Source organism: Streptomyces sp. NPDC026515, from assembly GCF_055567595.1.
The window spans coordinates 55,304-112,710 of the sequence record NZ_JBVHQD010000026.1 but is presented as its reverse complement, the minus strand read 5'-3'; the positions used below and the strand labels follow the sequence as shown (position 1 = coordinate 112,710).

Annotated in this window: 47 protein-coding genes (1 of these 47 cut by a window edge); 25 read left to right on the top strand and 22 right to left on the bottom strand. The window is 71.6% G+C overall.

Going from position 1 to position 57,407, the window contains the following annotated elements; all coding sequences use genetic code 11:
• The 6 genes from ACZ4O3_RS38305 to ACZ4O3_RS38280 form a co-directional block, all read right to left on the bottom strand.
• Positions 1–2,175, bottom strand: the 5' portion of a protein-coding gene (locus ACZ4O3_RS38305) for a cation-translocating P-type ATPase (protein WP_467726831.1). Its footprint begins 621 nt before the window's first position; only the first 2,175 of its 2,796 coding nucleotides appear in the window; the start codon lies at positions 2,173–2,175; its stop codon lies off the left edge, out of view.
• Between the two features lie 55 nt (positions 2,176–2,230).
• A complete protein-coding gene (locus ACZ4O3_RS38300; protein ID WP_362730695.1) occupies positions 2,231–2,689 on the bottom strand; it encodes a CBS domain-containing protein in 459 nt (152 codons plus the stop codon).
• Between the two features lie 61 nt (positions 2,690–2,750).
• A complete protein-coding gene (locus ACZ4O3_RS38295; RefSeq protein ID WP_467726829.1) occupies positions 2,751–3,740 on the bottom strand; it encodes an Acg family FMN-binding oxidoreductase in 990 nt (329 codons plus the stop codon).
• A gap of 31 nt (positions 3,741–3,771) precedes the next feature.
• Positions 3,772–4,653 (bottom strand): universal stress protein, encoded by an 882-nt coding sequence (locus ACZ4O3_RS38290; protein WP_362730281.1) that lies wholly within the window; start codon positions 4,651–4,653, stop codon positions 3,772–3,774.
• Positions 4,637–4,957, bottom strand: coding sequence for a DUF1918 domain-containing protein (locus tag ACZ4O3_RS38285; protein WP_362730278.1), 321 nt, complete (start codon positions 4,955–4,957; stop codon positions 4,637–4,639). The genes ACZ4O3_RS38290 and ACZ4O3_RS38285 overlap by 17 nt, the downstream gene beginning before the upstream one ends.
• A gap of 150 nt (positions 4,958–5,107) precedes the next feature.
• On the bottom strand, positions 5,108–5,767 hold the full coding sequence (locus tag ACZ4O3_RS38280; RefSeq protein WP_467726827.1) for a CBS domain-containing protein: 660 nt from the start codon (positions 5,765–5,767) through the stop codon (positions 5,108–5,110).
• 288 nt (positions 5,768–6,055) lie between these two features.
• Here ACZ4O3_RS38280 and ACZ4O3_RS38275 point away from each other — a divergent pair, with 288 nt between their 5' ends.
• Positions 6,056–6,961, top strand: a complete 906-nt coding sequence (locus ACZ4O3_RS38275) for a universal stress protein (RefSeq protein ID WP_467726825.1) — start codon at positions 6,056–6,058, stop codon at positions 6,959–6,961.
• 102 nt (positions 6,962–7,063) lie between these two features.
• Here ACZ4O3_RS38275 and ACZ4O3_RS38270 read toward each other — a convergent pair whose 3' ends face one another.
• The 4 genes from ACZ4O3_RS38270 to ACZ4O3_RS38255 form a co-directional block, all read right to left on the bottom strand.
• The gene (locus ACZ4O3_RS38270) at positions 7,064–7,714 is read right to left on the bottom strand and encodes a CBS domain-containing protein (protein ID WP_467726823.1); all 651 of its coding nucleotides are present in this window, start codon (positions 7,712–7,714) and stop codon (positions 7,064–7,066) included.
• A gap of 122 nt (positions 7,715–7,836) precedes the next feature.
• Positions 7,837–8,523, bottom strand: a complete 687-nt coding sequence (locus ACZ4O3_RS38265; RefSeq protein ID WP_467726822.1) for a universal stress protein — start codon at positions 8,521–8,523, stop codon at positions 7,837–7,839.
• A 44-nt stretch (positions 8,524–8,567) separates the two neighbouring features.
• Positions 8,568–9,149, bottom strand: a complete 582-nt coding sequence (locus ACZ4O3_RS38260) for an Rv1733c family protein (protein WP_467726821.1) — start codon at positions 9,147–9,149, stop codon at positions 8,568–8,570.
• Positions 9,150–9,305: 156 nt separating this feature from the next.
• On the bottom strand, positions 9,306–9,698 hold the full coding sequence (locus ACZ4O3_RS38255) for an STAS domain-containing protein (RefSeq protein WP_467726820.1): 393 nt from the start codon (positions 9,696–9,698) through the stop codon (positions 9,306–9,308).
• 272 nt (positions 9,699–9,970) lie between these two features.
• On the opposite strand from ACZ4O3_RS38255, the gene ACZ4O3_RS38250 reads away from it, so the two are divergent.
• The 3 genes from ACZ4O3_RS38250 (at position 9,971) to ACZ4O3_RS38240 (ending at position 14,561) form a co-directional block, all read left to right on the top strand.
• A complete protein-coding gene (locus ACZ4O3_RS38250; RefSeq protein ID WP_467726847.1) occupies positions 9,971–11,038 on the top strand; it encodes a zinc-dependent alcohol dehydrogenase family protein in 1,068 nt (355 codons plus the stop codon).
• A gap of 909 nt (positions 11,039–11,947) precedes the next feature.
• The gene (locus tag ACZ4O3_RS38245) at positions 11,948–13,675 is read left to right on the top strand and encodes a GAF domain-containing sensor histidine kinase (RefSeq protein ID WP_362731605.1); all 1,728 of its coding nucleotides are present in this window, start codon (positions 11,948–11,950) and stop codon (positions 13,673–13,675) included.
• A gap of 136 nt (positions 13,676–13,811) precedes the next feature.
• Entirely contained in the window at positions 13,812–14,561 is a 750-nt protein-coding gene (locus tag ACZ4O3_RS38240) for a CBS domain-containing protein (protein WP_467726818.1), read from the top strand.
• 369 nt (positions 14,562–14,930) lie between these two features.
• Here the strand turns inward: ACZ4O3_RS38240 and ACZ4O3_RS38235 are convergent, their stop codons facing one another.
• Positions 14,931–15,596, bottom strand: a complete 666-nt coding sequence (locus ACZ4O3_RS38235; RefSeq protein WP_362731890.1) for a CBS domain-containing protein — start codon at positions 15,594–15,596, stop codon at positions 14,931–14,933.
• Positions 15,597–16,195: 599 nt separating this feature from the next.
• On the opposite strand from ACZ4O3_RS38235, the gene ACZ4O3_RS38230 reads away from it, so the two are divergent.
• Positions 16,196–16,411, top strand: coding sequence for a hypothetical protein (locus ACZ4O3_RS38230; protein ID WP_467726816.1), 216 nt, complete (start codon positions 16,196–16,198; stop codon positions 16,409–16,411).
• Positions 16,412–16,474: 63 nt separating this feature from the next.
• Here the strand turns inward: ACZ4O3_RS38230 and ACZ4O3_RS38225 are convergent, their stop codons facing one another.
• On the bottom strand, positions 16,475–17,188 hold the full coding sequence (locus ACZ4O3_RS38225; protein WP_467726814.1) for a CBS domain-containing protein: 714 nt from the start codon (positions 17,186–17,188) through the stop codon (positions 16,475–16,477).
• A 228-nt stretch (positions 17,189–17,416) separates the two neighbouring features.
• On the opposite strand from ACZ4O3_RS38225, the gene ACZ4O3_RS38220 reads away from it, so the two are divergent.
• Both ACZ4O3_RS38220 and ACZ4O3_RS38215 read left to right on the top strand, forming a co-directional pair.
• A complete protein-coding gene (locus ACZ4O3_RS38220) occupies positions 17,417–18,289 on the top strand; it encodes a universal stress protein (RefSeq protein WP_467726845.1) in 873 nt (290 codons plus the stop codon).
• A gap of 239 nt (positions 18,290–18,528) precedes the next feature.
• The gene (locus ACZ4O3_RS38215; protein WP_362727035.1) at positions 18,529–19,188 is read left to right on the top strand and encodes a pyridoxamine 5'-phosphate oxidase family protein; all 660 of its coding nucleotides are present in this window, start codon (positions 18,529–18,531) and stop codon (positions 19,186–19,188) included.
• Positions 19,189–19,407: 219 nt separating this feature from the next.
• Here the strand turns inward: ACZ4O3_RS38215 and ACZ4O3_RS38210 are convergent, their stop codons facing one another.
• The 3 genes from ACZ4O3_RS38210 to ACZ4O3_RS38200 all read right to left on the bottom strand — a co-directional run bounded on the left by ACZ4O3_RS38210 (position 19,408) and on the right by ACZ4O3_RS38200 (position 25,411).
• Positions 19,408–21,132, bottom strand: coding sequence for a SulP family inorganic anion transporter (locus tag ACZ4O3_RS38210; RefSeq protein WP_467726812.1), 1,725 nt, complete (start codon positions 21,130–21,132; stop codon positions 19,408–19,410).
• 391 nt (positions 21,133–21,523) lie between these two features.
• Positions 21,524–23,926: a glycoside hydrolase family 65 protein gene (locus tag ACZ4O3_RS38205; RefSeq protein ID WP_467726810.1), complete on the bottom strand. Its 2,403-nt coding sequence runs from the start codon at positions 23,924–23,926 to the stop codon at positions 21,524–21,526.
• 582 nt (positions 23,927–24,508) lie between these two features.
• Positions 24,509–25,411, bottom strand: coding sequence for a pyridoxamine 5'-phosphate oxidase family protein (locus ACZ4O3_RS38200; protein ID WP_362731482.1), 903 nt, complete (start codon positions 25,409–25,411; stop codon positions 24,509–24,511).
• Between the two features lie 410 nt (positions 25,412–25,821).
• On the opposite strand from ACZ4O3_RS38200, the gene ACZ4O3_RS38195 reads away from it, so the two are divergent.
• Positions 25,822–26,334, top strand: coding sequence for a DUF2231 domain-containing protein (locus ACZ4O3_RS38195; RefSeq protein WP_467726808.1), 513 nt, complete (start codon positions 25,822–25,824; stop codon positions 26,332–26,334).
• 640 nt (positions 26,335–26,974) lie between these two features.
• Here ACZ4O3_RS38195 and ACZ4O3_RS38190 read toward each other — a convergent pair.
• Positions 26,975–29,230, bottom strand: a complete 2,256-nt coding sequence (locus ACZ4O3_RS38190) for a hypothetical protein (RefSeq protein ID WP_467726806.1) — start codon at positions 29,228–29,230, stop codon at positions 26,975–26,977.
• 298 nt (positions 29,231–29,528) lie between these two features.
• Between ACZ4O3_RS38190 and ACZ4O3_RS38185 the strand changes: the two genes are divergently transcribed.
• The 8 genes from ACZ4O3_RS38185 (at position 29,529) to ACZ4O3_RS38150 (ending at position 40,922) form a co-directional block, all read left to right on the top strand.
• A complete protein-coding gene (locus tag ACZ4O3_RS38185; RefSeq protein WP_384992483.1) occupies positions 29,529–30,644 on the top strand; it encodes a LacI family DNA-binding transcriptional regulator in 1,116 nt (371 codons plus the stop codon).
• A gap of 601 nt (positions 30,645–31,245) precedes the next feature.
• Complete coding sequence (locus tag ACZ4O3_RS38180) at positions 31,246–32,511, top strand: sugar ABC transporter substrate-binding protein (protein ID WP_467726804.1); 1,266 nt, start codon at positions 31,246–31,248, stop codon at positions 32,509–32,511.
• Positions 32,512–32,515: 4 nt separating this feature from the next.
• Positions 32,516–33,463 (top strand): carbohydrate ABC transporter permease, encoded by a 948-nt coding sequence (locus ACZ4O3_RS38175; protein WP_467726803.1) that lies wholly within the window; start codon positions 32,516–32,518, stop codon positions 33,461–33,463.
• Positions 33,464–33,467: 4 nt separating this feature from the next.
• A complete protein-coding gene (locus tag ACZ4O3_RS38170; RefSeq protein WP_467726801.1) occupies positions 33,468–34,367 on the top strand; it encodes a carbohydrate ABC transporter permease in 900 nt (299 codons plus the stop codon).
• 107 nt (positions 34,368–34,474) lie between these two features.
• Positions 34,475–35,686, top strand: a complete 1,212-nt coding sequence (locus ACZ4O3_RS38165) for a glycoside hydrolase family 1 protein (protein WP_467726800.1) — start codon at positions 34,475–34,477, stop codon at positions 35,684–35,686.
• Positions 35,683–37,572 (top strand): glycoside hydrolase family 3 protein, encoded by a 1,890-nt coding sequence (locus tag ACZ4O3_RS38160; protein ID WP_467726798.1) that lies wholly within the window; start codon positions 35,683–35,685, stop codon positions 37,570–37,572. Before ACZ4O3_RS38165 ends, ACZ4O3_RS38160 begins: the two co-directional genes overlap by 4 nt.
• A gap of 859 nt (positions 37,573–38,431) precedes the next feature.
• The gene (locus ACZ4O3_RS38155) at positions 38,432–39,301 is read left to right on the top strand and encodes a universal stress protein (protein WP_362731615.1); all 870 of its coding nucleotides are present in this window, start codon (positions 38,432–38,434) and stop codon (positions 39,299–39,301) included.
• A 100-nt stretch (positions 39,302–39,401) separates the two neighbouring features.
• On the top strand, positions 39,402–40,922 hold the full coding sequence (locus ACZ4O3_RS38150; RefSeq protein ID WP_467726843.1) for a bifunctional aminoglycoside phosphotransferase/ATP-binding protein: 1,521 nt from the start codon (positions 39,402–39,404) through the stop codon (positions 40,920–40,922).
• Positions 40,923–41,094: 172 nt separating this feature from the next.
• Here ACZ4O3_RS38150 and ACZ4O3_RS38145 read toward each other — a convergent pair whose 3' ends face one another.
• Positions 41,095–41,379: a hypothetical protein gene (locus ACZ4O3_RS38145; protein ID WP_467726796.1), complete on the bottom strand. Its 285-nt coding sequence runs from the start codon at positions 41,377–41,379 to the stop codon at positions 41,095–41,097.
• A gap of 1,066 nt (positions 41,380–42,445) precedes the next feature.
• Between ACZ4O3_RS38145 and ACZ4O3_RS38140 the strand changes: the two genes are divergently transcribed.
• The 3 genes from ACZ4O3_RS38140 to ACZ4O3_RS38130 all read left to right on the top strand — a co-directional run bounded on the left by ACZ4O3_RS38140 (position 42,446) and on the right by ACZ4O3_RS38130 (position 46,301).
• Positions 42,446–43,573 carry a CapA family protein gene (locus tag ACZ4O3_RS38140; RefSeq protein WP_467726794.1) on the top strand — a complete coding sequence of 376 codons (1,128 nt, stop codon included), beginning with the start codon at positions 42,446–42,448 and terminating at the stop codon, positions 43,571–43,573.
• A gap of 380 nt (positions 43,574–43,953) precedes the next feature.
• The gene (locus ACZ4O3_RS38135) at positions 43,954–45,279 is read left to right on the top strand and encodes a phosphoribosyltransferase family protein (protein ID WP_467726792.1); all 1,326 of its coding nucleotides are present in this window, start codon (positions 43,954–43,956) and stop codon (positions 45,277–45,279) included.
• Positions 45,280–45,881: 602 nt separating this feature from the next.
• A complete protein-coding gene (locus ACZ4O3_RS38130; RefSeq protein WP_362732271.1) occupies positions 45,882–46,301 on the top strand; it encodes a CBS domain-containing protein in 420 nt (139 codons plus the stop codon).
• 278 nt (positions 46,302–46,579) lie between these two features.
• Here ACZ4O3_RS38130 and ACZ4O3_RS38125 read toward each other — a convergent pair whose 3' ends face one another.
• Both ACZ4O3_RS38125 and ACZ4O3_RS38120 read right to left on the bottom strand, forming a co-directional pair.
• Positions 46,580–48,004, bottom strand: a complete 1,425-nt coding sequence (locus ACZ4O3_RS38125) for a HAMP domain-containing sensor histidine kinase (RefSeq protein ID WP_362718670.1) — start codon at positions 48,002–48,004, stop codon at positions 46,580–46,582.
• Positions 48,001–48,735, bottom strand: coding sequence for a response regulator transcription factor (locus tag ACZ4O3_RS38120; RefSeq protein ID WP_362718667.1), 735 nt, complete (start codon positions 48,733–48,735; stop codon positions 48,001–48,003). Before ACZ4O3_RS38120 ends, ACZ4O3_RS38125 begins: the two co-directional genes overlap by 4 nt.
• A gap of 169 nt (positions 48,736–48,904) precedes the next feature.
• Here ACZ4O3_RS38120 and ACZ4O3_RS38115 point away from each other — a divergent pair, with 169 nt between their 5' ends.
• The 3 genes from ACZ4O3_RS38115 (at position 48,905) to ACZ4O3_RS38105 (ending at position 51,631) form a co-directional block, all read left to right on the top strand.
• Positions 48,905–50,272, top strand: a complete 1,368-nt coding sequence (locus ACZ4O3_RS38115; protein ID WP_467726790.1) for a ferredoxin reductase family protein — start codon at positions 48,905–48,907, stop codon at positions 50,270–50,272.
• Between the two features lie 11 nt (positions 50,273–50,283).
• A complete protein-coding gene (locus ACZ4O3_RS38110; RefSeq protein ID WP_362718663.1) occupies positions 50,284–50,712 on the top strand; it encodes an FMN-binding protein in 429 nt (142 codons plus the stop codon).
• A gap of 382 nt (positions 50,713–51,094) precedes the next feature.
• Positions 51,095–51,631 (top strand): GNAT family N-acetyltransferase, encoded by a 537-nt coding sequence (locus tag ACZ4O3_RS38105; protein WP_362718660.1) that lies wholly within the window; start codon positions 51,095–51,097, stop codon positions 51,629–51,631.
• Between the two features lie 210 nt (positions 51,632–51,841).
• On the opposite strand, the gene ACZ4O3_RS38100 is transcribed toward ACZ4O3_RS38105, so the two are convergent.
• On the bottom strand, positions 51,842–52,033 hold the full coding sequence (locus ACZ4O3_RS38100; protein WP_362718657.1) for a hypothetical protein: 192 nt from the start codon (positions 52,031–52,033) through the stop codon (positions 51,842–51,844).
• A 375-nt stretch (positions 52,034–52,408) separates the two neighbouring features.
• Between ACZ4O3_RS38100 and ACZ4O3_RS38095 the strand changes: the two genes are divergently transcribed.
• Positions 52,409–53,083, top strand: coding sequence for an SMI1/KNR4 family protein (locus ACZ4O3_RS38095; protein WP_467726788.1), 675 nt, complete (start codon positions 52,409–52,411; stop codon positions 53,081–53,083).
• 580 nt (positions 53,084–53,663) lie between these two features.
• On the opposite strand, the gene ACZ4O3_RS38090 is transcribed toward ACZ4O3_RS38095, so the two are convergent.
• Entirely contained in the window at positions 53,664–53,993 is a 330-nt protein-coding gene (locus ACZ4O3_RS38090; protein WP_362718652.1) for a hypothetical protein, read from the bottom strand.
• A gap of 72 nt (positions 53,994–54,065) precedes the next feature.
• Here ACZ4O3_RS38090 and ACZ4O3_RS38085 point away from each other — a divergent pair, with 72 nt between their 5' ends.
• Positions 54,066–54,587, top strand: coding sequence for a hypothetical protein (locus ACZ4O3_RS38085; RefSeq protein ID WP_467726786.1), 522 nt, complete (start codon positions 54,066–54,068; stop codon positions 54,585–54,587).
• Here the strand turns inward: ACZ4O3_RS38085 and ACZ4O3_RS38080 are convergent.
• Complete coding sequence (locus ACZ4O3_RS38080) at positions 54,521–56,185, bottom strand: beta-1,3-glucanase family protein (protein ID WP_467726785.1); 1,665 nt, start codon at positions 56,183–56,185, stop codon at positions 54,521–54,523. The two genes, ACZ4O3_RS38085 and ACZ4O3_RS38080, sit on opposite strands and share 67 nt — an antisense overlap.
• Before the next feature lie 406 nt (positions 56,186–56,591).
• Between ACZ4O3_RS38080 and ACZ4O3_RS38075 the strand changes: the two genes are divergently transcribed.
• Entirely contained in the window at positions 56,592–57,332 is a 741-nt protein-coding gene (locus ACZ4O3_RS38075; RefSeq protein WP_362718644.1) for a hypothetical protein, read from the top strand.
• Positions 57,333–57,407 lie beyond the last annotated feature (75 nt).

The following is a 57,407-nucleotide window of genomic DNA, read 5'->3' as shown; positions in this document are numbered from 1 at the left end:
GATCGGGGCGAGCTCGGCGATGTTGTGGCTGAAGAGGTAGATCAGGAACTTGCGGATGTTGCGGTAGACGGAACGGCCGAGGCCCACGGCGGTGGTGATGGACGCGAAGGAGTCGTCGAGCAGCACCATCACCGCGGCCTCGCGGGCCACGTCCGTACCGGAGGCGCCCATGGCGACCCCGATGTCCGCGTGCTTGAGGGCGGGCGCGTCGTTGGCGCCGTCCCCGGTGACGGCGACGACCTCGCCGCGCCGCTGCAGCGCGGTGACCACCCGCATCTTGTGCTCGGGACTGACCCGGCAGAGCAGCAGCTCCGTGGAGCCCGCCAGCAGCGCGTCCAGGCCGTCGTCGTCCAGCGCGTCCAGCTGCGCGCCGGTGGCCACGGACGGGGCCGGGCCCCGCACGATGCCGACCCGGCGGGCCACGGCCTCCGCGGTCAGCGGATGGTCACCTGTGACCATGACGATACGGATGCCGGCGCGCCGGCAGGCGTCCACCGCGTCCCGGACCTCGGGCCGCGGCGGGTCGTACATCCCGGCGAGTCCGAGCAGGGTCAGCCCCGACTCGACCTCGCCGAGCGCCGGGTGCGCCCCGGCGACCTGCCGCCGGGCGACCGCCAGCACACGCAGCCCGCCGCCGGCCATGCCGTCGGCCGCGGCCACCACCCGGTCGCGGAGAGCAGCCGTCAGCGGGGTGCTCGCCCCCTCCCACTCGACGGCGTCGCAGCGGGCGAGCAGTTCGAGCGGAGCGCCCTTCACGCACGCGACGTAGGCGCCCGCCGCGTCGCGATGCACGGTGCTCATCAGCTTGCGGTCGGAGTCGAAGGGATACTCCGCCACCCGCGGCGCACGGCCCTCCTCCGCCGCCGGATCGACACCGGCCTTCCCGGCGGCCACCAGCAGTGCGCCCTCCGTGGTGTCGCCCAGCACCCGCCAACCGTCCCGCCCGGACGGCGGCACCAGCCGGGCGTCGCTGCACAGCGCCGCCGTACGCAGCAGCTCCCGCACCGGTCCGGGGTCGGCGACCTCGCCCGCGGGCCCGTACCCCACGCCGGTGACCGCGTGCGCCCTACCGTCGGCCCACAGCTGTACGACGGTCATCTCGGCCTGCGTGAGCGTGCCCGTCTTGTCGGTGCACACCACGCTCGTCGAGCCCAGTGCCTCCACCGCGAGCAGCTGCTTGACCAGGGCGTGCCGGCGTGCCATGCGCCGGACACCGATCGCCAGCGACACGGAGAGTGTGGCGGGAAGCCCTTCCGGCACGAGGGCCACCATCACCCCGAGCGAGAAGACGAACGTGTCCACGAACGGCTGCCCGCCCGGCGCGCGGATCGCGAACAGCAGGGCTCCCGTCGCCAGGGCCAGGCCCGCCACCCGGCGTGCCATGGACGCGACCTGACGCTGGAGCGGGGTCTGCTGGCGGGGTGCGGCGGCGGTGAGCCGGAAGATCCGCCCGAACTCGGTGGTGGCCCCGACGGCGCACACCACGGCCCTGCCCGTGCCCGCAACCACGTCCGTGCCCATGAAAACGGAGTTGCGCGCCTCCAGCGGCGGACCGGCCGGCACGGGCTCGGCCACCCGGGCGGCGGCGTCGCTCTCACCCGTGAGCGCCGCGTTGTTGACCGCCACCTCGTGTGCCTCGACCAGCCGGCAGTCGGCCGGTACGGCGTCCCCGGCCTCCAGGAGCACGAGGTCACCGGGAACCAGTTCGCGGGCCGGCAGCTCCCTGGGTTCGCCGTCCCGCAGGACCCGGCAGGTGTGCGGCACCATCGCCTGCAGGGACTCGGCGGTGCGCTCCGCGGAGTACTCCTGGGTGAAACCGATGCCGGCGTTCAGCAGGACGACACCGAGGATGGCCAGCGCCAGCTGAAGAGTGGCCGGGTCCCTGGGCCTCTCCAGCGCGTACGCGAGGAAGGTGATCGACGAGGAGACCAGCAGCACCACGGCGAAGAGGTCGGTGAACTGGGCGGCCAGGCGCCGCCATACGTGTCCCCGGCCCACGGCGGGAAGCTCGTTGGGGCCGTAGCGGGCATGCCTGGCGGCGGCCTCGGCGGAGGAAAGGCCGCGCCGCGAGCCGTTGAGGGCGGTGAAGACCTCGGGGACGGTCAGCGCGGGGACGGAGACGGCGGGCGGCCCCGGTTCCGCTGCCGGGGACGGTGGTCCCTTTCCGGGGCGCACGGTTGCGCCGGACGGGTCGTCCTCGCGCAGCGCTGTCGTTCCCGATCGACCCGGGTCAGGCCTCATGCGGGCCGCCGCCGGCCGAGGGCGGTCCGGGCGGCTCCTGGAGCACGCTCCACGCGACGGGGCCGAGCAGGTCGGCCAGTTGCCGGAAGACATCCAGGAACAGGTCGTCGATCGTCAGCACCCCCACCAGGCTGCCCCCGTCGAGGACCGGCAACCGGCGCACGCCCGTGCGGCCGAAGGTGCGGTACGCGGCCCGCAGATCGTCATCCGCGTCGACGGTGACGACCTCGGGCGACATCACCGCGTCCACGGTCGAGTCCGGTGCCAGGCCGCCACCGAGGCCGCGCAGCGCGAGGTCGCGGTCGGTCACGATGCCGCACAGCTGCCCGTCCTTCACGACGAGGACGGAGCCCACGCCGCGTTCGGTCATCCACTCGGTCACCTCCTTCAGGGAGACACCTGGGTCCACGTGCACGGGAGGCGCGATCATCGCCTCGGACACCTTCATGCGGATGCTCCTCGTCTGTCGTCCGGTCGTGGTGCGGGGGTTCGGGCGGGACGCGCCGGCCTCACACGATGTCGAGCACCTCGTCCAGTGGCCGCCGAGGGCTCGGCCGCCCTTCGGGGCCGTGGCCGAGCCGGAGCACCATCTGCACGTGACCCATGGCGGAGAGGGGGTCGCGGGCCGCCCACCGGAGGTCCGGCCATTCGAGCGGCTGGGAGGTCACCGACGCGACCAGTCCGTCGGCGGTGGCCCGTAGCAGAACCCGTTCCAGCGCCTGCCCGGCGCGCAGCCAGTCCGCCGGGCCGTCGCGGGCCGTGCCGAGCAGGGCGATGTTCGGTTTCTTCTCGAACGACGCCCGCGGACGGTCCGGCATCGGGCGTCCGGCGGCGAAGTCGCGCACGGGGGCGTCGCCGCCACGGCGTGCCGGGCCGAACGCCTCGGCGGGGATGCCGTCGGACGGCACGGTCGTGCCCGACGGTTCCGCGTGTGCCCACCGCGCGGTCTCACCGCGCACTCCCGCGTCCATGGCCTCCCACTCCTCGGCGTCCCGCACCAGCTCCAGGATCGACCGCACATGCCAGCCCCCCGGGAACACCAACTGCGCGCCTTCGGCGTCGGCCGCCTCGCACAGAACCGCGCGTGTCGCCGACGGGATCTCCTCGTCACGGAAGGGGAGGCGGCTGGAGTGACGGCGGCCGACCAGGGGACGCAACCGGGCCAGTGCCGCGTCCGGCGGGCCGCTGCCGCACAGCTGCACCTCGGCGAGCAGGTCCGGACGCTCCGGATCCGGGAGCAGCCTGACGAGCGGAGCAAGCGCCGCCGCGGCGGCGGCCGCGCGGAGGTTGAGCAGTGCGGCTCCGCAGCTCACGTGCAGACCGCGGTGCTCCGGATCGGTGTGCGGCAGGGTGCGCGCCAGGTCGGCGTACAGACGCAGGACACCGGCGTCGCGGAGGTAGCGGAACCTCCACGGCTGTGCGTTGTGCTCCGAGGGCGCGGCGACGGCGTCCGTCACGAGAGTCTCGACGGTGTGGGCGTCGACGGGTTCTGCGGTCATGGTGGCCCTTCCTTCCATCGGCCGCGCGGGATCACGTGGGCTCGGACGGCACGGCGATGACCGGGCACCGCGCGTGGTGCAGCACTCCCTGGCTGACCGAGCCGAGCAGCATGCCGGAGAAACCGCCCCGGCCCCGGGTGCCCACCACCAGACCCAGGGCGTGGGCCGAGGCGTCGGTGAGCACCTGTACGGGGTGTCCGACGACCAGTTCGTGGCGCAGGTCCACCTGCGGGTAGCGGGCGCCGCGACCGGCCGCGATCTCGGAGAGCAGCCGCCGGGCCTCCTGCTGCGGTTCGTACTCGTCGAAGATCCTCAGCGGCCCCGGCTCCCAGACGAAGAGGGCCCGCAGCCCGGCACCACGCAGCGCGGCCTCCTCGAACGCAAGGTCCACGGCTGCCGCGGAGCGCGGGCTGCCGTCGACGCCGACGACGTAGTACGCCGGGTCCTGGGTGAGGTGTTCCGGTTCGGGCACGACGACCACCGGACAGCGGGCGTGAGCCATGACAGGCACGGCGACGGAGGCGGAGCCGAACACCTCGTGGGCGCGGCTCAGATGCCGCGAACCCAGCACGACGGCCGTGGCGCCGCGGCTCTGCTCCCGCAGCACCCACACCGGATCGCCTTCCGCGAGCAGCGGGTCCACCGGGAGCCCCGGATGGTGCACCGCGACGAACTCCGCTGCCTCGTCCAGTACCTGCCGGCCCGCCTTGTGCAGCGCCTCGTTCCACTCCTCCCAGGAGGGCGGTGTGCGCCTCCTGCCGTCGCCGAGGGTCGGCATGCCCTCGGCGAGGACCGGGCGCAGCGGCAAGCGGCGCCGGGCGGCCTCGTCCGCCGCCCATGCCAGAGCCATCCGGTGAGCCGGGTCCGGATCCACGCCCACCACGATCGGTCGGGGATCACCGGGCCTGGTCATCACGGCCTCCGCCCTCCGGGCCGCCGGATGCGGGGGCCGGGGACGTCAGGTGCCTGACGCGGGAGTCGGGTCCCGGGAAGTACACGGTCACCCGTCCGCTGTCGGACCAGCGCACGTCGTAGGGCGGGCTGCCGTCGGGATGGTGGAGCCCGACGACCTCGCCGTCCCGTGCGACGACTCCGGCCCTGGTACCGCGTACCACGATCTCGTCGCCGACGCGGGCGCGCATCGGGAAGCCGGTCACCTCGTGGCCGGTGTCCGCCGGGGTCCGGTCGGTCTGTTTCGCTGATATCGGAGCGGACATCGCTCTCGCCTCCTCCTTGCGGCGGGCCGGAGAGTGCCGCCGATTCCACTTCCATTGCAGGCGGCGGTGCGGTCCGCGTGCCAGGGGCCATTGGTCCCTGTGCCGGGTCCGACGATCCCCGCGGGGTCGGTCAGGCGCCTGCGCCGCGCCTCACGACCTGGGCGGATCTCCCTTCCAGGTCAGGTCGCATTCGACATCCACCACGCCCTCGACGGCTCGTACCAGCCGAGCGGCCACGGGCGCCAGGGACATGTCGCTGACCCTGCCGCTGAGCCTGGTCACCCCGTCGTGCACCGCCACGCCCACGTCCGACTCACGCGGCGGGAAGAGGAGCGGGACGATGTCACGTCGAACCTCGTCGGCTATGTCGTCGTCCTCGCGCAGGAAGACCTTGAGCAGGTCACCGCGGCTGACCACACCTTTCAGCAGACCGCGCTCGTCCACCACGGGCAGTCGTTTGACCTTGTTCCGGGCCATGAGGCGCGCGGCTTCGGCCAGGGTGGCGCGCGGCCGGACCGTGATCGCGGGCGAGGACATCAGATCGCCCGCGGTCACCGCGCCGGCCTTGACCACCTCGGCGGGCGGCAACAGCGCATAGCCCTTCTCCGGACTGTCCCGCAGTTCCTCCGTGGGCAGCAGATCGGCCTCGGAGACGACGCCGACGACCCGGCCCGGGCCCGCCAGCACCGGAAGGGCGCTGACCTCCCGGTCGTGCATCAGGCCGACCACGTCCTTGAACGAGGCCCAGCGGCCCACGGCGGCGACCGAGCGGGTCATGATGTCGCCGACGAGATGAGAAGTCCCGTACATGATGACTCCGTAGGGTCCGGGACAAAAAGTGACTTTTTCCAGGATGCGTCGGCGGCCGGCGCCGAGGCAGGGGCCCCTCGGCTCCCGGCGGAGCCGATCGGCCCCCTCGCCGCCAGGCCGCCATGTCTCCCGCCGAGTCGCCGGTTCTGCTTCGACGGCAGGCGTGGCGGCCGGCCGCCACGCGGCGCAGGGCGTGGGCCGGTCGGTCCCGCAGGGGGACGGGTGGCCCTTACCGTCCCGGGAGCGTGCCGTCACGCTGGAAGGGAACGCGCCCCGGAGGTGGAGATCATGTACCGAACCGTCACCGTAGGTCTCGACGGATCGCCCGAGAGCCGGGCCGCCGCCGAGTGGGCGGCGCGCGAAGCCCGGCTGCGCGGCCTGCCACTGCGGATCGTGCACGTGGCGGAGCGTGCCCCCGTGCCCGTGGCGCAGGCTCCGCTGGTGGGCCCCGAGACCAGCCAGCACTGGATCAGGCCGGTGCCGCGCGAAGCCGCGGAGGGCCTTCGTCAGCGGCACCCGGGTCTCGACGTACTCACCGAGGAGCTGACGGGACCTGTGCCCGAAGCCCTCTGCGCGGCGGCGGACTCCGCCGAACTGCTCGCGCTGGGCTCGCGGGGGTTCGGCGGGGTCGGAGGGTTCGTGGTCGGCTCGGTCAGCCTGGCCGTCGTGGCCCGCGCGGAACGGCCCGTGGTGCTGGTGCGTGACGGCGAGCAGGCCGCGGACGAGCACCGGATGGATCCGGCGGGCGTGCCGTCCGCCGCCACACCGTTCCGGCCGGTGGTGCTCGGCCTCGATGTCGATCACCCGGACGATACGCTGCTGGAATTCGCCTTCGACGCCGCGGTGCGCCGGGAGACACCCCTTCGGGTGGTGTCCGCCCGGCCGGAGACGACCGCGTCCTACTACCGCTTCCCCGGCGACGCGGAACTCAAGGACGACCTCGAACGGAGCCACCGGACCGCTCTGGCCGAGGCACTGCGCCCTTGGCGCCAGAAGTTCCCGGGCGTCGACGTCATCGAGGCCAGCCGCTGCGGCAGCGCCGCGCAGGTCGTCGTCGGCGCGGCCCGCGACGCGTCCCTGGCGGTCGTCGGCCGGCGCAGCCGTACCGGTTTCCTCGGGGCGCACATCGGTCATGTCACCCATGCCGCCCTGCATCACATAGCCGCACCCGTCGCCGTCGTGGCCCACGATTGATCCGGCGGCCCGGACCCCGGTGGCCGGCAGGGCATCGTTTCCGGAGTACATGAACGGGTTGTCACGGCTCCCCGCCGGGTGAACGCTCGTCACGGCTCCCCGTCAGGCGTCCGCCGCGGTGAGCCGGCAGTCCACGCCCACCACGCCTTCGACACCTCGGACCATGCGCACCGCGAGCGGGATCCGGGAGCCGTCGATGACCCGTCCGGTCAGGGTGGCGATGCCCTCGGAGACCATGATGTGCACCGGCTCGACCGGTGCCGGGAAGAGGGGGTCGACGACCTCGCGCCGGATCTCGTCGGCGAGGTCCATGTCGGAGCGGAGGAACACCTTGAGCAGGTCCCCGCGGCTGACGACCCCTTCCAGCACGCCCTCGGCGTTCACGACAGGCAGCCGTTTCACATGCCGTGTCGCCATGATCCGGGCGGCTTCCGGCAGCTTGGCGTCGGCATGGACGGTCACGGCAGGGGTACTCATCAGCTCCTCCGCCCGCACCGCCCCGGCCTTGGCCAGGCCGGACAGCCGGCGCAGCTGGGTGAACCGGTCCGGATCGCTGTCCCGGAACTCCTCCTTGGGCAGCAGATCGGCCTCGGAGACGACCCCGACCACCCGCCCGTCGCCCTCCAGCACGGGCAGGGCGCTGATCCTCCCGCCGTCCATGCGCCCCACGATGTCCTTGAACAGGGCCTCACGGCCCACCGCGACGACGGCACGCGTCATCACGTCGCCAACCTGAGTCGGGCTGCCGGTCATGGTGTTCTCCTCACGGATGCGGGGGGCCGGGGCCCGAGGAAGACTCCCACGGGTCCTGCTACCAGCGTGGACGTGTTCGCGCTCCCGCACTACCGGTCGGTCGGCACCGGGCGGGGCACGGCTCACGACGGCACGACGGCCACGGCGCACGTGGCGCGCCGCAGCAGGTCCCGGACGGCCTCCTTCCAGACGGTGGCTGCGGAGCCGCGCGGGACCACGACCAGTGCGGCGCGTTCGGAGCAGCGCAGCAGCGCCTCCGCGGGGCGGAGCAGCCGGACATCCTTCAGCACCCGCACGTCGGGGAACTTCTCGCGCCACGGGCGCAGGGCGTCGCCCAGCAGCTGGACCTCGTGGTCCTCCCAGGTGGCGCGGTCCCGCTCCGATATGCCGAAGGGCCGCTCGACGGCGCCCGCGGGCAGCGCCCAGGCATGCACGGCATGCAGGCGCACGCCCCGGATCCGGGCGCTCTCGAAGGCGAAGCAGAGGGCCGCGTCGCAGGGATCACGGGGGTCGACGACGACAGTGACTCCCGGCCGGTGGCGGGAGGTGGCGAGAAGGCCGGGGACGAGTACGACAGGCCCGCGCGCGGTGCCCACGGGCGTGGCCGACAGGCAGCCGGGCGCAGGCAGCGGGACGTCGTCGTCCTCGCCCACGCCGCAGACGATCACCGAAGCCCCGGCGAGTTCGTGCAACGGGGTGTTACGCACATCCAGCGCCGCGCCCCGCAGCCGTGCCTCGCGTGCTGCCCACTCGAGCGCGGCCCGACCGGGCGCCGACGTGCCGCTGCGGACAAGGATCACGGGTTCCATCGCCGTTCGCCTTCCGGGTGGGGCGGGTTCGAGCAGCCGTGGTTTCATCCGGTCTTGTGACCCCAGCGGGGTCCGACGGTGGTCCACTCGCGGTCCCACAGGCCGAGCCGTCGCTGCTCCAGCCGCCACCGGGCGACCGCTCCGGCCCCGATGACCGCTCCGGCCAGCGCGCAGCCGGCCGCCGTCCCCAGGACCCCTGCCTCCATGGCGGCCGCGCCGGCGCTCGGCGGCTTGGTGGTCGCACGGCCCTGGCGGTCCAACCAGACCACGACGCGGGTACCGGCCTTGGTGCCGGTGTCCACGAGAGTCCGGCCGGTGCGCGTGGAGCCGTCGGGTGCGGTCCAGGCCACGGTGCCCGGCATGCGCTCGTCCTCCGTGCCTAGCCCGTAAGCGGTCTTCGGGACGTCGACGAGGAGCACGGCCCGCACGGGCTGCCGTTCCAGACGCTGCCGCGCGAAGACGTCGTCCGCGGCCCGGGCGGTGAGGAGTCCGGCGACGGTTCCTCCCACCACCACGAGCGCCCATACGGCGAGGACCACCCAGGCCTCGACGACATCGGCACGGCGTCGCAGCGGGTTGCTCCGCCACCGCCACAGCAGCTTCTTCCCGCTCCGGGTCCTGCGCATCGGTCCGCACCTCCTTGGTGGCTCCCTGTCGTGGTGACACTCATGAAGGTGTCAGCCGGCCCGGCGCCGCGACATGGGCCGGCCGGGGACGGCCGTAGGGCTGCTCGGGGCAACTCGACCGGGCGCATGGGCCGTTCAGCCCTCCTCGGGACGGGCTCAGGCGATCGCGGCGGAGGCTGGTCCAGGGGAGCCCGTGGCGGCGAGGGCCTCGGGGAGGCCGGGATACAGCTCGAAGGTGTCGCCCAGGCCCGCGCACCGCAGCAGCCGGGGGAAGCCGCCCCCCGGCGTGACCACACGCAGTCTGCCGACGCGTGAGCGGACCCGGTTGCGGGCCCGGCACAGGAGAGCGAGGCCGGAGCAGTCGATGAACGAGACGGGGCTCAGGTCGAGCACCAGATCGGGCTGCGCACCGGACGTCAGGCGGTCGAGGGCCGCGGAGAGGACCGGAACCGCCAGAAGGTCGAGTTCGCCGCCCAGGGTGACGACGGTCGTGCCGTGGTCGGTACGGGTCGTGTGGTACGTCACGGACCTCGTGTGGTTGTCGGCCATGGACACAGCCAAGTCCGGTCGCCGGGGGGTACGGAAGGGCCGTTCGGCCCCTCGGGCCCGTGCCGGCAGGGCACGAACGGCCCGAGCACAGTACCTCGTGGGAGGCGGCCGTCCGGCAGACGATGAGGGCCGGACGGCCCAAGCGGACCCGCCCGGGACGGGACAGACTGGATGCGCGGGGCAAGACCGGCGATGTCCCGGCGTCCTGGCGGTGCCCGCCGTCGGCGGTCGCCGCCGTGCCCCGCGACGGACCGAGGACGGTGAGCGAAACCATGAAGGCCTTCGTCTTCCACGGCCCCGGGCAGTCCGCCTGGGAAGAGGCCCCCGATCCTGCCCTCAAGGAGCCCACCGACGCTGTCGTGCGCGTGGACGCCGTCACGATCTGCGGGACGGACCTGCACATCCTGAAGGGCGACGTTCCCGAGGTGCAGCCCGGCACGATCCTCGGTCACGAGGCCGTCGGCGAGATCGTCGAGGTCGGCAGTGACGTCCGGACCGTACGGCCGGGAGACCGCGTCCTGGTCTCCTGCATCAGTTCCTGCGGGCGCTGCTCCTACTGCCGGGAAGGGATGTACGGCCAGTGCCGCGGCGGCGGAGGCTGGATCCTCGGCCACCTGATCGACGGGACCCAGGCCGAGTACGTCCGCGTCCCCTTCGCGGACCTGTCCGTCCACGCGCTGCCCACCACGGTCGACGGCAGGGACGCCGTGCTCCTCGCGGACATCTTCCCGACCTCCTACGAGGTGGGCGTGCTGAACGGCCGGGTGCGGCCCGGCGACACCGTCGCCGTGGTCGGCGCGGGCCCCATCGGCCTCGCGGCGATCACCACGGCACGGCTGTTCTCTCCGGAGCGGATCGTCGCCGTCGACCTGGCTCCTGCCCGGCTGGAGGCGGCCAAGCGCCTGGGCGCGGACGCCGTCGTGGACGCCCGGGAGGCCCCGGAGCAACTGATCGCAGACCTCACCGACGGACTCGGCGCAGACGTCGTCATGGAGGCCGTGGGCATACCGGAGACCTTCGAGTTGTGCACGCGCATGGTCCGCCCCGGCGGTCGCGTGGCCAACATCGGTGTGCACGGCAAGCCGGCCACACTGCACCTCGAAGACCTGTGGATCAAGAACGTGACCATCACCACGGGCCTGGTGGACACCCACTCCACCCCCACCCTGCTACGGATGGCCGCCGCCGGCCGGCTGCCCACCGCGCAACTGGTCACCCACACCTTCCCGCTGGACCACATGGAGCAGGCGTACGACGTCTTCGCCCATGCCGGCGACACCGGCGCGCTCAAGGTCGTGCTCGGCGGGGAGCAGCACGAGGTCGCCGTCCGCGGGACCTGACCGATGAGCGGACGTGACCCGTCATGGCCGAACAGGTACGGCCGCACGCGGCGGAAGGACCGGCGCTGGGAGGCGTGGGGCGCCGCGTGGCGGCCCGCCGCAGAGAACTCGGGCTCACCCGCGAGCGGACGGCCGAACGATCCGGTATCGCGGCCGCCCCTGGCCCGATGCAGGGCGTCGCCCGCCTCGCCCGGTGTCGGACGCCCCGGTGTCGACACCGCCTCGAGCCCGGTCGTCCCGCCGGGCGATCACATCGTCGTGGACGGCACGATCGTCTTCAGGACAGCGGACGAAACCACACCGGCCGTGGTCCGGGCCGTCGGGCGGCCTTCGCGGCCGACGGTGGGCGAACGGCGACGGCGGCCCGTGGGCGCGGATCGAGCCCCGCTCGGTGACCGCGCCGCATCACGGTCGCATCCGGGCCGGGCGCCGGACAGCCGCGCACCGACCGGCAGAGCAACCCTGTACCGCCCGGAGCGCCCTCCTGAACGTGGAAGGCGGGGTTCCCGGGTGTCGAGGCGGCCGGGAGCCGGGCCTGGGCGACGCCGGAGCCCACTTGGCGGACGCCTCGCGCAAGGCGTCCCTGGTGGTCCTCGGCCACCGGATCCGTAGGGCCTGCTTCGGCGGCCCTACAACATCGGCCCGGTGGCCGACACCGTCGTACCGCACGACTGACCGCGGACCGAGCGGAGCGACACCGCGGGAAGGGAGTCCGCGCCGATTTCGTCGTCCGGGGAGCCCGAGTTCCCGGGCCGAGGCATCGCCCGTCCTGCCCGGCACGGCCGTGCGGCTCCGTGCCGGATGCCCCCGACTTGACCCGATCCGGATGCCCACGCCGCTCGCCGCGCACTACGGTGGCAGTTGACCGGACCTGCCGGTGTACGAGTCGACGGGATCGGGAGGAGCGCTGTGGAGGGCCCGGAAGTAGCGCGCGTACGGTTGCCGCAGCTCCGGTTGGACGAGCTGCTGGATGAACTGCAGGCCCGGCTGGACGCCGCGCGCGGCACCCGGGACCGGGTGCACAGCCTGCTGGAGGCGGTGCTCTCGGTCGGCCGGGAACTCGATCTGGAGCAGGTCCTGCACAGCATCGTGCAGGCGGCCGCGGTACTGGTCGACGCCGAGTACGCCGCCCTGGGCGTGATCGGCCCGGACGGCCGACGACTGTCGGCCTTCCTCACGGCCGGCGTGACCGAGGAGGAGATCGCCCGGATCGGTCCGCTCCCGGAGGGGCACGGGATCCTTGGCGAGTTGATCCGCGATCCCGAGCCGCTGCGCCTCGCCAAGCTCTCGGAGCATCCTGCGTCGTACGGCTTCCCGCCGAACCACCCGCCGATGAACACCTTCCTCGGCGTTCCCATCCGCGTCCGTGACCAGGTTTTCGGCAACCTCTACCTGACAGAGAAGCGGGGCGGCGGCCAGTTCGACGAGGAGGACGTGTCGGTGACGTCGACGCTGGCCGTGGCGGCCGGGGTGGCGATCGACAACGCCCGCCTGTACGAGGAGTCGCAGCTGCGCGAGCGGTGGCTGCGGGCGACCGCAAAGATCACCAACAGCCTGATGACCGGCAGCGCCGGCGCGGAGGCCCTCGGACTGATCGCGGAGCAGGCCAGGGAGATCACCGGCTCGGCGCTCGCAGCCGTCGCGATACCGATGGAGAACACGGATTCCCTCACCGTGGAGATCGCCGTGGGCATGGACGCGGACGCTCACCGGGGACTGGTGCTCCCGCTCGACAGGACGCTCATGGGACTGGCGTTCGCCCACGACAGCCTGGTGACCAGCGCTGACGTGGTCCACGACGAGCGGGTCTCATCTGAGCCACCGCGCTTCAGCGGACTGGGGCCCGCCGTGGCCAGCCCCATCAGCGGGAGCGAAGCCGGCGTGCGCGGCGTGGTGTTGCTGGCGCGCGAGGATGGCCAGCCGCCGTTCACCGCGAAGGAGACCGAACCCCTGCAGGTCTTCGCCTCCCAGGCCGCCCTGGCGATGGAACTGGCGGAGCGGCGCCGGGACGCCGAGGAGGTCGCGGTGCTCAAGGATCGCGACCGGATCGCCCGGGACCTGCACGACCTGGCGATCCAGCGGCTGTTCGCCACCGGAATGACCCTGCAGAGCGCCGTGCGGTTCATCGAGCACTCGGAGGCGTCCGAGCGGGTGCTGCGTGCCGTGAGTGACCTGGACGAGACCATCAAGATCATCAGAACGACGATCTTCGGGCTGCGGACCCGGGAGGGCGGCCCCGACACCGGGCTGCGGGCCCGCGCCGTGCGGGTGGCCGGCGAGGCGGCCCCGGCTCTCGGGTTCGCGCCGAGCCTGCGGATGGAGGGGCTGATCGACACCGACGTGCCCATAGGGATTGCCGACCACGCGGTCGCCGTCCTCTCCGAGGCCCTGACCAACATCGCCCGTCACGCCCACGCGGACCGGGCGGACATCGTCCTTGCGGCCGACGGGCAGGATCTGTCGCTGAAGATCACGGACAATGGCGTGGGCATCCCGTCCGAGGGACGCCGCAGCGGTCTGCGCAACATGGCGGAGCGGGCCGAGGAACTCGGCGGCCGGCTGGAGTGGGACTGCCCCCCTGCGGCCGAAGGGGGCGGTACGACGCTGGTGTGGCGGGTGCCCGTGGGGGAGCGGTAGCGACAGGCTGGGCCCGCCGCGCGCTCTGACCCGGGAAGGCCGGACCGGGAAGGGGACCGTTCGGCTCATGCACTCCGAGGGCGGATGGCCCATTCTGAGGGTGTCGGACCACGGCAGCCGAACCCTGGAGGTCGCCATGACCGGCACTCCGCACGTCGTGAGCGACGTGATGACCCACCCCGTCCTTGCCCTGCGTCGCGGCGCGGCCTTCAAGGACATCGTGAACGCCCTGCAGCAGTGGAAAGTGAGCGCGGCCCCCGTCCTGGACGACGACGGGCGCGTCGTCGGCGTCGTCTCGGAGGCCGATCTTCTGCGCAGGGAGGAGTCCCGCACCGGGGAACCGGCCGGTTCCGGCCGGTTCCGGCCCCGCTCCGACCTGGCCGAGGCCGCATCGGTCACCGCCGGCCTGCTGATGACCACCCCGGCCGTCACCGTCCGCCCCGAGGCCCCGCTGCCCGAGGCCGCGCGTACGATGGCCCGGCACGGCGTCAAGCGGCTTCCGGTGGTCGACCCGGACGGACTGCTTCGGGGCGTCGTGAGCCGTGCCGACCTGCTGAAGGTGTTCCTGCGGACCGACGAGGACATCGCCGAGGAGATCCGGCACGAGATCCTGCCGCACCTCTTCCCCGACACGGCCGAACCGGTGCTGGTGCAGGTGCGCGACGGCGTCGTCACCCTCAGCGGCCGTGTCCCGGACACCGCGCTGGTCCCGGTGGCTGCCGGATGGGTACGGGGCGTCGACGGCGTGGTCGCCGTCGACTGCGCGCTGGCGGGTCCGCCCCGCCGCCCGGACCTCGACCCCGATCTGCCCGCTGCCGGGTGCGCCGCGCCCGCCGCGCACGCGAGGCCGCACCCGGCCCCGTTCCGTTCTTCGCCGCATCCCTGAACCGGTAGCCGCTCTTCGACGGGGCAGCCGCGCTCGACGAACCAAAGGGCACCCGCCATGCGAAACCCGGCCAAGGCCGGGCCGACGGCCCTCCGCGACCGCGAACCTCGGACCACACTCGCCGGGCGGCGCCCCGCCCTGCCAGGGGTGACCTCCTGAAAGGGCCGACCAAGGGCTTGCCGACCGTCACAGCCCTGCTCCCGGAGGAGGAGACGGGAACCTGGAACATCCCGGTGCGCACCGGCTGACGCCGGGGCAGGGAGCCGATCCCACGGCAGGTGTGCGGGCGGTACCCACCGGCCACCGCACACCGCTGTGACCTGCCGTCGGGGAGCGCGACGCAGGGGTGACGCTGTGTGCGGGGACTCCTCAGGCGGGCTCGCTCCGCGCGGACCCCGGGACCAGGCAGCAGCGGACGTCGACCACGCCTTCGACAGCGCGGGCCAGCCGGTCGGCCACGGCGGCGAGACCGTTGTTCTCGACCCAGCCGGTGAGGGCGACGACGCCTTCGGTGACCTCGACCTGGATGTGGTCGGCGGACAGCGGGAAGAGCCGGTCGACGACCTCGTGCCGTACCTCCTCGGCGAGCGCCTCGTCGTCGCGCAGGAAGACCTTCAGCAGGTCGGAGCGGCTGACAACGCCTTCGAGCAGGCTCTCGTCGTTGACGACGGGCAGCCGCTTGACCTTGCGCTGAGCCATGATGCGCGCCGCCTGGGCGAGCGTGGCGTTCGGGTGCACCGTGACGGCGGGCGTGCTCATCACTTCCCCGGCGCACAACGCGCCGGCCTTCGCCAGGTCGTCGATCCGCTGCCGCTGGGTGAACCGGTCCGGGTCGCTGTCCCGGAACTCCTCCTTCGGGAGCAGATCGGCCTCGGAGACAACGCCGATCACCCGGCCGTCCTCCTCCAGTACGGGCAGGGCGCTGACCTTCCACTTCTCCATCAGGGCGACGACGTCCTTGAACGGCGCGTCGCGGCCGACCGAGGCGACGGTACGGGTCATCACGTCGCCGACAGTGTGCGGTTTGCCGGGCATGGTCTCCTCCTCGGAAGGACGGACGGGGCCGAGGGGCCCTGCTCCCAGGGTGGGGTGCGGGCGGACCCGGCCGCCACGGGCCGCCCGGACCCGGCGAGGGGTCTTTCGGCCTCACATGCGGGCGGCATCGTCCCCATCCCCGCGGGGCCGGAGAAACCGCTCCGCCGCGTTCGCGTGCCGCGGCAGGACAGGACAGGACAGGAAGGACGGCAGCCGTTTTCCGCCGTCCCTGGGTCCTTCCCGCCAGTGGGCAACAGATCCCTGGAACAACGCGTCAAAGGTCGGTCGGCGCTCCCGCAAGGCAGGAGGACGGGCGTCAGAACCATCGTGCGGTGCGCGACGACGGACCGACCCGTCCCGTGCACCCGTCGGCGGGAGCGCCCCGCACCGCTCACGTTTCCCCCGGACACTCGGCGCCCGCGCATCGGCTCCGCCGGGGGATCCGTCCTGCCCTGCGCGCGGGCCGACGGTTCCCGGGCCCCGTGGGGCCCCTGCGGCAGGGACGGTAGGGGCCATGGTCCGGACCGTCCGGCACATGCGTCACGAGGTGCGCCGGAGTTGGCTGGGAGTGAGGGGAACGACCCCGATCAGGGAGGGCGATGACAGTGGGCACGAGCCTCACACCGGAGTTCTGGGAGCACTTCTCCGTCTTCCTGGTGTTGGCGCTGGCGATCACGGCGATTCTCAGCGCGGTGTTCACCACGGTGTTCGACGCGCTGAACGCGCGGCTGCGCAACCGTCGGCGGCACGGACCGGTGCCGCGTGAACCGCACCGGCCGGCGCCGTCCGAGCACCGAACGTCGGTGCAGTGCTGACCACGGGGCCGGCGCCCTTCCTCCAGGAGGCAAGGGCGCCGGCCCCACTGCCGGTTCGGACCGTCAGAGCCCGCGGAGCCAGTCGTCGGCCACCCCGTGGAGCTTCTGCTCGGTCGGCCGCAGGCGCTTGTCGTCGATCCGGTAGGAGAGATGGTCGACGACATCGACGACACCGTCCAGCCGACGCGTCATGCCGAGGGCGACGGGGACCTCACTGCGCCGTTCCAGCCGTCCGGCGAGGGTGACCACGCCGTCCTGGGCCGTGACCTCGACGGCGTGCGGAGCCAGCCAGAGGGTGTTGCCGAGGACCTCCCGCCGGACCTCCCGCACGAGTTCGTCGTCGGAACGCAGGAAGCCCCTGAGCAGGTCACCACGGGTGACGATGCCGACCAGCCGGTCCTCCGCGTCGAGCACGGGCAGGCGTCCGACGTGATGACCGGCCATCAGCCGGGCCGCCTCGACGACCGTGGCATCGGAGCGGACGGTGACGGCGGGCGTCGACATGACACCGGCAGCCGTGGTGGCGTTGATTTTGGCCGCCGCACGCCGGGCTCCTCGGCCCATGACGTGCGTACGGTCGTGCTCGGGACCGCGGGCCTGGTGCAGCATGAGGTCGGTCTCCGAGACCACGCCGACCACCCTGTGGTCCTCGTCGACCACCGGAAGGCCGCTGATGCGGTGCTCCTCCAGGAGCCGCACCAGCTCCTTGAACGGGGTGCCATACCCAGCCGTGACGACGTCGGCGACCATGACGGCGCCGACCTTCGTGGGCTTCATGTCCGGGCCTCCTTCAAGACCATGACCCGCGCCGAGGCGGGCCTCACCGAGAGCCCCCTGCCGGTGGGCCCGGGCCCAGCGTCCGGCGCGCTCCTGCACGCCGACAGGGGCTGACCGGGCACACGAACGGGCCAAGTGGCCCCTGCGCCCCGCCGCCGGCAGATGGCACGGTGACAGTGGAGCCCCCTGCTGCTCGACGTGGCAGTCCGACGAAAGGCGGTGGCGACGATGGCGTCTCCCCTGGTCGTAGGCGTCGACGGATCGGACGGAAGCCTGGTCGCGGTCGACTGGGCGGCGGACGAGGCCGCCCGCAACGAGATTCCGCTTCGGCTGGTGTACGCCTCCCGCTGGGAGCGCTACGAGGTCGGAGTGCCGTCGGACGGCAGGGAACGCCCGTCGGAACGGGTGCTGGGCGAGCACATCGTCGCCTCCGCGGCCGAGCGCGCCGCGCAGCGCTGTCCGGACGTGAAGGTCACCACCGATGTCCTCCCCGACGACGCGGTGTACGGCCTCCTGCGTGAGGGCGACAGCGCACATGCCCTGGTCACCGGGTCGCGCGGCCGGGGGGAGGTGGCCGGGCTGCTGCTCGGGTCGGTCGGCCTGGCCGTCGCGGGCAAGGCACGGTGCCCGGTGATCGTGGTCCGAGGCGACAGGACCGGCCTGGCCGGCGGGCACGAGCGGATCGTGCTGGGCGTGGGGGATCCCTCCACAGCGAGTGAGGCCGTACGGTTCGCCTTCGGCGAGGCCGAGGCTCGCGCGTGCGCCCTGTACGCGGTCCGGGCCTGGCGCTGTCCCCGGCTTGAGCTCGGCGACCGGACGGAGTTCGCGGAGGGGGTCCGTCAGTACGAGGGAGAGGCGTCAGCGCTGCTCGACGCACTGCTCGGTGAAGCCGTGGCCGCTCATCCAGAGGTCAGCGTGCGCAGCGTGACGGTCGAGGGACCGGCCCACCGGATCCTGGTGGACCGCTCCGCCGGTGCCGACCTTGTCGTCATAGGCGCGAGGCGCCGGGACGGACACGTCGGTCTGCAGCTCGGCCGGGTCGCCCACACGCTGCTGCACCACGCGGAGTGCCCGGTGGCGATCGTGCCGCGGACGGCGTGAGCGTTGCCCCGGTCCGGACGGCGGAAGAAGCCCCTCGTACCGGTGCGGGACCGGCGAAGGCGCACGGAGAGGACCAGGGCACCATGCACCTCGGACGCGGCCGCTCCGGAGCGGCCGCGTGCGGGGACTCGATGGAAGATATCCTTGAGGACGAGGACAACAGCCCTGGGTCATCGGCCGGTGCCTGAGTCCAGGGCCGCGAGAGACACCCGCCCCGAGCGCCGTGTGGGGAGGAGATCTTGAAAGGGAACGCTGATCGTCCGGCTGACCGTGATCTGATCCAGCGAATCGAGACCCGGCTCAAGCAACTGGGCCTGACGGAGCAGGAGCTGGCAGGCCAGGTCGGGATGTCACCGCACTACCTGCGGTACCTGATCGAGTCCGGGGCCGATTTCGACCCTGGTGGGTTTCTGCGGGTCGCCACCGCCCTCGGGATGACCTACCGGGAATTGCGCGAAGGCCCGGGCGACGCACCCGCAGGCCGGCGCGGAGCGGCCTCGCACCCGGTGCTCGTGAAACTCACCGCCAAGGAATGCTGGGAGCGACTGGACACGCACGGGGTCGGACGTGTCGCGTTGCCGGCCCATCCAGGGCCCAGGGTGTTCCCGGTCAACTACGTCGTCGACGGCTTGACGGTGGTGTACCGCACGGATGCCCAGGGAGCCGCGGCGGTCGAACCCGGCGGCGAGGCCTCCTTCCAGGCCGATCGCATCGACGAGCAGCGCAGCGTCGGCTGGAGTGTCCTGGTGGTCGGCACCGCGGAACACGTCACGGACCCGGAGACCGTTCGGCACCTCGCGGAACAGTCGGGCGGCGAGCCCTGGGCGGGCGGCGCCAGAGACCTGTTGATCCGCCTCGTGCCGTCGGAGATCAGTGGGCGCCGGATCCACGACCTCTGACCCCGGGCCGGTGCGTCGCGTCCGCGCCGGGCGTCCCGGGTCCGGACGCGCCTGGGGCGGAGGCCGGGGGAGACGCGAGGGCGCCCCGGTCGCAGGCCTCTCACGTGACCGTTGACGACCAGGACCGAATCCCGGGGCCGGTCCTGTCCTCATGGGCCGCCTCGATCATCCTGACGGCCTCCACCATGCCGCCGGCCGGCTTCTGTGCCGTGGGCTCACTCACGAGTGGTCGGGGTGCGTCGACAGCCACTGGCGGTAGGCCGAGACCGCGGTCGGCAAGGTCGGGAACATGAGATCCGGGCCGACCGAGTCCGCGAGGCCGTAGGCCTTCAGACTGTCCAGGAGATCCTGCTTGACCCGGGCGAGGGCGAACACGACTCCGCGCTCGGTCAGTTCGCGGCGCAGTCCGTCAACGGCGTCGAGGGCGGTGATGTCGACTTCGACGTTGGCCTCGGCGTTGAGGACGAACCAGCGGACGGGTTCGGTCTGTGTGGCTACGGCGGCCAGGGCCCGACGGTGGAAGTCCTCGGCGTTGGCGAAGAACAGAGGGGAGTCGTAGCGGTACACGAGCAGTCCGGGGACCGTGCGGGCCATGGGGTAGTCGTCGATGTCGTGCATGCCGGCCATGCCGGGCACCAGACCCTCGACGGCGTCGTGCGGACGAGCCACCCGGGTGAGGAGTTCCGTCACCGACAGGCCGACGGCGACCAGGACGCCGTAGAGGATGTCCAGGACGAGTACGCCCGCCAGGCAGCCCAGCGCCAGCAGGAGTTCGCGGCGGCGGAAGGAGGCCAGGCGGCGGAAGCCGGACAGATCGATCATCCGGATGGCGGCGTAGACCACCAGGGCGCCCAGCAGCGCGGCGGGCGTGCGGGCCAGCAGCGGGCTCAGGAAGAGCAACACAGCCAGTACCAGGGCTCCGGCGACCAGGGAGTATGCCTGACTGCGTGCGCCGGTGGAGTCGGCCAGGGCGGTACGGCTCGCGCTGCTGCTGACCGGGAAACCGTGCAGGGCGCCCGCGCCGAGGTTGGCGGCACCCAGAGCCAGGAACTCCTGGTCGGCATCGAGGCCGGTGCCGTCGTCCGGACTCCGGCCCGCGAAGGCGCGGGCCGTCAGGACGCAGTCGGTGAACGCCACGAGAAGGACGCCGATGGCCGGCAGAGCCAGGCGCGGCAGGGCGCCGAGGTCCGGTGCGGCGAGGTCCGGCAGGCCGGAGGGAACCGTACCGATGACCTGGATGCCGTAACGGTCGTCCAGATCGAGCGTGACCACGGCCACGGTGCCCAGGACCAGTGCGAGAAGCGGTCCAGGGAGCGACCTGAAGCACCGCGCCGCAACGAGCAGACAGGCGAGCGCCGTGACCGAGAACGCCAGGGTGGGCGGCTGGACATCGCCCAGGTGCCGCAAGAAGAACCAGAGTTGGGGGAAGAACCCGGCTTCCGTCGTCCGTACTCCCGTGATCTTGGGCAGCTGGTCCACCGTCATGATGAGAGCCACGCCGGCCAGGTAGCCGATCAGGACCGGGCGGGAGAGGAGATCCGCCAGGAAGCCCAGGCGCACCGCCCGTGCGATCAGGCAGGCCAGGCCGACCGCCGTGGCCAGGGTGGCCGCCAGTACGGCGTAACGGGCGGCGTCACCGGCCGCGAGCGGGCCCACCACCGTGGCCGTCATCAGGGCGGTCGTCGACTCCGGGCCGACCGACAGCAGCCGCGAGGAGCCGAACACGCTGTACACGGCCAGGGCGGGCAGGATCGCCCAGAGCCCGGCGACCGGAGGCAGCCCGGCGACGGCGGCGTACGCCATGACCTGTGGTACCAGGTACCCGGCCACGGTCGCTCCGGCCAGCACGTCTCCCTTCAGCCAGACACGCCGGTAGCCGAACAGCAGGTCGAGTCCGGGCACGAGCCGGCGCCATCCAGGATGTCCCCCTCCGCCGTGGGTCATACGCCGCCTTTCGCCTGCTGGCTCCAGCATCCACCGGAGTGAGCCGGACCGGAACCGCAACGTCGTGCTCATGCCCAACCGGTCATACGCATGGAGCAGTTCAGCCCGACGCGTGCCGACCTCCGGCGGACCCTCCCGGCCGCACGGCCGGAGTGAGGGGCGTCGGGGAGCACGCGCAACCCCCTCCCGGCGCCCGGAGGATCACCGCCACGGCCGAGCACGTGACCCGAGACCCGCGGGTCTGGCCTCCGGCTCCGCTCGTCGTGCGGGCACCGGGCCGCGTCCGCGGCTGAGGCCGCCGCCGGGGCTGGCCGCCCCCGTCGCCGTCGTGGCCCACGCCTGAGGGACCGTCACGGGCACGCCCCGGCGCGGGGAGCCGGATTCTCGCTGGTCACTCCTTGCGCAGCTTCAGCGTGCACGTCTCCCCCGGGGCGATGGTCACGGCCCGGTCCGCCAGGATCACGCGGATCGGCGACCTCTCCGAGTCGGGCACGCTGATCTCCAGGTGCCCGCTGCGGCGACGCAGGCCCACGCCCCAGTGACCGTGATAGCGCACCGTGAATCCGTACTCGGACAGCGCGGGCAGCGGGACCGGGTCCAGCCACAGGGAGTCCTCCCGGGTCTCCAGTCCGGTCAGGCCGCGCTGGACCAGGTCGAGGGTGCCCGCCATGGCACCGAGGTGGATGCCCTCACCGGTGGTGCCGCCCTGCACGTCGGCGATGTCCGACTCCAGGGCCTCGCGGACGTACTGCCACGCGTCCGCCCGTTTGGCCCGGGCGAGGACCAGTCCGTGGACGAGGCCGCTGAGGGTGGAGCCGTGGCTGGTGCGCCGCAGGTAGTAGTCCACGGTCCTGCGCCAGATGTCGTCGTCCAGTTCGTACCCCAGGCGCCCGAACATCGTCCGGAGTTCGGCGGGCGAGAACAGGTAGCCGAGCATGAGGACGTCGGCCTGTTTGGAGGCCCGGTAGCGGTTGACGGTGTCGCCCTCGGCCTCCAGGATCCGGTCCAGCCGCCGTATCGTGCCGTAGCGCGCGCGGTAGCTGTCCCAGTCGAGCTCGGCGAGCGTGTCGTAGCCCTCGAACTGGCTGATGACGCCCTGGTGGAAGGGCACTCGCAGCCGGCGGGAGACCTCCTCCCACCTGGCAGGTTCGTCCGCGGTGAGACCGAGCTGCTCGCGCAGCTCGTCGCGGCGCCAGGCCGGCAGACGTTCCAGGAGTTCGAGGGCGCGGGTGAGCACCCAGGCAGCGGTGACATTGGTGTACGTGTTGTCGTCCAGCCCCGGCCGCGCGGCACCGGGGTAGCCGTCGTGGTACTCGTCGGGGCCGACGACGCCGAGGATCCGGTAGCGGCCCGTGCCGGGGTCGAGGACGGTGAGGTCCGCCCAGAAGCGGGCGATCTGCAGCAGCATCTCCGCGCCCCGGGAGTACAGGTACTCGGTGTCGCCGGTGGCCTCGCAGTACTGCCACACGTTGTAGGCGACCGCGGAGCCCACGTGGTGCTGGAGCCGGGAGTGATCGGGCAGCCAGTGGCCGGAACCGGGATTGAGATGCCATGCCTGGGTCTCCTCGCGGCCGTCGCTGCCGCTCTGCCACGGGAACATCGCCCCGGTCCGGCCGGCCTCGGCGGCGGCCCTGCAGGCGCGCGGGAGGCGACGGTACCGGTAGTCCAGCAGTGCCCGGGAGACCTCGGGGAAGTGCAGGTCGAGATAGGGGAGCACGAAGAGCTCGTCCCAGAAGACATGACCTCGGTACGCCTCTCCGTGCAGTCCCCGTGCGGGCACCCCCACGTCGAGATCCGCGGTGTGCGGTGAAAGCGTCTGCAGGACGTGGAAGAGGTGGAGACGCAGGATCCGTCCCGCCTCGCCGGGCACCTGGACGTCCGCGCGCCGCCACAACCGCTCCCAGGCCGCGGTGTGGGACTCCAGCAGGGCCGGGAAGTCCGCCGCAGCGGAGACCCGGTCGAGGGCCGCGTCCAGCGGATCGCTGATCGCGGTGTCCCGTGAGGTGTGCAGCGCGACGGTCTTGTCCACGGTGACGGGCCGGCCGGGAGCGATCGGGACCACCAGGCGATGGACCGCGCGGTGCCGGACCGGACGGAACTCCGGTGGCGGCAGGGACCGGCCGGCGACGACCGTGGTCCGGGCGGCGAGCGCGACCACGACACCCGACGCCTTGGTCCGGCAGCTCAGCCAGATGCAGTCCGGCTCCCGCACGCCCGTACGGACACCGGTCAGGTGATGGCGGTTCAGGGCTCTGTAACGGTGCACGTTGCCGTTGATCACCTCGCTGTCGAGGCAGCTTTCGATCTCCACCTCACCCGACCAGTCCCGTGCCGTGAAGACCGTTCGCAGCGCGGCCAGGTGAGGATCCGCCATGTGCACCAGGCGGATCTGCTCCACACCGAGCACGCCGGTCCCGACATCGCTGTGCCGGAAGGTCCGGGTGAGCGTCGCGCGCCGCAGGTCCAGCGTGTGTCTGTGGTTCATGATCGTGCGCGGGTGCGGGGAGAACCAGGGGCCCCAGGTTTCCCCGGTGCGCCGCCTGCGGAACCGCAGCAGCAGCCAGTTCGGCAGGTTGACCAGGTCCTCGTTCGTCACCCGCCGCCCCGCTACGGTCGACTCCAGCCGGTTGTAGCACCCGGCCACGTAGGTGCCCGGGTAGTGGACCAGACCGGCCCGGCACTCGGGCAGCGCGCCCCGCGTGGCGAAGTAGCCGTTCCCCAGCGTGCAGAGGGATTCACGCAGCTTCTCGCCTGCGGGGTCGTAGCCCGTCCACTCCCATGTCCACTCCGGCATCGGGCACCCTCTCCTTCCCCCGGAGGCATTCCCCTTCGGGTGGTTCGGTTCTCCCGGGCCGTATCGCGGGCTTCGGACCGGCTGGGGGACGACGGCGGCCTGGCACCAGGCGTGGTGGAGGAGAGCATCCGCGCCCCTGCCGCACCCAGGCGCCACCGGCGCCCGGCACGCGGTCCACGGCTCCGCGCCGGGGTGGGCCGCACCCGTACGGCGGTCGGTCTGCGACCGCGCGCCTGGGCCGCGGGCCGGGCGAGTCGGACGGCACCGCTGCCGCCGTCCGGGTTCTCGACCTCGGCCCCGGTCCGCGGGAGTGTTCCTCGGTGCCGCGCCGTGCCGTGCCGCACGCTCGCGGACCGCGGCAACCGGGCATGCGGCACGAGCCGTCGCCGCCGGCACCGAGCCCGGCAGCGTCCCGGTGATCCCGCCGCTTCCGTCGCCGTCACCGCCGTCGCCGTCCGGTTCGAGAGGGACTTCGGGACTTCGGACGGACCCGTGACACCCCGCCCCGGTCCCCGCTGCGGCCGCTCCGCCGGACCTGGACGCCGGGGCGGGTGGGCACGGACGGTAGCGCCCCGGGTCGGGTCATTCGTCGGTGGTGATCCGACGGCCCGTCAGGTTCGTGGGCCGGATCGACACCCACATCTCGCGTTCGCCGCCCGCCCAGGGTGTCGTGTGGGCACGTTCGGCGATCCGTCGGACGGCGTCGGGGTTCGTCACGACGTTCGCGGGGCCGACGGCCAGGACGCTCCAGCCCCGGCTGAACGCCTCGTCCAGGCGGTCGACCTCGAACGCGACCTCGGTCTCCGCCGCCCTGGCGGCGACCGAGTGCGGCGTGGTCCGAAAGGCGATCGCATCGTCGACGACCTCGTAGTTGACGGGGACGACCACCGGGCGGCCGTCGGATCCCGACACCGCCAGCCGTCCCACACCGTGGGTGGAGAGCAGGGCCCGGCACTCCTCCGGGCCGAGTTTCCGGAAGCGAGGGTGCAGCAGCGCATGTCCCTGACCAGGCGGCAGTTCGGTGCCGCTGCCCAGGAGCGAGGTCACCGTGGTGCCGAGCGCGTCGGCGAGCCTGATGAGCGTGCCGAGGCCCGGGTCCGCGGGGTGCTCCTCGAGATAGGCGAGATAGTCGGGCGACATCCGGGCGCGGCGGGCCGCCTCCACCCGGCTGAGTCCCTGCCTGTGGCGTTCGTCGGCCACGCGCCGGCCGATGTCGCCGGGGTCGGCCGTTGCGTCGGGCGCGGTGGCCGGGGGCGTGGACTCGGGCCGCGTCTGCCGCACGTCCGAGGGAGGGTGTCCTTCGAGGTGGCGGATGTGCGCGTCGGGTCCGGGGAACACTAGCGTCACTTCGTCCGTGTCCGACCAGCGCACCTCGTAAGGAGGCGTGCCGTCCGGGTGGTGGAGTCCGACGATCTCGCCGTCTCGCCGGACGGCGCCGGTCGCCGTGCTCTCGATGACGAGCTGGTCGCCGAGGTGAGCTTCCATGATCGCCGCCCTTTCCTCGCAATGCCGCTGGTTCCAACCTGCCACGTGAGCCACATCGGCGCACGGCGCGTAGGCCCGGCGGCTCGGACGCCGTGCGATCCTGGCTGCCCTCCTGCCGCTCCTGCCCTCGGCGGTGCGTGGCCCGGAAACCGCCGTGCGCACCCGGTCCGGTCGCAGAGGCTCCGGCCGGCGCCCCCGCTGTCGCCGGTCAGGGGTGCCGGGCGCCGCTGCCCGGAACTCTCCTCGCGCGCGGACCCGTGTGCCACCGATCCCGCGGCTTGCAGGCGGCAGAGCGGCTCTCCGACGGGATCAGGGGGACCCGCTGGCCTCAGAGGTGACTGAGAGGTTCCTGTGCAACGCTGACGCGCGTTCGTACCCGCTTGTGAACATCTCATCCGAGGACCCTCTTCATGACATTGATCAACGGCCTGCCGGCGCATGTCCTCCTCGTGCATCTCGTCGTGGTGCTCGTCCCGCTGACCGCGGTGGCGCTCGTGGTCGCGGCGATCTCCGCGCGAGCCGCCCGACGCATGGGCGTAGCACTGCCACTCCTTGCTCTGGTCTCGCTGGTCAGCGTGCCGCTCACGACGAGCGCCGGTGAATGGCTGGAACGGCATGTCACGGACAACGCCTTGGTGGAACGGCACGCCGAACTCGGAGACGGTCTCCTTCCGTGGGCCGCCGGCTTGTTCCTCCTGGCGTCGCTGGTCTGGTGGGGTTCCCGCGCCACCGGGCCCCGGGCGGACGCCGCGGGCGCGGCCATCCGGTCCGCTGTGCCGATACGCGTGGCGGCGGTGGTTCTCTCGGTGGCCGTGGCGGCGGGTGCCGTGGTGGACGTGTACCGCATCGGCGACTCGGGCGCGAAGGCGGCCTGGCACGGCGGCTTCTCCCAGACGGCCTCCCATGCCCGGGACGAGGACTGAGGGTCCCCGCCCGGTCGCACCGTGCGGCGGACAGGTTTCCGTACCGGGCGCTCACTTCGCGGACCGGGGGTGGGCCACGGATGCTGTCACGCAGGTCCCGGCCGGTCCCGGCCGGGACCGGCCGGTAGGGTCGTGATCCGTCGGGCCGGTCGTCGCGAGGCGGAGCGCGGCTTCGGAGCGGTGCGGGCGCCACGCGTGGTCGGGCGCGACGCGGCGACCGAGAGCGACGCCGGGTTCGCGTCGGCCCGCCGCCGGGACGCCCTCGGCGGCGGCGTCGCGCACACCGCCCCACGCCACCGCCCGAGCGCTTCCCCGGTGCCTCGCCCGACCGGTCCGTGGCAGACCCCCGCCCGGCAGCGCCCTTCTCCCCCCTTCTCCTGCGCGGGCGTCCACGGGAGCGTCCCCTCGGCGACCTCCGCAGGGCGTATCCCCTGTGACAGGCTCACCGAGCGGACGCCGGAGTCCCATGGCCGCCGCACGGCCCGCTCGACAGTCTCCTTACGGGGCCGACCGGTTGGGGTACCGGCGCCGCGCCGTCGGTCGGGCGGAGCCGCGCTTCGAACCGGTCATCGGTTCGCGGGCCGCTCGGTCGGAGCCGGCGGAGGGACGTGCGCCGGCGTGTTCACTTCGGCGACATGTCTCAGCCGGACACCTTCACCCAGTCCAGGTCGAGTCCGAGCGCGCTGTCGTCGCCGTTGCGCTGCAGAATGAGCGTCCCCTGCGCGGGCACGTCGACCCGGGACGAAACCGTGGCCAGCGAACCCCGGGAGTCGGGGAAGGCGATCGGCGTGGTCCTCCCGCCGAGGATGAGTGTCATGCGCGCGTTGCGCGTACTGCGGTACCGGAAGGTCACGGTGTCCCCGACTATCGTCTTGGGAACCACGACGGAGGCTCCCACCACGTCGAAGGAGGTGGCCACCCCGCCCGCGGAGGCGCGTGGGTCCGCCACGGCGTGGGCGCCGTTGTACAGGCCGCTCTGGGCCTCCGCCTCGTACTGGCCGTCGACCGCGAGGTGCCCGAGGGTGAGACCAGCGGCGCCCGGCCCGCGGGCGGCGCGCTCGACGACCACCCGTGCGCCGCTCGGCACATCCACGGTGAGAACACGGTCCGCGAATACTCCCGGACCGGCGGTCGCGGGCAGGTGCACCGGATGGGCCGTGCCGTCTACGGCCAGCACCACGTCCGTGGCCTCGGTCGTGGCGTAGTGCAGGGTCACCCGGCTGCCGCCGTGCACCCGCCGGAAAGTGGCGGAGGAAGCCCGGCCGGCCGGGAGCACGAGGGCCGAACCGTCGGCAGTGGGCGTGGTGCCGTGACCGGCGGCCGTGACCGCCTCGTAGTCGGCCAGCGGCCGCAGCCAGTCGACGACCGTGTCGCGCCCGCGGACCTGGGTGAGCCGGACCGAGCCCTGGAACGGTACGTCGAGGGGGACTGACACGACCCGCCAGGTGTGCGAGGCGGGCAGGCGCAGTGTCCGGGCCGCGGCGCCCGAGGCAGACATACGCACCGTGGCCGCACGGTCGGAGCGGTAGCGCATCTGGACGACCGACGCGTCGCCCAGGTCGTAGAAGGCCAGGGCCCGGCCGGGGCCGGCGAGGAGCACCGCCTTTCCACCGGAGGCGGAGGAGTCGCCGACCTCGGGAGCGGCAAGGCTCGTGCCGTCACGGTAGTAGCGCACGGCGCGCACGTTCTCCGCCTGGACGGTACCGGTCGCCGGATAGTCCAGCGTCCAGTCCATCCAGGCGGCGGGGTCTCCTTCCTCCTTGTAGAGATTCTGGGCGAAGTAGAGCGTGCCGCGGACGTTGAACGGCCGTCCTGCCGAGGAACCGTCGCGGTAGTAGGCGGTCGTCTCGGGCAGTGCCAGCCGCTTGGCGGCGAGGGAGGTGACGAGCCCGGCCGTCTGAGCGGGGATCACACCGTTGTTGTAGTCGACCGTGTGAAACCCGTACTCGATGACTTTGGGCTGCGTCGGGTACTGGCTCGTCATCAGGTCCATCGCACGTTGCAGTCGCGGCTGGTTGATCCGCCGCGAGGTGGTGGCGTTCTCGTCCGGCGGCTCGGCGGCGGGGTAGCTGTAGTTGTTGAAGAAGTAGCCGTCGGCGGGGTGCGCGATGCCGGCGTAGGACGGCGTCGGGTAGCTCTGGTCCCAGCCGTAGAAGACGCTCAGGTACAGCTCGGCTCCGGCGCCGAGGATGCCTCGCAGACGGGAGATCAGGTAGTCGGCGTACGGCGCCTGGCTCGCGGCCCAGGCGGGGTTCCCGCGTCCGTCGGAGTACTGAGAGGTGACGAAATGCCCCGTCACGGTCCCGTCGTCGACGGGCATGTTGAGCGCGAAATAGGCGATGTCACCGAGCCGGTGGGTGCGGATCAGGTAGTCGAACAGGGAGGTGTAGCCGTGCGCCGGGTCGTCGCTGCCGTAGTAGTGCAGGACGCTCTCGGCGTCGGTGTGCGCCGGGTCGCCGGCGTCGAAGTCGAAGGTCGCGGAGTCGTACCACTCGATGCGGACCACGGCCTTCTGACGGTCCGTCTCGAGCTGGTCGAAGAGGATGTCACGGTCGGCGTCCGTCATCTGCACGAGGTTGTAGAAGCCGATGGTGTTGATGCCCTGGTCGTCGCGCATATGCGTGAAGTCCCTGGCGACGCGGTCCCGGAAGTCGGCGGCGGGGTCGAAGATGTAGGTCGAGCCGGTGACGGGTCCGTCGGGATCGGCGTACAGGTCCGTGTAGTGCGAGGGGTCGTAGGGAGTCAGCGACACCCCGCCGTCGTCCGCCGAGCGGGCCACCGCTGCGTGCGGCACTCCGTGCGTGTCCGATGCGGCCTGCGCGGTGCCGAGGGCCGGGCCGGCCCCGACCAGCAGGGTGAGCAGTGCGGCGAGGAATCCGGATCCAAGGGTTCTCACGAGCCACCTCCTCATGGGTGGGCAGGAAGGCTGGAACGGCCGGCCGGACCGTGGATCTAAGCGCTTAGGTCGGCCGGATCGCGGATGACTTTAAGCGCTTAGATTCGCTGCTGCCAAGACTCGTGACGGAGGCAGAGGGGGCTGCGGCGCCGGCCTTGGCGCCGCGTGCGCACGGGCCGTTCCCCCTTGGGCGAGGTCCCCGCAGGTGATCCGCCCGGGTCGCGGGAGACGGTGTGTAAGGTTGGAGTGCGAAATCAAAGCGCATAAATCGCGGTCCGGCCAGTGACGAGGGGGCTCGGTGACCAAGCCGGCTACGGTCTACGACGTGGCGGAACGAGCAGGCGTGTCGATCGCCACCGTCTCGATGACGTTCCGGCGCCCGGACAAGGTCAAGGAGTCCACGCGCGACCTGGTCCACGTGGCCGCCCGTGAACTGCAGTACGTACCGTCGGCCAGCGCGCGAGGGCTCGCCGACGGCCGCACCCGGGCGCTGGGCCTGTTCTCCTACGACTACCTGATCGAAGCCCGGCCGGCGGCGCCGCCCCTCGGTGCGCCCCGCCCCGGGGAGCCGGTCCCGGTGGTACGAGAGGCGCCGGACGAGATGTGCCGGGACTTCCCGCTCTACGCCGACGAGGTTCGCCGCGGCATGGAGATCGCCAGCTGGGAACGCGGGTACGCGGTGATGATCGGCGGACCGAGTCACGCCAATCCGGTGTCCTTCGTGACCGACGTCGCCGGCCGGGTGGACGGCCTGGCCGTCTTTCCCCAGACCCTGCCGCCTGCGGCGCTGGAGCACATCGCGGGGCGCATCCCGGTCGTCTCCGTGTCGGAACCACCGGCGGACGACCGGCTCAGCCATGTCACCGTGGACAATCGCGGCGGCGTGCGCGCGATCACCGAGCATCTGGTGCGCGACCACGGCTGCCGGGACCTGATGTTCGTCGGTGGGCTCAACCCCGCCGAGGCGCGGGCCCGCTTCGACGGCTTCCGGGACGCGCTGCGCGCCGCGCGGTTGCGGGTTCCGCGCAAACCGCTCGTGCCCGGCACGCGGACCGACGCGCGGGGGCGTGCGGCGGTGGAACTGCCCGTGGATCTGGAACTTCCCGAGGCTTTCGTGTGTGCCACCGACGACGTGGCCCTCGACATCATGGAGATCCTGAACGACCGCGGCGTCGACGTGCCCGGGACGGTCGCCGTGACCGGATTCGACGGCATCGCAGCGGGGCGGATCGTGCGGCCCGCGCTGACGACCGTGCAGCAGCCGATGGTGGAGATGGGCAAGGCCGTGGTCGAGATCCTCGCCGCCTCGATCGAGGAGCCCGGGCGCGCCCCGGAAGTGCGGGAGCTGCCGGTGCGACTGGTACTCCGCGAGAGCTGCGGCTGCCCGCCGCGGTCCTCCCGCTGGGCGCACTGAGGGGCAGGGCCGGTCCGCCCCGGCGGGCGGAGCCTGTTCGCCTTCCGGTGCTGCCGGCGGCGTCGGTCGCGGGCCGCCGGTCCAGTCCGCTGCGGGACCGCGGACCCTGCCGTTCCGGGCCGGCGGGACCGGCCTGTGCCGGGACCGGGGGTCCTGTGTGCCGCGGGGCCAGGGGTGTCCGGACTCCCGGTCAGGGGTTCGGTCCGTTCGCGGCTCGCGCGGTGGCGTTCCTCGGTGCGGGTCTTCCCGCGTGCGCGTTTCGTTGCGGGCCCGGCGGCGCTCGTCCTGCCCGTACGGGATCCGGATCGCGTCGCCGGCTCGTCCGTCCTCGGCTCGGAGGCCGGTTTCCCGGCGCCGCGGCTGGCGCATCTCCCCGACGTGGCGATCCCTTTCGGCCGGGCTCTTGCCAGTCCCAAATCTAAGCGCTTAGCATCGGCACGCACCTGGAAATCTAAGCGCTTAAATCCGTACCCGTTCCGACGTGTCGCACGGAACGGAACGGCTGGTCGGGGCACCGTCCGCCGAGCGCCGCGACCACCTGCGAGAGCCGGGTGCGGAACACACACGGGACCCATGAGGAAGAGCAAGAAGGAGGCGCGCGATGCCACGGAGCCGAGTGATGCTGGCGATCGCTGTCTGTGGAGGGCTGGCACTGGCCGGCTGCGGCCGCAGCGCTCAGGAGGGATCTCCCCAGGCCGTCAGCACCCTGGAGGCGGGGGCGGCCAAGGGAACCGTCACGATATGGGCCCAGGGCGCCGAGGCCGACCAACTGCCCGCCCTGCTGAAGAAGTTCGAGGCGAAGAACCCGGACGTCACGGTGAAGGTGACGGCGACCCCCTGGGGCAGCGCCCACGACAAGTACCAGTCGGCCATCGCGGCGGGAGCCACCCCGGACATCGGCCAGATCGGCACCACATGGATGGGTGAGTTCGGCAGGGCGGACGCCTTCGCCGCCGTCCCCGCCAACTTCGGGGCCACCGGCTTCTACTCCGGATCCCTCGCCTCGACCGAGGTGGAGGGCGCGGCGCTGGGCATCCCCTGGTACGTCGACACCCCGGTGCTCTACTACCGGACCGACCTCGCCCGCAAGGCGGGCTTCACCTCCGCCCCGCGGAACTGGGACGACCTGAAGCGGCTCGCCAAGGCGCTGCAGAGCAAGGCCGGGGCGAAGTACGGCATCGGCCTCCCCCCGAAGGACTTCCAGGCCTTCCTCCCCTTCGCCTGGTCCAACGGGGCACGCCTGACCACGGCCGACGACGGCCGCTGGACCCTCGACACCCCGCAGATGCGAGAGGCCGTCTCCTACTACCGCAGCTACTTCACCGAGGGTGTGGCGGACCGGACTCCCAGCACGGACACCGGAGCCGTCGAGTCGGCGTTCGTCAAGGGCGAGGTCCCGATGTTCATCGGCGGTTCCTACGAAGTGGGCCAGCTGAACCAGGCCGGGGGCGCCGGCTTCGGGGACAGGTACGCCACCGCCGTCGTGCCGGGCCGGGTCTCCCACACGTCCTTCGTCGGGGGCGGCGACCTGGCCGTCTTCAAGAAGTCCAAGAACCCCACCGCCGCGTGGAAGGTCCTGCAGTTCCTGTCCCGACCCGACACCCAGGCCGAGTGGTACCGGATGACCGGCGACCTGCCTTCGGTGCAGAGTGCCTGGAAGGCCCCGGCACTGGCTCACGACACCAAACTGGCGGTGTTCGGCCGGCAGCTCAAGGACGTGAACTCTCCGCCCGACACTCCTCAGTGGGCACAGGTGCAGGCGGCGGGAGACGCCCAGATGGAGCGTGTCACCACCGCCGGACTCGCGCCCGCGAAGGCCATGCGGACCCTTCAGTCGGAGGCCGCCGCAATCGGGTCCGGGAGCTGACCGCATGGCCCAGCTGCCCTTCCACGCTCCCCGGGCAGGGGAGCCGCATCCCGGCCCGGCCCGGCGCCGGACCAGCCCGGCCGCACGCCGTCAGGCGGTCGTCGCCTGGATGTTCGCGCTGCCGTTCGTCGCGGTGTTCGGCGTCTTCATGCTGCTGCCGCTGATCTCGTCGTTCCTGATGTCGTTCACCGACTTCCGCAGCAGCGACATGCAGACGCCCACCCAGGTGGACTTCGTCGGCCTCCACCAGTACGTCCGGCTCTTCGAGGACCCCGGTTTCCGCCGGGCGCTGCTCAACACCGGCTACTTCGTCGTGGTCGGGATCCCCTTGACGATGGTCGTGGCGCTCGTCCTGGCCGTCGCCCTCAACAACGGCATCACCCGATTCCGCACCGTCTTCCGGCTCGGCTTCTACACGCCCGTGGTGACCAGCATCGTGGCCGTCGCGGTGGTCTGGCGCTACGTGCTGCAACCGGACGGCCTGGTCAACACGTTGCTCGGGTACCTGGGCGTCCGCGGACCCGACTGGCTGCACAGCACCACCTGGGCCATGCCGTCGCTGATCGCGATGGCGGCCTGGCGCAACATGGGCACCTTGATGATCATCTTCCTGGCGGGTCTGCAGAACGTGCCGCACGAACTCCACGAAGCAGCCGCCATCGACGGCGCCGGCCCCCTGCGCCGCTTCACCGCAGTGACCCTGCCTCTGCTGCGCCCGGCCCTGCTGCTCGGAGCGGTCATGCTCTCGGTGGGCTACCTCCAGTTCTTCGAGGAGCCCTTCGTGATGACCCAGGGGGGTCCGCTCGACTCCACGGTCTCCGCGACGTACTACACGTTCGAGGAGTTCGGCTTCGGCAACTACGGCCAGGCGTCCGCCGCGAGCTACGTCCTGTTCGTCGCCGTGGCGCTGCTGAGCCTCGTCCAGTTCCGCTCACTGCGCGCGAAGGACTGAGCCGATGACCGCGACACTCTCCCGTCCGCCCGTACGGCGCCCCGGAAAGAACCCGCGTCCCGACCGTGAGCCCGGGCGCCGCTCCACGGTCTCCCGCGGCCAGTGGCTGGCCTACGCCCTCCTCGTCGTCGCCGTGTGCCTGACGCTGATGCCGTTCGCGTGGATGGTGCTGGGATCGTTCAAGTCGCAGGGCGAGATCCTGCGCGACCCCGACGGCTGGCTGCCCCGTTCGCCCACGCTGGGCAACTACCGGTTCTGGTTCAGCGGCCTGCACATCGGCAGCTACTTCGAGAACAGCCTCCTGGTCGCCCTCGTGACGGTCGCCGGGAACCTGGTCTTCTGCTCGATGGTCGGCTACGTCCTCGCGAAACTCGAATTCCCGGGCAAGCGGACGTTGTTCCTGCTGGTGATGACCATGCTGATGGTGCCGGGCACGGTGACGTTCGTGCCGCTGTTCGTCCTCGTCGGCAAGCTCCACATGATCAACACCTATCCGGGGCTCATCCTGCCGTACCTGGCTTCCCCCCTCGGCGTCTTCCTGATGAGGCAGTTCATCAGGTCGGTGCCGGACTCGCTGATCGAGGCCGCGCGCATCGACGGCGCCGGCGAGCTGCGGATCTTCGCCAGGATCGTGCTCCCCCTGTGCGGACCGCCCTTGGCCACGCTCGGCATTCTGACGTTCCTGAGTTCCTGGAACAACTTCCTCTGGCCGCTCGTGGTGGCCCAGAGCCAGGACAAGTACACCCTGCCCGTCGCGCTGTCGCTGTACTCGACGGGTCCGCAGGCCGCCCAGTACGGCCTCCTGCTGGCCGGCTCGGTGATGGTGATCACGCCGATCGTGCTGGTCTTCGTGCTGCTGCAGCGCTGGTTCGTGCAGGGCCTCGCCGCGACCGGCATCAAGTAGTGCTCCGGCCCACCCGCGCGGCGCGCGCGGGTCCTTCACCGCTCGGCTCTTCCGTCCCTCCCGCCGGCTCCATCCCCCGTCTCCACGAACGAACAGGACGCACGACGATGCATCGTCCCGAGTCACTCGCCTTCCCGCCCGGTTTCTTCTGGGGGGCCGCCACCGCGGGCCACCAGACGGAGGGCAACAACGTCAACAGCGACTACTGGCAGCGCGAGTACGCATCCGGCACCACCGTCCCCGAACCCAGCGGAGACGCCTGCGACAGCTACCACCGCTACCGTGAGGACATCGCCCTGCTGGCCGGCACCGGACTGGACACCTACCGCTTCAGCCTGGAATGGAGCCGCATCGAACCCGAACCGGGCGTCGTCTCGCGCGCCGAGGTCGATCACTACCGCCGGATGGTCGACGCCTGCCACGAGGCGGGGCTGACGCCGATGGTCACCCTCAACCACTTCACGGTGCCCCGTTGGATGCACGCAGACGGTTGGTGGCGGGCCCCGAAGGCGGCCGAGTTGTTCGCGCGGTTCACCGAGACGGTGCTGCCCGTGGTGCGTGAGGGAGTTCCCTGGGTGTGCACCATCAACGAGCCGAACATCATCGCCTGCGGAGCCGGAGCGGAGGAGGGCGGCGCCAACCTGGTCGCGCACGGCCTGGCCCGCCCGAGCCGACAGGTGTCCGAGGAACTCGTGCGCGCCCACCGTCTCTCCCGCGAGGTCCTCTCGGCGGAGGGCGTCAGGTCCGGCTGGTCGGTCGCCACCCAGGCCATCCACGCCGAACCCGGGTGCGAGGAACAGGCCCGCGCCTACAGCCATCCGCTGGAGGAGTTCTTCCTCGAGGCATCCCGCGGCGACGACTTCGTCGGCGTGCAGGCCTACACCCGTACGTTCGTCGGACGGGAGGGCGCGCTGCCGCCGCGCGAGGACGTGGAGAAGACGCTGACCGGGTGGGAGTACTTCCCCGAGGCGTTGGCCATCGGCGTGCGCAACGCCTGGGAGGTCACCGACCACGTGCCGGTCATCGTCACCGAGAACGGCATAGCAACGTCCGACGACAACCGACGGATCGACTACACGGCCGAGGCCCTCGGCCACCTTCACCGGGCCATCGCCGACGGCGTCACCGTTCATGGCTACCTGCACTGGAGCGCTCTGGACAACTACGAATGGGGCCGGTACACGCCCACCTTCGGACTGATCGCGGTGGACCGCACGACCTTCGCCCGCACCGTCAAGCCCAGCGCCCACTGGCTCGGACGAGTGGCTCACGCCAACGCCCTGCCCGCCGCCCCCGTCCTGGCCGAAGGTGCCGCATGACCACGGCACGAGAGGACCTCGACCCGCACCTGGCCCGCCGGGACGGCATAGTCTTCCGAGACCTGGCAGGCACCGGTCGCCCGGAGGTCTACGAGGACCCGCGCGAGAGCGTCGACCGGCGGGTGGAGGACCTGCTGGCCCGGATGACCCTCGCGGAGAAGGCCGGGCTGATGTTCCACACCATGATGCAGTCCACGACGTCGGGTCTGCACGAGCCGTCCCCCGACTGCGACGACATCCCGCGCGACGTCCTGTCCACGTCGACCCTGGTGACCGCCAAGCACATCAACCACTTCAACGCCGCTCCGCGCATGGCCCCCCGTGCCTACGCGGAATGGCACAACCGGCTGCAACGGCTGGCGGCCGAGACACGGCTCGGCATCCCGGTGACGCTGTCCAGCGACCCGGTCCACGGCTTCACCGACAACCCGGCCACCGCCATCACGACGACCACGTTCTCCCGCTGGCCCGAGCCGCTCGGCCTGGCGGCTTGCGCGGACCCGGCCCTGGTGGCGGAGTTCGCCGATGTCGTACGCCGGGAGTACCTCGCCGTCGGCATCAGGATGGCCCTGCATCCGCAGGCCGACCTCGCCACCGAGCCGCGCTGGTCCCGTGGCGTGGGCACCTTCGGCGCCGACGCCGAACGCGCCGCCGAACTCGTCGCCGCGTACGTCCGCGGCATGCAGGGCGAGCGGCTCGGTCCCGACAGTGTGGCCTGCATGACCAAGCACTTCCCGGGAGCCGGCCCCCAACTGCGCGGCGAGGACGCGCACTTCCCGTACGGCCGGGAACAGGTCTACCCGGGAGGCAACTCCGAGCAGCATCTGCTGCCCTTCGAGGCGGCCTTCGCCGCCGGGACCGCAGCGGTGATGCCGTACTACGCCGTCCCGGTCGGACTCGGCGTGGCTCAGGTGGGTTTCGGGTTCAACCGCGACGTCGTGACCGGCTGGCTGCGCGAGCGGTACGGCTACGACGGGGTGGTCTGCTCGGACTGGGGCCTCGTGACCGACGTCCGGGTGGGCGGAACCCGCTGGCCGGCCCGCTGCTGGGGTGCGGAGGAACTGAGCCGCATCGACCGCGTACACCAGATCCTCGCCGCGGGCGTGGACCAACTGGGCGGCGAGTTCTGCCCGGAACTCGTCGTCGAACTGGTCGAGTCCGGCCGGGTGGAGGAAAAGCGCCTCGACGTCTCCGCACGGCGCATCCTGCGCCAGAAGTTCCGGCTCGGCCTGTTCGACCATCCCTACGTCGATCCGGACGAGGCCGAACGCACCGTCGGACGAGCGGATTTCGCCGCCGCGGGCGTCCGGGCCCAGCAGCGGGCTGCCGTCCTGCTGACGAACGGCGCCCCCGCCCGGCCGGTGCTTCCGCTCGCCCGCGGAACCCGGCTTCACCTGACCGGCGTCGATCCTGCCGCCGCGGCCCCCTACGGCGAAGTCGTGGCCGAACGGGCCGATGCGGAGGTGGCGTTGATCAGGCTCCAGGCGCCGTACGAGGAACGGCACACCGGAATCGACTACGAAAGCGCCTTTCACCAGGGCCGGTTGGACCTTCCTGCCGAGCGCAGTGCACGTCTGGCCGGCGCACTGCACGAAGTGCCGTCCGTGGTGGTCGTCCATCTCGACCGGCCCGCGGTCATCCCCGAGATCACCGCCGCCGCGGCCGCGACGGTGGCCGAGTTCGGGATCACGGACGAGGCCCTGCTGGGGCTGCTGTTCGGCGACGCCTCACCCGGCGGGCGCCTGCCGGCGGAGATGCCCTCCTCGATGCGCTCGGTGGAGGCATCGCGGGAAGACGTGCCGAACGACACGGGTGATCCGCTCTTCCCGGCAGGCCACGGCCTGTCCTACCGCACCGCCGGTGACGAGCCCCACCGGACCGACTGAGCGGGCCGGTGCGGACACCGAGCCGCCCGCGCGCCTCCACCTCCCTGAGGCGCGCGGGCTTCACCGGCCGAACAGGTCGTGGCCGCACGCTGTGGCCGCGGGGCCGCAGTCCGGCGTGCGCTCACGCAGCGGACCTCGGCGGGTGGGGGAGAGCGGCCTGGTGGCCGTCGGCTCCCGCTGCCCGTCCTGATCCCAGCGGACCGCCGGCGAGTGCGCCGTGCCGCCGGGAAGACGGACGGGGGAGAGGGGCTTTCACACCCCCGAACCGGATCCGCCACCGGACAACGACGGTGTCCGAGGCGGCCCGCCGGACGCCTGGTGCCGCCGGGCGTCCGGCGGCGGACCTCTCGACGCGGGCGCGCACCACCCGCGGGCCCGGTTCAGGGCGGCCTGCCCGGGGCCCGGCGAGGTCTTCGTGGTGCGGACGAGACAGCGCACCCGCACGGTCAGCCGCGTCAGCCCGGTACGGCGAACGGCTTTTCCGGCCGGCACGGGCCGGTCGCGCACCGTGAGACCGGCGGTCCGGTCCGTCCCCGTGCGCCGGAGGACCGCCACCGGCCGCTCTTCGCCCACGGCACGTGGCGAGACGTGACGACACGCCCGGAAGGCCCGCACCGCCCCATGCGGGGGCCCTGTTCCCGCAGCACCGGGGCCGGCACGGAGGCAGCCGTGCCTTCTTCCATTTTCCGGACCACAGGCCCTGCGTCCGTACTCCGCGTGCGGCAGGGGGGAGCTCGGGGGGATCCTCGAAGGGAGAAGAACCGTACTCGGCACCCGGGCGACGTCCGGACCGTCCGCTCGATCGGACCAGACCCGTTCACAACTGTCTGCAGCTCCCTACGGAACGGAGGCCGCCGCCATGGACCCAGTCGTCACCGTGGGACTCGACGGCTCAGCCGAGAGCCTCGCCGCCGCCCGATGGGCCGCCGACGAGGCGGAGAACCGCAAGCTCACCCTGCGCCTGCTGCACGCGTGGCCGATGCTGGCACCGGAACCGGCCCACGTTCCCGCGGAATTCGACCAGAACTACTGGGCGAAGCGTCTTGTCCACTCCGCGCAGACGGAACTCCAAGCACGCCACCCGGCGCTGACCGTCGTCGGGAGCCTGGTCGCCGACGATGCCCAGAACGCCCTGCTGAGGGCGGCGTCGGAGTCGGAGATCACGGTACTCGGCTCACGCGGTCTGGAGTCGGTGCAGAGCTACTTCCTGGGCGACATCAGCATGCCTGTCGTCGCCCGGGCCGAGCACCCGGTGGTACTGGTCCGTGCCGAGCCACCGCCGGAGGAAGCGCCCCGAGCCGTCCCGGGCCGTGTCGTCGTGGGCCTGAAACTGAACGGTTCCCCGGACGAGCTGCTGGACTTCGCCCTTCATACGGCCGCGGCCAGGGGCGTTCCTCTCCTGGCCGTCCACGGCCGCAGCGTGCCGCTCCACGCACGGCTGCCCTGGGGTGTGGACCAGGAGATCGGCGAGCGGATGACGCGCGAGGCCCACGGGGAGTTGCACGCCGCGCTGCGCCCGTGGCGGGAGAAATACCCGCGGGTGGAGGTGACCGAGAGCGTCCGGCTGGAGAGTCCCGCCAAGGCGGTAGTGGCGGTCGCCGAGGGAGCCTCGGTGCTGGTGGTGGGCCGACGCCGGCATCATCACGGACCCGCACCCCACCTGGGGCCCGTGGCGCAGGCCGCCATCCATCACGGGCGCTGTCCCGTCGCCGTCGTTCCTCATGACTGAGCCCGGCAGCGGCAGGACACCGCAGTGGTCGGTGCGGCAGCCGGAGGCGTCCGCCGTTCGCCCCGCACCTCCGAACGGCGGGGGACCGGCGCGCGCCGGGGTGTGCGAGACCCACACGGCGACGCTGTTCTTCGTCGGCGACCGGGCCTACAAGGTCAAGAAGCCGGTCGATCTCGGATTTCTGGACTACACCACGGTCACCGCCCGCCGGACGGCCTGCGAGCGTGAGGTCTCCCTCAACAGCCGGTTCGCCCCCGACGTCTACCTGGGGCTGGGCGAGTTCCGCGGTCCCGGCACGGAGATCCCCGAACCGCTCGTGGTGATGCGCCGCATGCCCGAGGACCGGCGCCTTTCCCACCTGGTCCGGGAAGGAGCCGTCGTGGACGGTGTTCTCCGCACCGTGGCCCGGCACCTGGCCATGTGGCACGCGGCCGCGCCGCGCGGCCCCGACGTGGACGCGCAGGGCACGCGGGACGCGCTGTCGGCACGGTGGGAGGCGAGCTTCGCCCAGGTCCGCGCACTGGCCGCCGACGGGTCCGGGCCCGAGTGCGACATCGAGCGGCTGGTGCGCCGGTTTCTCGCCGGACGAAGGCGGCTGTTCGACACCCGCATCGAGCAGGGGCGGGTGGTCGACGGCCACGGAGACATGCTCGCCGAGGACATCTTCTGCCTCGACGACGGACCTCGTGTCCTTGACTGCCTGGAGTTCGACGACCGACTCCGCCATGTCGACGGCCTGGACGACGCCGCCTTCCTCGCGATGGACCTCGAACGGCTCGGCGCCCCGCAGGCCGCGGCGTACTTCCTCGCTCAGTACTGCCGGTACTCCGCCGACCCGGCGCCCCCGTCCCTGTGGCACCACTACGTTGCCTACCGTGCCTTCGTCCGGGCCAAGGTCTCGATGATCCAGGCCGGTCAGGGAGCGCCCGGTTCGGAAGCGGCCGCGCGGCGGCTGGCCGCCATGGCACTGAGCCACCTGCGCTCCGCGGGCGTCAGTCTCTGCCTCGTCGGCGGGCTCCCGGGCAGTGGGAAGTCCACCCTCTCCGGAGCACTGGCCGACCGGCTGGGTGTCACCTTGCTGAGCAGTGACCGCATCCGCAAGGAGCTGGCCGGCCTCCCCGCCGAGCAGTCCGCGGCGGCCGGCTACGGCCAGGGGCTGTACACGCCCGAGTGGACGGCCAGAACCTATGCCGCCCTGCTCGAACGCGCGGCCGTCCTGCTGTCCCTGGGCGAGACCGTCGTGCTGGACGCCACCTGGTCCGAGGCCGGGCAGCGGGAAGCGGCCACGCGGGTGGCCGAGCGTGCGAGCGCCGATCTGGTGGCCCTGCACTGCCGCGTTCCGGACGGAATGGCGGCGGCCCGGCTGAGCACGCGCGCACCCGGCGCGTCCGACGCCGGTCCCGGCATCGCCCGCGCCATGGCCGCGAGGGAAGCCCCGTGGCCCGACGCCGTGCCGGTCGACACGAGCGGTGCGCTGGAGTCCGCGGTCCAGCGTGCGCTGACCGCCGTACGCCCGTGGGAGGCCGACCGGCTGCCGCTCTTCCGCCGACACCACGGGGAGCCGGCCGCAGACGGCACGGCCGGCCGTGCCGGCCAGGAGGGCGACGAGGGGGACCGCTGAGGGGCGTGTGAGTGACCACGGGCCGGACCGGCCGGTGCCCGGCCGGCACCGCGCCTGCGATCGCCCGTCTGCCACGAACCGGTCCGGGCGTCCTCACGGGACCCGCGGCCGAGTGCGGGCATGCTGCCGCGATCGGCGGCCACCTGTTCCGCGCCTGATCCACCGTCACCGCTCAGGCAGGGCTGTGCCTACGGAGAGCGGTGCCACCGCCGGTTCGTACGGCCTCCACCACCTCCTGGTGCAGGGTCCGGCTGTCCTGCTGAGAAGTGCACGGCACCGGACTGCCGCTGAGGGTGAACCACTGGGAGGTGCCGCTGTACTGGATCTTCACATCGGCCTGCCCGCCCTTCCACGCGGTGTGCACGGTCATCTCCCCGCTGACGATCCCGGCCTCGTCGGTACGGACGCCCCCCTGCCCGGTGAACACACCTTCTGTCGTCCACGATGTCTGGACCATGGCGTCTTCAGCCTTTCTCGTTGTACCCGAGTGCGGAGGCAGCCGGTTCCCGCGCGCCCCGCGGGTCCGCGCTGGGGCCCGAACGCCCGTCCGGCCTCGTCTTCGACGGACCGCGAGACCGGCGCCGGGGAGCCGTGGCCACCGCGACCACCTCCGCAGCTGTCCTCCTTCGGGCGCGATCCGGGGCTGTCCGCCCGGCGGGATCGAGTCCTGCCGACATCGTGCGCACAGGGACGGCGCGCCGACAGGGCCGAACGGACCTTCATGGGACCGGTCGGTCCAGCCGACGACAGCGCGAACCCCCGGCCCGGTCGAGAGTGATCCGGCAGCGCAGCGTCCGGACGGTCCGCCCCGCCCGGGCGGGGTGTCGACGACCGGCGTCGGCCGGCCGTTCGCGCGTCCTGTCGCGGGACAGCCTGGGCGATCTTCCTGGGGGGAGTGGCCGAAGACGGCGCGGCCAGAGGGTGAGGCGACACGACTCGGTATGCGGAGGGTTCCGCACGGCGGCCGGGCGGGAGGCGGGAAGCGATGTTCTGCCCGGTCAGCCCGTCCATGCGAGGTTTTCACATACTTATGTCCTAAATCTATTGACTTGCGCATTTTAGGAAGCATGATGGTTAACAGCCCACAAACCGGAAGAGCCGCAAAACCGGCCAGGACGTCAAACCGGCGGAGCGCACTCGGACGGGATGTGGTTCAGGCCCCCGGCAAGCCGGCGCGATACCGGGGCGACAGTGACGACTGAAGCCCCAGGACACGTGCAGCACTACCGGGGACTGTTCTGCCCTCGGAGCCTTCGCATCGCAGCCTGACCTCGGTGCGAGGGCTCTGCCATGCCTGCGTCCCCGACTCCCCGGCAGGCCTGCCGAGGCGGCGGCGGGCCGCTCGCTGGAGGACGGCGGCAGGTGGGCCGACCTCCACGGACCGGACAGGGGCTCGCCGTCCGGTCCTCGTGCCGGAACCAGGGGCGGCCGCCACCGCGCGCGGCCCCGCGAAGCCGTTCGGCCGGCCGCACGGCTTCCGGTTCTGACTCGGGAGGGTGCACGAGGGCGTCTACCTTGGGAGGGTGCACGAGGGCGTGGTCACGCTGTTCCTCGGCGGGGACGTGATGCTCGGCCGGGGCGTCGATCAGATTCTCTCCCACCCCGCCGACCCGGAGCTGCGAGAGGAACACCTTCGCGACGCCCGGGCCTACGTGGACCTGGCAGAGGCGGCGAACGGCCCGATCCCACGGCCGGTCGACTTCCGCTGGCCCTGGGGCGAGGCACTGACCGTCCTGGACGCCGCCGCACCCGACCTTCGCCTGGTCAATCTGGAGACCGCCGTCACCGGTGACGGGGACTTCGCGCCCGGCAAGCACGTCCATTACCGGATGAGCCCGGCCAACCTGCCCTGCCTGGCCGCGGCCCGCCCGGACGTCTGCGCGCTGGCCAACAACCATGTCCTGGACTTCGGCCTGCGCGGGCTCCGCGAGACGCTCGGCTCCCTGGCGGAGGCGGGACTGCGAACCGCGGGGGCCGGCCGGGACGAGGTGCGGGCGAGACGGCCGGCCATCGTCCCCCTCGGGGCGGACGCACGCGTGCTGGTCTTCTCCTTCGGGATGCCGTCCAGTGGGATCCCGACGGACTGGGCGGCCACCGGGCAGCGGGCCGGTGTCGACGTCGTCGCGGAGCCTTCGGCGGCCGCGGCGGCGGCGTTCACCGACCGTCTGCGGCAGGTCAGGCGGCCCGGGGACATCGTGGTCGCCTCGATCCACTGGGGGCCCAACTGGGGTTACGCCGTCTCTCGTTCCGAGGTCCGCTTCGCCCATGCGCTCCTCGACGAGGGCGTGGACGTCGTGCACGGACACTCCTCGCATCACCCGCGCCCGCTGGAGGTGTACCGGGACGGGCTCATCCTCTACGGCTGCGGTGACCTCGTCGACGACTACGAAGGCATCCGCGGGTACGAGCGCTACCGGGACGACCTGCGGGTGCTGTATCTGGTGTCGTTGGCGGCCACCGGCCGGCTGGTCGAGACGCGGATGGTGCCCCTGAGGGCGCGCAGGATGCGGCTGGAACACGCCTCGGCCGAGGACACCGAGTGGCTGCGCGCCGTCGTCGACCGGCACAGCCGGGAGTTCGGCACCCGTGTGGACGGGACGCCCGACGGCACGCTCACCGTGCGGCCCGCGTACGCCGGGCAGCACACATGAGGTCCCGCCGGCCGGGCACGGGGACGGCGCGGCAGGACGCCGGTGCCCCGCCGGAGGCGACGAACCCGGCCGAGCAGTCCGCAGAAGGCGGCCGAAAGGCCCTCCGCGCACGCCATCCGCCCGAGTCGTCCTGAACGGACCCACGGAAAGACGGCGGCAGGAAGTGGGGCGGCAGGCAGCAGGAGCCGCAGTGCCGGACTCGGGCGGCCGCCAGTGCCCGAACCCGACCGGAGGCGGGAGGGCACGGCCCCGGCCCCACGGCGAGCGGGGCGCACCTCCCGCAGCGCCGCGCGTGCGCTCTACGCCGGGGCGAGGATGGAAGGTGTGGGCTGCGTGCACACGTGTCGGAGGCCCTGTTCTCCAGGCGAGGAGGCCGAGTCGTGTTCTTCCACGATCGTCGGGACGCCGGCCGACAGCTGGCTCCCCTGCTGACGCAATTCAAAGGTCCCGACGTCATGGTGCTGGGACTGCCCCGAGGAGGGGTCCCGGTTGCCGCGGAGGTGGCGAAGACGTTGGGCGCGCCGCTGGACGTCTGCCTGGTACGCAAACTGGGTGTGCCCTCCCAGCCGGAGCTGGGCATGGGGGCCATCGGTGAAGGCGGCGCCCGTGTCATCAACGACGAGGTGGTGCGGGCCGCGCGTGTCACCCCGTACGAGCTGGCCGTGGTCGAGGCACGTGAGCGTGAGCTGCTGGAGAGCCGTGCGCGGCGCTACCGGGGCAGACGGGAGCCGGCGGCCTTGACCGGTCGAACGGTGCTGGTCGTCGACGACGGCGTCGCCACCGGTTCGACGGCGCGTGCGGCCTGTCAGACCGCCCGTGCCCGCGGGGCGGAGCGGGTCGTGCTGGCGGTTCCAGTGGCCCCCGATGACTGGACCGCGCGCCTGGGCGCGGACGCCGACGAGCTGGTGTGCCCGCACACCCCGTTGAACTTCTACGCGATCGGGCAGTTCTACGACGACTTCTCGCAGACCGGGGACGACGAGGTCGTCGCCTGCCTGGAGGAGGCGCTCGCCCGCTCCGCGGGCGCCCGGCCCGCGGCGGCCGCGCCCGAGGGCCGTGAGGCGGAGGTGCGCACGGGCCCGCTGGTGCTGCGGGGACAGCTGACCGTGCCTGAGGGCGCGCCGGGGGTCGTGGTGTTCGCGCACGGCAGCGGCAGCAGCCGGTACAGCCCGCGCAACCGGTTCGTCGCGTCCGGCCTGAACCGGGCCGGGCTGGGCACCCTGCTGTTCGACCTGCTCACCGAGGAGGAGGAGACGGACCGGGCCAATGTCTTCGACACGGGTCTCCTCGCACGGCGGCTCGCGGACGCCACCGGCTGGCTGCGCGAGCAGCCCGAGGCGCGAGGGCTGACCGTCGGATACTTCGGTGCCAGCACCGGCGCCGCCGCCGCGCTCTGGGCCGCCGCCGAGCCCGACGCGCGGATCGCCGCCGTCGTCTCCCGTGGCGGGAGGCCCGATCTCGCGGGACCGCGGCTGCCGGCCGTCACGGCGCCCACGCTGCTCATCGTCGGCGGCGACGACGCACTCGTACTCGGTCTCAACCGCGACGCACAGGCCAGGCTGCGCTGCGAGAACGAGCTCGCCGTCGTTCCCGGGGCCACCCATCTCTTCGAGGAGCCCGGAACCCTGGAGCAGGTGACCGACCTGGCCCGTGACTGGTTCACCGGCCACATGGTCCCGGCCGCCCACACCACGGTCCGATTCTGAACGCCGCGGCGGGCGCGGGCTCCCGGTCGGGACATGGTGCGTCAGCCGCGCCGCACCTGGTCGCGGGAGCAGGGTCTCGTGGCGGCGTGCGCCGTCGGCTGCCGACCTCCGCCGTGCGTCCTAGGATGGAACTCCGGGCGGGGAGAAGAAGAGCCGTCACCGTGCCCCTGAGGCCACAGTGGACTCACCGGGCCGGCCCGCAACCCCCGCCGTTTCCGGCAAGCCGGCTTTCGCGCCCGGGATGACGCCTCGTGCGCGGGGTGCACCGCGCGGACACCGGGCGTGAATCCGTGCCGATGGCCGTTCCGTACCCGTCGGCGGCCGCGAAGGGAAGTGCGGACATGCTGACCGGAGAGCCGGAGAGCTCATGACGACGGCCGCGGTACGCGTGCGGCGCGACCAGGACGACGTCCGTCCGGAAGCGTCGTCGTCAGCGGCGTCGTCAACCACCTCGTCCACCCCGCCGAAGGCGCGGGAGTCCACCACGGCCCCAGGCACTCACGTGCTGCGCGATCCCCTGCCACGGGCACCGCACGTCGGCGCCCGCGGGGCGGCTCGGCGGCGCTGACGGGGCGCAGGCCCACATCGGAAAGGCACAGGCCATGACCACTGCGCGGGACATCATGCACACCGGAGCCACCTGCATCCAGGAAAGCCAGACGCTTCTGGACGCGGCGCGCAAGATGAAGGAACTGAACGTCGGCGCCCTGCCGATATGCGGGGAGGACGACCGCCTCCACGGGATCGTCACCGACCGTGACATCGTGCTGAAGTGCCTCGCCAAGGGCAAGGACCCGCGGACCATGACCGCGGGCCAGCTCGAGCAGGGCAAGCCGATCACGATCGACGCGGACACCGACAGCGAGCGGGTCCTCCAACTCATGGAGCAGCACAGGATCCGGCGCCTCCCGGTCATCGAGAACCACCGTCTCGTGGGCATGATCAGCGAGGCGGACCTCGCCCGCCGTCTGCCGGAGGAACAGGTGGGCCACTTCGTCGAGGTCGTCTGCGCGACCGCCTGACCAGGGGGGACGTGCACAGCCTGCGGGCCGTCGTCCCAACACGGCAGGTGTCCCGGCCCGCGGCTCCGCGGCGGCCTTCGATGCACCGGCCGGGGACGCCTTCGAGGACGGTGCGTCCGGTCCTCGGCGCGGAGAGGATCCGACGTCACGGGTGCCGACGCGCGTAGGGAGCGGGCGGTCGGGTCTCGTCCCGGTCGGTGCTGGGGCGACGCGACGCTGTCCGCGCTGCCAGGCGGTCGCGGCGGCGCGCAGGAGAACGTCCCGGAGCCTCTCGATGCTCAGGCGGGGAGCGTCAGGCGGAAGCTGGTGTGTCCGGGGCTGCTGGTGACGGTCGCGGTGCCGCCGTGCGCCGCGATCACGGCCTGGACGATGGCGAGTCCGAGGCCTGTGCTGCCCGTGCTGCGAGAGCGGGCGTTGTCGGCACGGACGAATCGGCCGAAGACCTCGGGCTGGGTCTTCTCGGGGATGCCGGGTCCGTTGTCGGTCACGTCCACGCACACGTGGGATCGGTCGGCCGTGAGCGTGACGGTGACGTCGGTTCCGGGCGGGGTGTGGGTGCGGGCGTTGGACAGAAGGTTGCCGATGGCCTGTTGGAGGCGGTAGGAGTCGCCGGTGACGGTGACGGGCTCTTCGGGAAGGTCGAGGACCCAGTGGTGGTCGGGGCCGGCGGCCCTGGCGTCGTCCGTGGCGTTCAGGATCAGCAGCGTGAGGTCGACGGGAGCGTGTTCCAGGGGGCGTCCGGCGTCGAGTCGAGCAAGGAGGAGCAGGTCGTCGACGATGCGGGTCATGCGCTGGGACTCGTTGTCGATGCGTTCCAGTGCGTGATGGACGGGGGCGGGGACGGAGCCGGGGTGTCGCAGGGCGAGTTCGGCGTGGCCGCGGATGTTGGCCACGGGGGTGCGCAGTTCGTGGCTGGCGTCGGCCGCGAAGTGGCGCAGCCGTTCTTCGCCGGCCTGGCGTCGGGTCAGGGCGTCCTCAATGTGGCCGAGCATGTGGTTGAGGGCGCTGGCGACCTGGCCGATCTCGGTACGAGGGTCGGTGTCGGGCAGGGGCGCCGGCATGGCGATCTCGCCGCTGGCGAGTGGCAGGTCGGCCACTTCCGCCGCACGCGCGGTGACGCGCTGGAGGGGGCGCAGTGAGATTCGCACCCAGAGGGCGCCCGCGAAGCCCGTGGCGACGAGGGCGACTGCGAACAGCACCGCTTCGACCGCTTCGAGGCGGTGCACGGTTTCCTCGACGGGATGCAGAGGCAGGCCGGTGATGAGAATGTCCCGGTCGTCGCCCTCGACGGCCGTGACACGGTATTTCCCCAGGGCGGAGAGGTGGATGCTGTGCCCGGTGCCGTCCGGGCGGACCGCCACGAGTGTGCGGCGGTCCTGCGAAGTGAGCGGGACGGTGCGGTCGGTGTCGTCGTCGATGGTCGAGGCCTGGGTGACCACGCCGTTCAGCAGGCGGGCCCCGAAAGTGGAGTCGGCCTGGCCGCGGGTGTCGGGGCGGTTGTCGAAGTCGGGGGAGGCCTCGTGCTCCAGGCTGGCCGCGAACCGGCCGCCGGAGGCGGAAAGCTGCTGGTCGAGGCGCCCCACGAGGAAACCGCGCAGCGCGAGGGCGGTGGTGATGCCGACAGCGAGGCAGGCGACTGCGAGAAGGGTCACGAGCCCCGCTGTGAGCTGCCCGCGCAGAGTGCGCAGTACGCGGCGGCTCACGAGGGGTCCGGTTTCAGGACGTAGCCGACACCGCGGACGGTGTGGATCATGGGGGTGCGTCCGGCATCGATCTTCTTGCGCAGGTAGCTGATGTAGAGCTCGACGACATGGGCGCGGCCGCCGAAGTCGTACGCCCACACCCGGTCGAGGATCTGTTCCTTGGACAGGACCCGGCGTGGGTTGCGCATGAGGAAGCGCAGCAGTTCGAACTCGGTACGCGACAGATCGATACCGACCCCGTCCCGTCTGACCTCCCTGGCCTCCTCGTCCATGATCAGGTTTCCGACGACGAGGCTGGGCGCGCCCGGCTGAGCCGTCAGCCCGGCCCGTCGGAGCAGGCCGCGCAGCCGGGCCAGGACCTCTTCCAGGCTGTAGGGCTTGGTGACGTAGTCGTCGCCGCCCGCAGTGATCCCGGCGATGCGGTCCTCGACCGCGTCGCGCGCGGTCAGGAAGAGCACACACACGCGAGGCGCCTCACGTCGCAGGGCGCGCAGCACCTGAAGGCCGTCCAGGTCGGGGAGCATCCAGTCCAGGACCACCGCGTCGGGCCGGAAGTCCCGAGCGACGGCGAGCGCGCTCGCTCCGTCGAAGGCGGTACGGACCTGCCATCCCTCGCCGGTCATGACAGCGGACAGGACGTCGGTGACGTCGGGCTCGTCGTCCACGACGAGAATCCTCACGGGCCCTTCGGCAGGGCTGTGGGCAGGCGATGAGGTGGATAGCTCGTCCATGGTCCCTCCAGCATCCCCCAGGGCAGGTCGCGTCAGAACGAGCCCTGACTCTGAGTTTCCTCTGAATCCCTTCTCGGACGGGCTGCGCCCGCCGTTTCAGAAGGAACCCAGAGGTTCGGCTGTGAGGCTGGCCGCTCGTCACCGGGGGACAGCGATCCGGAGGAGCTTCATGACCACGCCCATCACCGCGACGGCCCCCCATGCCGGTCCGGGCATGGGTCACCGGCGCCCGCGTCGCAGCGTCGTGCCCCTGCTGGCTCCGTCGGCGATCTGGGCCGGCGCCGGCGGACTCCTCGCCCTGTGGTGGAGCAACACCACCTCCGTGGTCGGTCCGGCGGGCTGGCTGATCGGAGCGGGACGCATCACCGGACTGCTGGCCGGCTACGCCTGTGCGGTCCTTCTTGCGCTGATGGCCCGGGTACCCCTGCTCGACCACACGATCGGCAGTGACCGGCTGGCCCGCTGGCACGCCTTCGGCGGACGCTGCACCGTGTCCCTGGCGCTCGCCCACACCCTGCTGATCATCTGGGGGTACGCGCTGACCTCGCACACGAACGTGGTGAGCCAGACCTCCACGCTCGTCCTGCACTACCCCGACCTGTTGAAAGGCACGGCCGGGTTCCTGTTGTTCCTGCTTACCGCGGTCTTCTCCGCTCGTGCCGCCCGGCGCAGGATGAGCTACGAGACCTGGCACTACCTGCACTTCGCCACCTATCTGGCGGTCTTCCTCGCCTTCGGTCACCAGCTCTCCAACGGCGCCGACTTCGTCGGCAACCGCCTTGTCCAGACGGCCTGGTACGCCCTGTTCCTCGGTGTCGCCGCACTGGTGGCCTGGTACCGGTTCGCCGTTCCCCTGCGGCGCGGGCTGCGCCACCGCCTGCGAGTTGCCGCGGTCCACCCCGAGGCGCCCGGCGTGGTCTCGGTCCACCTCAGCGGTGAACATCTGGAGGAGCTGGGCGGCGAGCCGGGTCAGTTCCTGCGCTGGCGCTTCCTGGCTCCTGGTCTGTGGTGGACGGCCAACCCCTACTCCCTCTCCGCCCCCGCCGGGCCGGGGCATCTGCGCATCACCGTGAAGAGCGCCGGCGGCCACAGCGCGGCCCTCGCCCGTCTGCGTCCCGGAACCCGAGTATGGGCCGAGGGCCCCTACGGCAGCTTCACCGCGGGCCGACGCACCGCACCCAAGGTGTTGCTCCTGGCCGGCGGGGTCGGCATCACCCCTTTGCGCGCGCTCTTCGAGACGCTCCCCGGCCACATCACGCTCGTCTACCGCGCGCGCCGGGCCGAGGACCTCGCCCTGCGTGCCGAACTCGACGCGATAGCCGTCCACCGGCAGGCCACCGTGCGATACGTCGTCGACGAACCCGCAGGCTATTCCTCACCCCTCACCGCCCTCGCTCTGAGTGCTCTGGTCCCGGACCTGGCCGCTCACGACGTCTTTCTGTGCGGCCCGCCGGGTATGACCCGAGCCGCGATCACGGCCTTGCGCGACGCCGGGGTTCCGGCACGGCGCATCCACCACGAGTCCTTCGCGTTCTGAGGAGATCCGTCATGCGCCGAGCCGTCCTCACCACCGGCGGAACCAGCGCCCTGATCGTCGCGCTGCTAGCGCTCAAACCCCACCAGGCCCCCGGCCTCTCCGTGGCGTCCCCTCCGTCCGATACGACGCCGTCCACGTCGTCCGCGCCAGGACCGGCCACCAGGACGGGCACGTTCACCGGGAACCCCGTGGACACCCAGTACGGCACGGTGCAGGTCGCCGTCACCCTGGCAAAGGGCAGGATCACCGCGGTCAGAGTCCTGCAGGCACCAGACCAGAACGGCCGCGACCGGGAGATCGCCTCCTACGCCCTGCCCCGCCTCACGCAGGAAGCACTGGGTGCCCAGAGCGCACACATCGACGTCGTCTCCGGAGCGAGTTACACCAGCCAGGGCTACGTACAGTCCCTGCAGAGCGCTCTGGACCAGGCCCATGCCTGACCACCGCGCGGGGCCTGCGCCGGGTCGAGCACGTGAGGGGAACCGACCTCTCGTTCGGCATCGGTGACCAGCCCGCTCCCGCCATCGACACAGGTGTGACGGACGCCGGCCGCGTTGAGGTTGCGGGTGGCGTTCTCCGTGGCCCGGCCGCCCGGTCCGCAGGGGTCGAGGACTTTCGCACTGACGATGCCGGACCAGTGTCCCAACAGCGGCGCTTCTGGTGTGGGTACCCTCAGCCAGGGGGCCGTCCGAGACTGAGGCCGAAGTCCAGGCAGCGGTAGTCGCCGCCGACGGCCCCAAAGCGCCCCTCTGACGGCCGCCCGCGAGGAGCAGATGCGGAAACTCGGTTGCTCGGCTGGTGCTTGCCGTATTGCTATGTCCTATGATCCGTGGCGGAAACATCGGGCTCCGCGCCCGGCACGAGAGCGACGTCCCAGTTCTGCACTCCGAGCTGTACGACGATGTGCCCGTACGGTCGCGCGCGGACTCTCGCCCCTGGCGGCCCATCCCACCAGGTTCGGGGCACTCGCCCTTCACCGTGACAGGGCCGTCGGACGAGGCAGCGTGCTTCTCCGTCGTCGAACTGGAATCCCACGAGCTGGCTGGGGAGGCCTTGCTCTGGGGTATCGACACACACAACCGGACGGCGCACGTCGGGATCGCCCTGCGCCCCGCATTCCGCGGTCGTGGGCTCGGCGTCGATGTCCTGCACACGCTGTCCGAGTACGGATTCGCCGTGCGCGGCCTGCAGCGTCTGCAGATCGAGACTCTCACGGACAACACCCCGATGCTCGCGGCGGCGACCAGGGTCGGGTTCACGCGAGAGGGAACACTGCGCTGCTCCGCATGGGTGTACGGCGCCTACGCCGACGAAGCCATCCTTGGCCTTCTCGCGGACGAATGGACACCGCGGGCCTGAACAGTACGAGCCTGGTGCCCCGCCAGACGGAAGCGGACACCGATGGCAGAGTCGGAACGTCGACGAATCTCTGAGGCCGGCCATCGACGGGCGGTGGTGTGACGCGTGGCCGCGCCGACAGGCAGGCGGGAAGATCGCTGATCGGGCGGGCACGGCGAGCAGCCGTCGAAGGTGGTCGTTGTCGGTCACTCCCGGGCGGCCCGCATGCCCTCAGTTGCCGTCGGCCGCGCGCATGACGCGGGCTTCCTGTCGGCTGAACTCCTCGCCGCAGTTCAGACAGGCCCAGTCGGTGTCCCGTGCTCCCAGGTGGAACTCCTGATCGAGGGTATGGCGCTCGCATGCCGGACTTCCCGCATCGATCCACCGCTGTCGGATCTTGGCAACATCTCTGATTTGCACCATATGTCGATCCTATGCCATCCCTGGTACACACATGTCATCGATGGAGTAACTGTGACCAGCAGTTTTAATGAGCCGGTCAAGCGCCGGCATGTTCGGACGCTGGAGCACCGGCGGGGTGTCCTCGGCACTCCCATACGCGTGCTGCAGAGTGTGCCATTCGGTCGTCACGAGTAAATCGCTCGCCTTTTAAGGCAGTTCAGACCAGATGGCGGCGTCACGTTCCTCGTCTCGGTTCGTCACACGCATATCTTGCCGGAGAGCACTGACAACCGGGCGCCGGAGGATCCCGCACGTACGGCGCGGGCGGGAGACTGCCGATGCGGCGTGCCTGGCCTGAGCATGGGCAGTGCGGGACGGCCGATATCGTCGGGCGTCATGACCGACTGGACAGGGGTACGCGAGCGGGTTCTGGCTCTGGCCGAGGGCCCGGGCAGTGGCAGGGTGTTCGGGTCGACAGGGCACGGCTTCGCGCTCGACGCGCCTTTGACGGCGGCAGAGGTAGCCGATCTCGAGGCTTGGCTGGGTGTTGAGCTGCCTGGGGACTATCGCTCGTTCCTGCTGCGGGTCGGAGCCGGCGGGGCTGGTCCGGCGTACGGCGTCTTTCCGGTACGGCGAGTGGACCCATGCGGTTGGCGCTGGATCGGAGATGCTCCTGAGGAGGTCGAGCCGGGCATGGCCGCCGAGTTGTTCCCGGGCGGGGCGGATCCGGAGGCAGCGGTGGAGATCCTGGCCGGGCAGCCGTTCATGGGGGACTTCGACGACCTCGCCGATTTCGAAGCAGCCTGCGAGGAATGGGAAGAGCGTCTGGCGGATGTGCAGTACGACCCGCGTTTTACCGCGGGCGCGCTGTGTCTGTGTGATGAGGGTTGCGGGCTGACGGCCTGGCTGGTTGTCACGGGATCGGAGCGCGGCCGCATATGGCGTGATCCGCGCTCCGATGGAAACGATCTGCATCCGGCACGTGATGCCAGCGGCGCTCTGCTGGACTTCGCAGGCTGGTATCTCGGATGGCTCACGGCTGCCGAGTCCGCCTGTGGCTCGGAGCCCTAGCAGGGACGTCTGGTCGAGAGCCTAGCCCGGCGGCACCAGGGTGGCCGCTGTCCTGTGTCGTCGTCGAGCCTTTGCCGTGGGCCGTCGAGGTTGGATCAACGGACTCAGCGTCATGACCGTTCCGCACCTTGACCGTTTGAGAGGGCACGACCAATTTGAAGGGGCTCGCGTCGCTCCTCGCGGCCTGCGCCCTGCCCCTGCTCGCCGCCACACCCGCGAACGCCGGAGTCGACTCACACTGCGGCAACTACATCTGTGTGATGACCGCCCACCACAACCGGTTCGTCCAGGACATCACCGTCACGACGAAGGACGGTCTCCCCGGCACCCTTCGGGCCCACTGGGGGAACTACCACTCCCCGAGGGTCAACGCTGCCAGCCACCGCTGGCAGGTGGGCTACGAGCACGCGCAATCAAAGCTCGTGTGCGCTGGACTGGAGCGCGACGGCCGATCAATCGAGCCTTCCCGGAGTTGCCGTCCCCGCGCAGCCCGGCCCACCCCTCGGCAGGCCGATGTCCCAGCCGGGCCACGCTGCTGCAGGTCATCGAGATCAGCCGGAAACCGATCAAGCAGTAGCACTCACCGGCCCAGCCCGTGTCGGACGTGATCCGGGTGCGCCACATCGGCCTGGATGCTGCTCTCGTCGAGGCCGTTGACGATCCGAAGACAGCCGCTGGCGAAGACGAACTCCACTGCCACGGTTCCTGCCGCCAGGTCACGCTCCGCCGGCCGCCATTCGAGAAGCGTGACCTCCCGCAGTCGGCGGCCGACGAAGGGTTCGAGGCGTTCGTCGCTGTGAGACCACCGGGGCGTGAGCTCCGACCACTCCCACCCGGTGATGGTCACCGCGGTGTCGATCGTGTCCCAGCTGATCGAGAGCTCGTCGAGCTTCCGGTGACAGAGCTCCACCTGGGTCCCGTCAAGTCCAGCACCACAGGGCAGTCGGCGAACCATTCCCCGTCTTCGGCGAACCGCACCAGCGTGAACCCCGTAAGCCGCCTGCCGGCGAGCGCCGCCAGGCACGATCCGTGGGCCCGCCGAATCGCGTCGATCCCGGTCACGAAGGACGGCTCGAAACCAGAGATCCCCATGTTCACAGCACAAGAGTCTCCTGGCATTCGACCCAACGGGCCAGCACCGATCCACCGGTGGGACGTCGACGGCTTCGGCGTCCTCGGCTCCCTCACGGGGCCCGATCACGTCCTGGAGCGGGTGGCCGAGGTCCTCGCACACCGCGGCGAGGCCTGTGAACTCCTCGTCGTGGCCTGCCGTGAGCGCATGGGCCCTTGCGCAGCAGCGGCACTGCCACTGCTGCGCGAGCAACTGGTCCTGCCCGGCGCGGCGGCAGGTTCCGAAGCGCTGACCACGGTGAGGATCTCCAGCGCGTCGGCCCGAAACGGGCTTCTGCCCCGTCAGGCGCATTTCCTCAGGCCGTGTCAGCGGGTGAAGGTGAACCAGTTGATGTTGGTGAAGTCGGATGTGCTGCCGGAGAAGACCAGGTAGACGTCGTGGATTCCGGCGGCGGAGGCGACGATGTTCGCGGGGACGGTCTGCCAGGCCTGCCAGCCGCCGTTGTTGGCGAAGTCTATCTCCGCGATCTTCGTGCCCGTGGTGCTGTCGAGCCGCACTTGGACCGCGCCGCTGACGCCGGCGGCCGCGCCTGACGCCAGCCGGGCCTTGAACTGCGCGGGGGAGGCGGAACCGAAGTCCACGGAGGAGAACTTCAGCCAGTCGCCGTTGGAGATGTACCCCACGTCGCTGCCGCCGCCGGTGTCGGAGCAGCTCTCCGTGGTGGTGCCGCTCTGGGCGGAGTACGACTCGGCCTGGATGGTGCCGTAGGCGCTCACGGTGGTAGAGCCGCCGCCCGGGTCTCCGCCGGAGCCGCCCGCTCCCAGGGTGATGCTCCACGAGGTGGGTGCGCCGTCTTGGATGTGTCCGTCGACGGGGGCCGCGCCGGTCGGGCCGACGTCGTCGTAGGGGAAGGCGTAGCCGATGGTGGCGTACCGGTGGACCAGCCGCGCGTAGTGGTTGGTGACGGAGTCCGTGTAGTACTGCGACGGTGTGACTCCGTCGGGCTGGTTGTTCCCGCCCGACACGAGGAGCGAGCTGCGGTTGAGCGCGGCGGCGAGCCGGGCGGCGATCGCGCCGCGGGCGTCCCCGCCGGAGTTGTAGAGGGGCCCGGACGCGCAGCCGAAGATGTCGACGGCGCTCGGCTTGGTGAACGGCACGCCGTTGGTGTTGAGACCGGAGAAGACGATGGTGTTTCCGGAGACGGTGCCGGTGTAGGAACCGATGCCGCCCTGGCCGTTGATGGTCAGCGGCGTGGAGGCGTAGTGGCTCCAGACCCGGTTCAGGTAGTCGTCCCAGTAGGCACCGAAGTCCACCGGCGAGTGCGAGGGCGCCATGACGCGCAGCACACCGCCCGAGGAGTCGGTGACCACCAGTCTGTCCCAGGGAGCGCCGTCGGAGGCGTGCTGGCTCTGGAGGCCGGAGGCGATGGAGGCGAGGGCGCCGGCGGGCAGCGGGCTGACCGTCTGGGTGCCCCCGCTGCCGGTGCTGCTCATCGAGATGGGCAGCGCGACCATGTCGACGTAGGAGATGTTGGCGTAGAGATTCGCGCTGTTGAACGTGAACTCGCAGAACGTCCAGTTCGTGGACCAGTTGGGGTCGGAGCTGACCAGCGCGGGCTGCACCACGCCGGGCACGGTGCCCGGGTTGACGAAGAACTGGAGTTTTTGGCCGACGGAGAACCAGACGCGTCCGCCGATGACGTAGTCGGTCAGGTTGACGGTGGTGGCGGCCGAGCCGGAGGCGCCCAGGGAGATGGAGTAGTCGGCGATGGGGGTGACCGCGGACGACGGGTTGGGCAGCCGGTTCAGGGCGCCGTTCGCCGAGACGAAGACCGGCCAGCCGCTGCTGTCGGTGCCCGAAATGTAGGCGTAGACAGTGTTGGAACCTGAGTTGTTCGCCAGCTTGATGGGGAGCGAGACTCCCGCGGCGGCGGCCGAGGAGGTCAGCGGCGACACCGGCGAGAGGGGGCTCAGTGCGGCAGCTGCGGTGAAGGCGCCGGTCGCGGTCAGGAAGGAACGTCGGGAAACCACAGGGGCCCTCCCGGAGGGGGTGATTGCCCGTCAACTGAGTGACGGTAGTGGGGAGTTAAATATTTGAAACATGTGGGGTTCCGTGCGGGGACGTTATTGGACCAGACCAATATCGTCAAGGTTGCGGAGGCATTTCCTCCGCGTGACGGCTCTGGGGGTGCCGGTTCATTTCAAGGATCGCGAGGGCGTCGGTGCCGCAGGTTGCGAGGGCAGCAGCGTGTCCGCTGATGTGGGCATGCGCCAGGACCGGCGTCGGGTCGGTTCTTGCTGCCACCCGAAACGGCGCCGGTTCCCACACCGTGAGTAGCCGTTGTCGTGCCGATCTTGTGGCCTGGCGGTCGAACGGGCGTTCAGCGGGTTGAGGGCGTTATGCCTCGAACAACGCCTCGGTTCTACGATCCGGCGTATGAGCAAGTTTTCAGTCACCGTGTGCCTGCCGCAGACCAAGCCACGCAGGCTTCCGGAAGCGATAGCCGCCGTCATGGCGCCGTATGACGCGAACCTCACCGACGACTGGAACCCGGTCGGTCAGTGGGACTGGTGGGTCATCTACTCCGATACGGAGAGCCCTTGTCTCACCCGGCCCGAGCATGACGGTGACCGCAGGCTCGTCACCACCTCCACTGTCCCCCGCAGGAAGGCCAAGCTCGATGCCCTCGGGCCGCTGGAGTGCTACGGCGGGCCTCGGGGCCTGCTCGATTTCGGCGCCATGCGGCGGCGAGCGGCGGTAAGGCATGATGCCAGGCTCGCCGCCTGGGAGGAACTAACCGCGCTGTATCCGCCGGCCCGTCCGCTGTCCGACTTCGTCGCCCGCCACGAGTCCGATCCCGGTGGCTACTCCTTGGCGGACGCCAAGAGAGAGCACCTGGTCCAGCCGCTGGTGCAGGACGTGGCGCAGCGGGCCGTCTCGGGCGACCCGCACTTCGACACATCGTTCCTGTTCAATGACCCGGTCGCGTACTTCGCGCAGGAGCACGAGGAAGCCCGGCAGTCGTCGGTGCAGTGCGCTGTGCCCGGCTTTGCCCTGCTCGCCCTCGACGGTGCGTGGACGGATGCGGAACGCGACGGCTACTGGGAGCAGGCCAACAATTATCTCGACGGCCTCCATGCCGAAGCCGTCGTCGTCGACCTGCTCTGTCACTACTGATGTCCGGGGCCGTGACTTGCGGCCGTCACCTCGATCACCGCTGTGACCGGCCGCCGAGCTGCAGGCTTTGGTTGT

Bases quoted from the DNA above. Each gene is read 5' to 3' on its own strand.
- ACZ4O3_RS38300 (WP_362730695.1), bottom strand. From the start codon at position 2,689: ATGAAGGTGTCCGAGGCGATGATCGCGCCTCCCGTGCACGTGGACCCA.
- ACZ4O3_RS38295 (WP_467726829.1), bottom strand. From the start codon at position 3,740: ATGACCGCAGAACCCGTCGACGCCCACACCGTCGAGACTCTCGTGACG.
- ACZ4O3_RS38290 (WP_362730281.1), bottom strand. From the start codon at position 4,653: ATGACCAGGCCCGGTGATCCCCGACCGATCGTGGTGGGCGTGGATCCG.
- ACZ4O3_RS38285 (WP_362730278.1), bottom strand. From the start codon at position 4,957: ATGTCCGCTCCGATATCAGCGAAACAGACCGACCGGACCCCGGCGGAC.
- ACZ4O3_RS38280 (WP_467726827.1), bottom strand. From the start codon at position 5,767: ATGTACGGGACTTCTCATCTCGTCGGCGACATCATGACCCGCTCGGTC.
- ACZ4O3_RS38275 (WP_467726825.1), top strand. From the start codon at position 6,056: ATGTACCGAACCGTCACCGTAGGTCTCGACGGATCGCCCGAGAGCCGG.
- ACZ4O3_RS38270 (WP_467726823.1), bottom strand. From the start codon at position 7,714: ATGACCGGCAGCCCGACTCAGGTTGGCGACGTGATGACGCGTGCCGTC.
- ACZ4O3_RS38265 (WP_467726822.1), bottom strand. From the start codon at position 8,523: ATGGAACCCGTGATCCTTGTCCGCAGCGGCACGTCGGCGCCCGGTCGG.
- ACZ4O3_RS38260 (WP_467726821.1), bottom strand. From the start codon at position 9,149: ATGCGCAGGACCCGGAGCGGGAAGAAGCTGCTGTGGCGGTGGCGGAGC.
- ACZ4O3_RS38255 (WP_467726820.1), bottom strand. From the start codon at position 9,698: ATGGCCGACAACCACACGAGGTCCGTGACGTACCACACGACCCGTACC.
- ACZ4O3_RS38250 (WP_467726847.1), top strand. From the start codon at position 9,971: ATGAAGGCCTTCGTCTTCCACGGCCCCGGGCAGTCCGCCTGGGAAGAG.
- ACZ4O3_RS38240 (WP_467726818.1), top strand. From the start codon at position 13,812: ATGACCGGCACTCCGCACGTCGTGAGCGACGTGATGACCCACCCCGTC.
- ACZ4O3_RS38235 (WP_362731890.1), bottom strand. From the start codon at position 15,596: ATGCCCGGCAAACCGCACACTGTCGGCGACGTGATGACCCGTACCGTC.
- ACZ4O3_RS38230 (WP_467726816.1), top strand. From the start codon at position 16,196: ATGACAGTGGGCACGAGCCTCACACCGGAGTTCTGGGAGCACTTCTCC.
- ACZ4O3_RS38225 (WP_467726814.1), bottom strand. From the start codon at position 17,188: ATGAAGCCCACGAAGGTCGGCGCCGTCATGGTCGCCGACGTCGTCACG.
- ACZ4O3_RS38220 (WP_467726845.1), top strand. From the start codon at position 17,417: ATGGCGTCTCCCCTGGTCGTAGGCGTCGACGGATCGGACGGAAGCCTG.
- ACZ4O3_RS38210 (WP_467726812.1), bottom strand. From the start codon at position 21,132: ATGACCCACGGCGGAGGGGGACATCCTGGATGGCGCCGGCTCGTGCCC.
- ACZ4O3_RS38205 (WP_467726810.1), bottom strand. From the start codon at position 23,926: ATGCCGGAGTGGACATGGGAGTGGACGGGCTACGACCCCGCAGGCGAG.
- ACZ4O3_RS38200 (WP_362731482.1), bottom strand. From the start codon at position 25,411: ATGGAAGCTCACCTCGGCGACCAGCTCGTCATCGAGAGCACGGCGACC.
- ACZ4O3_RS38195 (WP_467726808.1), top strand. From the start codon at position 25,822: ATGACATTGATCAACGGCCTGCCGGCGCATGTCCTCCTCGTGCATCTC.
- ACZ4O3_RS38180 (WP_467726804.1), top strand. From the start codon at position 31,246: ATGCCACGGAGCCGAGTGATGCTGGCGATCGCTGTCTGTGGAGGGCTG.
- ACZ4O3_RS38175 (WP_467726803.1), top strand. From the start codon at position 32,516: ATGGCCCAGCTGCCCTTCCACGCTCCCCGGGCAGGGGAGCCGCATCCC.
- ACZ4O3_RS38170 (WP_467726801.1), top strand. From the start codon at position 33,468: ATGACCGCGACACTCTCCCGTCCGCCCGTACGGCGCCCCGGAAAGAAC.
- ACZ4O3_RS38165 (WP_467726800.1), top strand. From the start codon at position 34,475: ATGCATCGTCCCGAGTCACTCGCCTTCCCGCCCGGTTTCTTCTGGGGG.
- ACZ4O3_RS38160 (WP_467726798.1), top strand. From the start codon at position 35,683: ATGACCACGGCACGAGAGGACCTCGACCCGCACCTGGCCCGCCGGGAC.
- ACZ4O3_RS38155 (WP_362731615.1), top strand. From the start codon at position 38,432: ATGGACCCAGTCGTCACCGTGGGACTCGACGGCTCAGCCGAGAGCCTC.
- ACZ4O3_RS38145 (WP_467726796.1), bottom strand. From the start codon at position 41,379: ATGGTCCAGACATCGTGGACGACAGAAGGTGTGTTCACCGGGCAGGGG.
- ACZ4O3_RS38130 (WP_362732271.1), top strand. From the start codon at position 45,882: ATGACCACTGCGCGGGACATCATGCACACCGGAGCCACCTGCATCCAG.
- ACZ4O3_RS38120 (WP_362718667.1), bottom strand. From the start codon at position 48,735: ATGGACGAGCTATCCACCTCATCGCCTGCCCACAGCCCTGCCGAAGGG.
- ACZ4O3_RS38115 (WP_467726790.1), top strand. From the start codon at position 48,905: ATGACCACGCCCATCACCGCGACGGCCCCCCATGCCGGTCCGGGCATG.
- ACZ4O3_RS38110 (WP_362718663.1), top strand. From the start codon at position 50,284: ATGCGCCGAGCCGTCCTCACCACCGGCGGAACCAGCGCCCTGATCGTC.
- ACZ4O3_RS38105 (WP_362718660.1), top strand. From the start codon at position 51,095: ATGATCCGTGGCGGAAACATCGGGCTCCGCGCCCGGCACGAGAGCGAC.
- ACZ4O3_RS38100 (WP_362718657.1), bottom strand. From the start codon at position 52,033: ATGGTGCAAATCAGAGATGTTGCCAAGATCCGACAGCGGTGGATCGAT.
- ACZ4O3_RS38095 (WP_467726788.1), top strand. From the start codon at position 52,409: ATGACCGACTGGACAGGGGTACGCGAGCGGGTTCTGGCTCTGGCCGAG.
- ACZ4O3_RS38075 (WP_362718644.1), top strand. From the start codon at position 56,592: ATGAGCAAGTTTTCAGTCACCGTGTGCCTGCCGCAGACCAAGCCACGC.